Here is a 56116-nt window from a genome sequence, read left to right as displayed (position 1 = left end):
GCGGCATGAGCATCGTCCCCCCACGCGATGGCGAGCTTCGCTTCGTCGGCAAGTTTCGCGGCAAGGTGATCGAAAATCTCGATCCGCTGTTTCAGGGCCGGATCTGGGCCGACGTGCCCGATATCCCCGGCTCGCTGACCAACTGGGCGCTGCCCTGCACCCCCTATGCCGGACCCGATGTCGGCTTCTATGCGATCCCGCCGATCGGCGCGAACGTATGGATCGAATTCGAGCGCGGTGACCCCGATTATCCGATCTGGGCGGGATGTTTCTGGGGTCCCGAGGACATCCTCCACGTACCCGAGCCGCCGCCGCCCGAGATCAAGGTGTTCAAGACCGAATTCATCACGATGATCTTGAACGACTTGCCGGAGGTCGGCGGCTTCACGCTGCAATGCATGGTTCCTGCGGTCGATGTGCCGCTGACGATGACGTTCAATTCGACCGGCATCACGATCGATTGCCCCGAATCGATCATCGAAATGACCCCTGGCAGCATCACATTGACCGTGCCCGAATCGATCGTCGAGATGACGCCGGAAAGCATCACGCTGACCGTGCCCGAATCGATGATCGGCCTGACGCCCGAACTGATCTCCATCGCGGTGCCGGCCTCGTCGATCGACCTCACCGCCGAAGCGATCGAGATCGAATCGATCGAGGTCAGCATCACCGGCGAGACCAACATCACCCCGGTCCTGACGGTCGAGGGGGAGACCAATTGCCTGGGCGCCGTGACGATCGAGGGGGAGACCAACGTGGCAGGCGCGCTGACCGTCGAGGGCGCGGTCGATATCGCCGGCGGGCTGGCGGTCGAGGGGGGCGGCGTTATCGACGGCGCGCCGATCATATGAACCGGCAAGTCGCCTTTCCCTACCGGCTCGCGCCGACCGGCCAGACCGAGACGGCCGATCTCGACGATTATATCCGCGACCTGCTGCAACAAATCGTGTTCACCGATCCGGGCGAACGCGTGAACCGTCCCGACTTCGGCTGTTCGCTACGGCGGCTCGTCTTTACCGACGGCCGCAGCGAAACGACCGCGGCGGTCGAGGCGCTGATCCACAGCGCGCTCAGGCAATGGGTCGGTGAGGTGGTCCAGATCCAGCACGTCGACGTGGCGACGGTCGATTCGCTCGTCCAGGTGACGATCGGCTATCTCGACCAAAGTTCGCAGACGCTGCGCCAAGTCCAGTTGACCAACTGACGATGGCCGCCCCGTCCGATCCGGCGATCCATCAGGATGTGCATTTCCTCGCCCGCGACTATGCCGCGTTTCGCGCGCTGATGCTCGACGACCTCGCCGCCAATTCGCGCGATGCCGTCGCCCAGCACCCCGCCAATATCGACGTCGCGTTGGTCGAAGTGCTCGCCTATGTCGCCGATTATCTAAGCTATTATCAGGACGCGGTCGCGACCGAAGCCTATCTGGAAACGGCGCGGCGGCGGATCTCCGTCCGGCGGCATGCGCGGCTGCTCGGTTATCCGCTCAACGAAGGGTGCAACGCGCGCACGTGGGTGCACCTGGAAACCGCCGCAGACGGGGTGGTCGTGCCGGCGGGAACCGCGCTCGCGACTCAAATCCCCACGCTCGATGCCATTCGCATCAGCCGGGATGAAGCGGCGACGGCGACGATGTTCGAGACCATGCACGCCGTGACGCTGGTGAAGGGCCACAACCGCCTCCGTACCGCAGCCCCCGCCGCCGTGCTTCGCCCGGGGGAAGATCGGCTCGATCTTGCCGGGCGGCGGCCCGCGCTGGCCGCTGGCGACGTGCTGGTGCTCGAGCACGTCGCCAGCTGGGCGCATCCCGTTCGCCTGACCGAGGTCGTGGTCGGCGACGGCACGACGCGGGTCGTATGGCACGGCGACGACCGCTTGCCGGCGGACACGCCCGCCCGCTCAGGCTGGTCGTTGCTCGGCAATATCGTGCTCGCCGACCACGGCGCGTGGCTCGCCCCCGAACCGGTCGAGCTCGTCGCCGACGGGCGCGGCGACGTGGCGATCGACTGCAGCGATTTGTGCTTTGCCGCGCCGTACCGTCACGACGAGGCGACGCTCGATTCCGCGCTCGCGGCGCGCCGGCAGGAGCCCCGACGCGCGGAACCGGCCATGACTCTGGAACGCGCGCGACCGCGTTCGGCCGGGCCGCGTGCGCCGCGCTGGACCGCGCGCCGCGATATCCTGCGCGCTACGGCGTTCGACCGCGTGTTCGCGGTCGAGCCGATCGACGCCGCGCGGGCGTCGTTGCGCTTCGGCGACGGCGTATCCGGACGCCGCGCGCCAAACGGTCCCATGGCGATGCGCCACCGCCAGGGATGCGGTTGCGCCGGAAATATCGGCGCACGAACCTTGACCCATATCGTCAGCGACGACGACCGCATCCTCGCTGTCTGCAATCCGCTGGCGGCCACCGGCGGCACCGACCCGGAGACCATCGAACAGACGGCGGCGCTGGCGCCGTATGCGCACACCGAACGCTTGCGGTGCGTCACCGACAAGGATTTCGAAACTGCGGCACGTCGGCTGAGCGACGTCGAGGCCGTACGGGTGCACCGCCCCACCCCGCCGGCCGCCGCGGTCGTCGAGTTGCATGTCGTTCGTCGGTCGGGGGCCGTTGTGGACGCCGATTTCACCGCGCGGCTGACTCGCGCGTTCGCGCCCGTGCTGCTGATCGGCGAGACCGTTCGGGTCGTCCCTGCCCCCGTCCTGAAGCCGGACATCGGCATCATGTTACCGGTCGCGCGATCGGAACTGGCGGCGGCGGCTTCGGCGGTGCGCGACCGGTTGATCCATGCGGTCACGCCCGGTTTCGGCATCGCGCTCGAGATCGCCATGATCGAGCAGGCCGCGCGGGCCGTCCGCCAGGGAAAGGGCGCGCACGTGGTCGCCTTGGCGCTGGCCGGCGACGGCGATCTCGCGGCGATCCGGCCGCAGCCGCACGAGGTCGTGCGGGTCGACCCAGACCGACTGACGTTCGTGGCCGGTCGACAGCCATGAGCGAGATGGCGACACCCCAAGCGGATCAACGCACGCTCGCGCAGGCAATGACCTGGGCGGCGCAGCGCCACACGCAAATGGCGCGCATTCCCGCGACGCACCCCGGCGACTTCACCAACGTGCTGATCGCGGCATGGGCCAGGGTCTGCCGGGTCCTGGACTTTTATCGCGGCCGGATCGCCGTGGAAGGCTATCTCGACAGCGCGGTCGAGCCGTTTTCGGTCATCGCGCTGGCTGCGATGGTCGGGCAACAGCGCATCCCGGCAATTTCCGCGTCGGCCTATCTGGCCGTGCGCGTCACCGATATTGCCGGTCAGCCAGATCGGCTGAGCGTGTCCCCCGACCATCCGCTGGTGGTCCAGAACGTGCCCCCCGCCGGCCAATTGCCGGTGGTGTTCGAGTCATATGGCCCGATCGAGTTGAGGGCGGTGTGGAACGCGCTGCCGGTGCTACCCGATCGCCCGGCCGAGGTGCCAACGCTGCGTCCTTCGAGCCGCAGCATTCGGCTTGCCGGCACCGACAGCGGCGCGCGCGCCGGCATGGCATTGTACTTGCGCGTAGACGACGACGGCGATCCGCCGCGCAGCTGGCTCGTCACGATCGCTGAGGTCGTCTCCGACCGGCGGCAGGGGTGCACGATCGTGACGTGGACGGAGCCGCTCGGCGGGCCGAAGGAAGACTGGGCCTATCCGGTCGCCGAGATCGTGCTGCTGTCGCGCAACGCGGGATTGTTCGGCAACAATGCGGCGGCGTGGAGTGACGTGCCGGCGGCGACGCAGACGAAGATCGGGGTTCGCGCGGGGGGCGTGCTGCGCCAGGACAGTGCGGCGACCGGGCCATGGCGAAGCGTCGCCATCGCCGGCGATGTCGCGGCGATGGTCGCGACGCCGGACGACATCCTCTATGCCGTCGGCAGCGGCGCGTGGCGGTCGGACGATCATGGCGTATCATGGCGCGCGCTGGCGTTACCATCGGGACGCTTCGACCTGCTCGCCGTCACGGCCGCCGGTGACGTGCTGTACGCCGGCGACGTGTCGGGCAAGGTGCTGCAATCGAGCGACGGCGGAACGAGCTGGACCGTTTTGCCGCCGACGGTCGCCTGGACCCCGCCGACCGGGTTCGGCCGCGAAATGCTCGACGTGCTGCATCTGGCGAAGCGGCCGGCGACTAACGTCTGGCCGCTGACCGGCGCGATCCGGTCGCTCGTGATTACCGCTGGAGCCGGCAACGTGTTTGCCGGGACCGATCACGGCGTGTTGCGCCGGGCGGCCAACGATTTGCACTGGACCCCGTTCAACGACGGATTTGCCCAGATCAATCCCGAGAGCGGGGCCGCCGCCGTCAAGATCGCCGCGTTAGCCGAGTTCGCCGGCTGGCTGGTCGCCGCCACCGATCATGGCCTGTTCGCCAGCCCGGTCGATGGGGCGGACTGGTTCGTCGTCGACACGCCGACGCTGCCGGCCGGCGCGCAACTGCACGACCTCGCCGCGAACGTCGTCGCCGTCGATGGGAACCCCGTGGCGACGTTGTTCGTGGCGTCGTCGGCGGGAATCGCCGCGACGCCGGACCTCAACCGATGGGCCGATTTCAGCATCTACACCGAGCAGGGCAACCCGGGTGTGCACAAGCTGGCGGCGACATCGTCGGGGGTGATCGCGGCGACCGATGGCGGGGTGACGCGCTCCGGCCCCGACGCGGCGCGCTGGTCGCCCTGGGCGGTGCAGGAACTCGACCTCTTCACCACCGACCTGTCGCTGACGAAGGGACTGGACGAGGGTAAAGTCGGCCCCGGATTGATCGCCCGCTTTGCGCGTTTCCCGATAGCGTTGTCGCCAGATTCGCAAGTCGTGGTAATCGAACCGGGCAAGGTCTGGGACGTGACCCAGCCAGGCGATTTGGGTGAGGCCTACCGGCTTTTCGCCGAAGCCGGGCTCCGCGTTGCGCACCGCATCGCGATCGTGGGCGGCGATGTCGGCGCGACCGCGATGACATCGCAAGCGAACGTTATCGCGGTGGCGCCAAGCGCGGTGCTCAACACCGAATGGCCCGATTTCACGACCGGCGGATCGGCGCTGTTGCTCGACCGCAAGGCAATCGGGATCGACGCACCGGGCCAACTGGCGCTCGTCCTCTCGCCGGCGGCGGTGACGGCGCGGCCTGCATTGCGGTCGATCGCCGGCAATGAGACGGTGGCGGCGCGCGGCTTCGGCAAGCAAGCGACGGTGACTCGCGTCTTGCTCGAGCGACCGGACCTGCCCGCGTTCGATCCGCGTGCCGCCACGGCGTGGTTCGACAGCCGCCCGGTCGCGGCGCACACCCCACGGACCGTCGCTGTGCCGGGGATTGGCGGCGACCGGCTGACCCTCGACGCGGGCGCGGCAGAGATCGTCCCGGGCCGGCGATTGATCGTCAGCGGCTCGCGCCCGCGCGCAGCGGTGATGTCCGTGCTCACGTCCAAACTACCCGCCCCGGTCGCGCAATGTTTCGCCGATATCGCGCCGCAACTCGATCAGGCCGGGTTGCCCGCGGCGCTGAAAGACAGCCTGTCGGCGGCAGGCATCAAGCTGTCGCCCGACGCTGCGGTCGATATCGTCGTTCCGGCCAGCCTGTGGCTGCTTCATGACGGCGGTCGCGCTTGGCGCCTCGACACCGTGGACGGTGCGATCGCGATCACGTCGGTCGGTCTGGAGGATGTGCTGGCCGCTCCCGCGGACCCGTCCGGGACCTGGACCATCGCCACATCCGGCGGAGAGCGGCAGTATCCCACCGCCGCGGTCCATGTCGTCATCGTTCCCGCTACCCCCGATACGGCGGTGCACGCCGAGATCGTGACCGTCGCGGCGATCGCGACCGCCCCCGACGGTCGATGGCACATCGATATCCAGCCCGCCCTGCGCCAGCTCTACGACCGGTATTCATGCTCCGTCTCGGCCAACGTCGTCGCCGCAACGCAGGGAGAGGCCGTGCCGCTGGAAATCCTCGGCACCGGCCAGCCATCGCGCGCCAACCAGATGTTTCGCCTTCATCGCGGACCCTTGTCCTACGCCCGCGACGCCGACGGAACACCGCGGCCGTTGCTCACGCTCGAAGTCAATGGCGATACCGGTCGCGCCCTGCGCTTCGGCGCCCAGCCCGCCGGGATTCGCGGCGAGGCGTGGAGCCGGACAACGGGGCTGCCCCGTCACGACGCGAACGACCGCGTCTACGAACTGATGACCGACGCCAATGGCAGCACCTTCATCCGCTTCGGCGACGGCCACCATGGAGCCCGTTTGCCCTCGGGCGAGAACAATATCGTCGCGACCTATCGCGTCGGCGCCGGGCGCACCGGCAATGTCGCCGCGAACACGCTGACCGCGCTGCGCAAGCGAGTTCCCGGTATCCGGTCGGTTGCCAATCCACTGGCCGCCACGGGTGGCGCGGAGGCCGAGTCTATCGAGCATCTGCGCGCCAGAACGCGCGAGCGGGCGATGGCGGTCGATCGCGTCGTGACGATTGCCGACCATACCACACGCGCGCTGGCCTATCCCGGAATCCAGTCGGCCGCGGCGGCGATGATCGCGCGCCAAGGCGAAGACCCCCATCTATTGCTGACCGTCGTGTCGGCCGAGCCTGTCACGGCGCAGCACGACTGGGCCGGATTGCGCCATTGGATCGAAATTGCCTCGCCGCGTCGGGTGACGCTCAAAATAGTGTCTGCGCGCACGCTGCTGGTCGGGATCGACCTAGTGGTCACGTTAATGATCGACGCGGATGGCGATGCCGTGCTCGACGATGTGCGCGCACGGCTGGTCGCGGCATTCGACGCGGATGGCCGCCCGCTCGGTGTCCCGCTCGATCCGATCGACATCGCCGTGGTCGCCAAGAGCGTACCGGGCGTCGAGCGCGCGATGGCCAGCCGAATCCGGCCGCCGGACGGCGTAACCGCCGCGACGCCCGGCGCGCCTGACCGCATCGCGATCGATCCGGCGGGCATTCGCATCGAGCTGCGGCCATGACCGCGACACGCCGCATCTACGACCTGTTGCCCGAATTGTACCGCCGGCTCGACGCGCGCAATCACCATGCGTTGCGCGATTTGACCGAGGTCCTGGAGGTTGGCCGCGGCCAGATCGAACGCGATATCGACGGGCTTTACCGCGATTGGTTCGTCGAGACCGCCGACCATGCCGCGCTCGATCGCATCGGCGCGCTGGTCGGAGCGAGCGATCGTCAGGCCGATACCGCCGACCACCGCGCGCTGGTCGCCGACGCGGTAGCGTATCGTCGTCGCGAAGGCACCCGCGCGGCGGCGGAAACCCGACTTCGCGACCTGTCCGGATGGCCCGTCGCCATCGCCGCCGCCGATGAGGAAGGGTCGGTCTCGATCCAAGTCTGGCAAAACCAGGCATGCCGCTCCGCGCTGCTGACACCCGCGCCGTTCGACCGGGCGCGGACCGGTTCGCGCGCTTTCTGGCTTCATCCGCTCGGCATCGACGCGCCGTTGTACAAAATGCCCGACCGCTGCCCGGGCATGGATCGGATTTTCGCCGCCGAGCACGACGCACCCTTGCCGCTTGGCTTGGACGAGAACCCAGGGGCGGTCGCGGGGGCAATTGAGCTTCAGGTCGCGGACGCGGCGGGCGAATGGCACGGCATTGCGCCCGAGCGCATCGTCCTGACCGCGCTGGACGAGTGGCAGACACGCGGCAAACATCCCCCGGATGCGGCGGTCGCGGTCGATCCCCGGCGCGGCCGCCTGGTCATCCTCGACCCCGCGCTGGTCGGGGTACCGTTGCTCGCGAGCTTCGGCTGGGTACCGCCGGGGACGATTGGCGGCGGCAGCTATGACCGGCCCTTGCCCGCACGCTCGGCATCCTGGGTGGCCGAGGTCGATCGTTTCGCCGTGCCGACCCCCGGAGCTAAGTCGCCCGTCTTTTCGTCGCTCGGCGATGCGCTCGCCGCGTTCCGCGCGGTGCCGGGATGCGGGCTGATCCGCATCCTCGACAGCGCCACCTACGACATCGGGGACGCGGCGATTCACGATCAGGCCGACGTTTGTCTGGCCGATCCCGATGCTCCCCGGCGCCTGGCGATCGAAGCCGCGGCCGGTGAATCGCCGACGGTTCGCGGCGCGCTGGAGTTGCGCGGGACGGGATCGGGGCTCGATCTCGTGCTGGATGGTTTATGGATCGACGGCGCAATCAGGATCGAGGGAAGGGTCGCGATGCGCATGACGCATTGCACGCTCCATGCCTGTTCGGCGATGCGTCGCGCCCGGCAAGCGATGCCGGCGATTGCGATTGGCCACGCTGTGCCGGGCCAGCATGTGGCAATTGCCGACAGCCTTGTCGGCCCGCTCGATCTTGCGCGCGGCGTTCATGTCGATCTCCAAAACTGCGTCATCGACGGTTACGACCAGCTTCCCGCAATCGCCCGGCGGCCTATTCTCACGACGCGGCGGTCGACCGTGATCGGCGATGCCGATCTCGCGCAGCTGACGGCAGACGATACGTTGTTTGCCGGCACGCTGGCCGTCGAGCATCCGGGTCGCGGACATATCGCGACCTCGATCGCCACCGATGCGACAGGAGTACGGTGGCGCTCGAAGCTTCTCGGTGAGCCCGGCTACGCCCGTCTCGACCGACACGCCGACCATGCGATCACCACTGGCGCCAGCGATGGCGGCGAGATCGGCGCTTTTGGTGGCGATCGACATTTCCCGCGCGCGGCGCTGTTGCACAGCGCGATCACCGATGTCCTACCGGCCGGGCAGCGATATGCCCTCTCGTGGCACTAGGATTCCGCTAGCCCAAGCCCGGCGGCACGAGCGCCCGGGCATAGACGAACTCAGCCGGACCAAATATGGCGCGCTGGGGGACCGGGATGACCGCCGAGCCGAACATTGCCGATATTCGCGAATCCGTCCGGCGGCTCTGCGCCGATTTTCCCGGCACCTATTGGCAGTCCAAGGACCGCGACCGCGCCTATCCCAGCGAGTTCGTCGATGCGCTAACTCGCGCGGGCTTCCTGTCGGTACTGATCCCCGAGGAGTATGGCGGATCGGGGCTCGGGCTGGCGGCGGCGGCGGCGATCCTCGAGGAAATCCACCGGTCGGGCGGCAACGGCGCGGCGTGTCACGCGCAGATGTACGTGATGGGCACGTTGCTCAAGCACGGTTCCGCGGCGCAGAGGGCGAAGTATTTGCCAAACATCGCGTCGGGCGACTTGCGGCTCCAGGCGTTCGCCGTGACCGAACCGGGGAGCGGCACCGACACGACGCGCATCCGGACCTTCGCACGCCGCGATGGCGGCGACTACGTCGTCAGCGGCCAGAAGATCTGGATCAGCCGCGCCGAGCATAGCGACCTGATGGTACTGCTGGTCCGCACCGCACCGCGCGACGAGGCCGCGCCCGGCGACGGGATGAGCGTGCTGCTGGTCGACATGCGCGATGCGGTCGGCAACGGGCTGACGATCCGCCCGGTCCGCACGATGCTGAACCACGCGACCACCGAATTGTTCTTCGACGATCTGCGCGTGCCCGCCGAGAATCTGATCGGCGGGGAGGGCAAGGGCTTTCGCTACATTCTCGACGGGATGAACGCCGAGCGCATCCTGATCGCCAGCGAGTGCATCGGCGACGGGCGATTCTTCATCGACCGCGCGTCGGTGTATGCGAGCGACCGGTCGGTGTTCGGGCGGGCGATCGGCGAGAATCAGGGCGTGCAATTCCCGATCGCCCGCGCGCACGTCCAGCTGTCGGCGGCGGCGCTGATGGTCGACAAGGCCGCGGCAATGTTCGACGCTGGTGAACCGTGTGGCACAGAGGCGAACATGGCGAAGATGCTGGCGTCGGAGGCGAGCTGGTACGCCGCGGACATGTGCGTGCAGACGCACGGCGGGTTCGGCTTCGCCGAGGAGTACGACATCGAGCGCAAATTCCGCGAGACCCGGCTGTACCAGGTCGCGCCGATCAGCACGAACCTGATCCTCAGCCATGTCGCGACGCACGTGCTGAAACTCCCCAAGTCGTTCTGATGGCCGCGTTGGACGGCATCCTCGTCGTCAGCCTCGAACAGGCGGTAGCCGCGCCGCTCTGCACGTTGCGCCTCGCGGAGGCCGGCGCGCGCGTCATCAAGGTCGAGCGCACCGAGGGCGATTTCGCGCGGCGGTACGACCACGTCGTCCACGGCGAGAGCGCCTATTTCGTGTGGCTCAACCGCGGCAAGGAGAGTTTGGTGCTCGACATCAAGCAGCCCGATGACGCTGCGCTGCTCGCGCGGATTGTCGGCCGGGCGGACGTGTTCGTGCAGAACCTCGCCCCCGGCGGCGCGGCGCGGGCCGGGTTCGGCTCCGACGATCTGCGCGCGCGGCATCCCCGCCTGATCACCGTCGATATTTCGGGGTATGGCGAGGACGGCCCGGCCGCCGCGATGAAGGCATACGATTTCCTCGTCCAGTGCGAGACCGGGCTCGCCGCGATCACCGGTGGGCAGAGCGAAGCCGGGCGGGTCGGCGTGTCGGTCGCCGACATTGCGTGCGGGATGAACGCGCATGCCGCCGTACTCGAGGCGCTGATCGCGCGCGGCCGGACCGGGACGGGCAGCGGCATCGCGGTGTCACTGTTCGATTCGATCGCCGACTGGATGAGCGTGCCGCTGCTGCATTACGATTATGCCGGCAAGGCACCGGCGCGCGCCGGGCTGCATCACGCGACCATCGCGCCTTACGGTGCCTATGCCTGCGGCGACGCGCGGCAGGTGGTGCTGTCGATCCAGAACGAGCGCGAGTGGCGCGCCTTCTGCACCGATGTGCTCGCGCTGCCCGATATGGCCGAGGATGCGCGGTTCGCCGACAACAGCCGACGGAGCGCGAACCGCGCCGCGCTCGATGCCGCGATCGCGGCGGAGTTCGCCACGCTCGATGCCGCTGCCGTGGTCGCCCGACTGGCCGCCGCCGGGATCGCCTTCGCGTCGCTCAACGAGGTCGCGGACTTGTCGCGGCACGCGCATTTGCGCCGAGTCACGGCGGAGACCGCCAGCGGCCCGGTCGCGTTGCCCGCGGCGCCGATCCGCTGGGCCGATGGCGCGCGGCCTGCCGGTACGGTGCCGGCGATCGGCGAGCATAGCGACGCCATCCGCCGCGAATTCGCCGGCTAATCGTCTGCCGGAATCAGCGCATCGCGGATTCGTGCCGCCAGACTTTCCAGCGGCGATCCCGTCACGGGAATGGCCAACGTCGTCAGGCGGAGCGCGATGGCGGGCAGCGGCTGGTCGAACCGCAACGCGACTAGCGACCCCGCCGCCAGATCTTCCGCAACGGCATAATCGGGCAGGACGCCGATCGCATCGGCGTTGAGCACGCCGCGCTTCACCCCCTCGACGCTGCCCGCCGATTCGAAGGCCGCCTGACCGTCGGCGCGTGCCGCCCACGATCGCAACAGGTCGTTGAACGACCCTTCCGAATCGGACAGCAGCAATGTCCGCGCCGCCAGATCGTCGCCCGTCATGATGCGACCCGCTAACGGATGGCCCGGCGCGACGATCAGCCGCAGGCCAACCGGCGACAGCAGCCCCGGAGCGCCCTGATTGGCGCCTTCGATGGTGAGCGCCGCGTCCAGCTCCGACCGCTCGACGCGCCGCCGCAAATCCTCGCACAGCCCGATCGTGATCCGCACGTCGATGCCCGGCCATTGCCGGCGAAACGCGCCGAGCGGATCGGGCAGCAGGAACGAGCTGATCGATTCGACCGTGCCGAGCCGCACGCTCGCGCGACCGTGCCGCGCGCCCGCGCTCATCACCGCCTCGGATGCCGCGATCAGCGACCGGGCGTGCGGCAGCAAGGCCTCGGCCGCTGGGGTCAGCATCGCCTCACGACCGGCGCGGCGCAGCGTGACGGGCACGCCGAGCAGCCGTTCGAGCGACAGCAAGGTTTCGGACACCGTCGATTGCGCCACGCCGAGCGCGCGCGCCGCCGCGCCGACCCCGCCACCGTCGTGCACCGCGACCAAAGCGCGGCAGTGACGAACCTCCAAATCGCGCGCCATTCCCTGACCCATCGGTTTTTCCGATGCCTTTATCGCCGTTTTGGCACGCCCCGCCAAGCGGGCAATGAGGTGGCTGGGTGAGGGCCAAAACGCTTGAAACGCTTTCCGCAAAACACCGCCTTGCTGGTGATCGATGTGCAACGCGGGTTCGACGATCCCGCCTGGGGTCCGCGCAACAATCCCGGCGCGGAGGCCAATATCGCGACGCTGATCGCGGCGTGGCGCGCGGCCCACGCGCCAGTGATGCACGTCCATCACAATTCGCCGAAGCTGTCGGGCCGGCTGCGCTGGGGCACGCCCGGGGGCGAGCCCAAGCCGGAAGCGCTGCCGACGGGCACGGAGCCGGTCTATCGAAAGACCGTCAACAGCGCCTTTATCGGCACGCGGCTCAGCGCCGATCTGTACGAGCGCGGCATTACGACGTTGGTCATCGCCGGGCTGACGACCAACCACTGCGTTTCAACCACCGCGCGGATGGCGGGCAATCTGGGCTTCCGGACGTTCGTGGCGGCGGACGCGACCGCCGCGTTCGCCCGCGCGAACCTCGATGGAGCGATTCGCTCGGCCGAGGAGGTCCATCAGGCCGCGCTCAGCGATCTCCACGATGAATTCGCGCGGGTCATCGACACGCACTGGCTGATCGCCGCCTTGGGCGAGGACGAAATGCCGATCGAGGAGACCAAGCATGGCTAAATTCTGCAGCACGTTTCTGATGGCCGGTCTGATGCTGGCCGGCACCGCGCTGGCAGCCGCGCTCGATGTGGATCGATCGGTTCGGCCCGGCGACGATTTCTACGCGTACGCCAATGGCGACTGGCTGCGTACGACGCGACTGCCGGAGGGCGTGGCGAAGATCGACACGTCGGCGATGCTGCGCGCGGAAAATGCACGGCGCGTGCGCGGGCTGATCGACGATGCCGTTGCCGCCACCGCGCGCGGCGCCGTACGGCCCGACGTCCGCAAGATCGCCGATTATTACATCACCCGGCGCGACACCGTCGCGATCGAGGCCAAGGGGCTGGCCCCGCTGTCGGGCGACCTCGCCGCGATCGCCGCGATCGCCGACCGGCGCGCGCTGGCGGGCTGGCTCGGCCGCAATGTCCGCCTCGACGACGGCGGCAACCAGCAGACCGAGAGCCTGTTCGGCGTGTGGATCCATCAAGGCTTCCATGACCCGTCGCGTTACGCCGCGCATTTGGTGCAGGGCGGGCTCGGGCTGGCGGCTAACGATTATCTCGACTCCGGTACGGCGGCGACCGCGCACCGCGCGGATTATCGCGCGCGCATCGCCGCGGTACTGACGCTCGCCGGGTTCGACCAGCCCGATACGCGCGCGGCGCGCGTTCTCGACCTCGAAACTGCCATCGCCCGCACGCATGCGTCGCGCGCCGACACCGACGACGTGTTCAAGACCGACAATAGCTGGCGCCGCGCCGACTTCGCCGCGCGGGCGCCGGGGATCGACTGGGTCGGCTATTTCGCGGCGGCGGGGCTCGATGCAGCACAGAGCTTCGTCGTGTGGCAACCCGGCGCGGTGATCGGCGTCGCCCGATTGGTCGCGACCCAGCCGCTCGACGCGTGGAAGGACTATCTCGCCTTCCACCTGATCGATCATTACGCCGCGGTGCTGCCGCGCGCGGTTCGCGGCACTGACGCGCCCGACGCGATCGACGCCACCGGCGCGGTGTTCGGCGACGCGATCGGCCGGCTATACGTTGAACGCTATTTCCCGCTGCGCGCCAAGGCGGCCGCGACGATCATGGTCGACACTATCCGCACCGCGTTTCGCGCGCAGCTGGTCAAGGCGACGTGGATGGCGTCCGCGACCAGGACAAAGGCGATGGCGAAGCTGGCCGCGCTGAGGATCGGGCTGGGCTATCCCGATCGCTGGGTCGATTACACCGCGCTAAGCGTCGTGCGCGGCGACGCGTTCGGCAATCTGCGGCGTGCCGAAGCCTTTGCCTACGCCCACGAACTGGCCAAGCTGCGCCGCCCGGTCGACCCTAACGAATGGCCCGCCGGGCTGCACCCGCAACTGGTCGCGGCGATCCTCGACCTGAGCCCCAACACGATGGAGTTCGCCGTCGGGCTGTTCCAGCCGCCCTATTTCGACGCGGACGGCGACGCTGCGGCCAATTACGGCTCGGCCGGTGCGGGTCTCGCGCATGAAATCAGCCACAGCTTCGATGAAGTCGGCAATATCTACGACGCGCAGGGAAGGCTGGGTCTGTGGGTGACCAAGGACGATCTCGCGCGAGCCCGCGCCGCCGCCGCGCCGCTCGCCAGCCAGCTCGACGCGTGCGTCGCGGCCCCCGGCCTCACCGCGCGCGGCAATCAGGTGCTGGTCGAAAGCGTGGCCGACCTTCGCGGGCTCGCCGCCGCGTATGACGCCTATCATCTGTCGCTGCGCGGCAAGCCCGACCGGGTGGTGAACGGGCTGACCGGCGACCAGCGGTTCTTCGTCGCGTTCGCGCAGCGCTGGCGGCGGCTGCAAACCGACGACGCGCTGCGCGCGCAAATCGAGCACGACAATCACGCGCCGCCGCGATGCCGCAGCAACCTGGTACGCAACATGGACGCCTGGGCGCGCGCCTTTGGCGTAAAGCCGGGCGATGCACTGTACACGGCACCGGCGGCGCGGGTCCGCGCCTGGTAGCATCGAACTGCGATTTCGCGCGCGCGTATTGCCCGGGCTGGCGGCATCGTGCTTAGTCTGACAAGGCGCGTTTGTGGCCTGCAAGGACGATCGACGCGTGACCGACATCTTCGCCCGGTATCCCGAATTTCGCGGCAAGCCGCGCGAAATGGCGATGCTGTGCGCGTTGCTGCGCGACCGCGGGCACCATGCCGATGCGCTGGCGATCGGCGAGGCGGCGATCGCCGCGGCGCCGGGCGATTTCGCGCTGCGCACCAAGGTGCGCACTGCATTGTCGTCGCGGGTCGCGGGATTTCATGGTCCCATGCTGCTCGATCCCGTTCGCAACGGTGCCTATGCGCGCGCGATCGAAGCGATCGTGCGGCCGGGAATGCTGGTGCTCGAAATCGGCGCGGGGTCGGGGTTGCTCGCGCTGATCGCTGCGCGCGCCGGCGCCCAAGTCGTCACCTGCGAGCAGAACCCGCTGATCGCCGCAGCGGCGCAGAACATTGTCGAGCGCAACGGATATGCGGACCGAGTCACGATCGTCGCGAAACGCTCCGACGCGATGACGATCCCCGGCGACCTGCCGCGCCCCGCCGATCTGGTCGTCCACGAGATTTTCGGCACCCAATTGTTCGACGAAGGCGTGACCGGCGCGCTCGCCGATGCGCGGCAGCGGCTGCTCAAGCCCGGCGCGCCATCGCTGCCGCGCGGCGCGGCGGTGCGCTGCGCACTGGCGGCGAACGCGGCATCGACCCCGCCCGAGACGCTCGCCGACGTCCATGGGTTCGACCTCTCCCCGTTCGAATTGCTGGTGCGCCCGGTGCGCAGCATGTGGTCGAATGTGCGGCGCGGGCTCGAGCCTTGCTCCGCGCCGGGATCGGCGCTCGCGATGGACTATGACTCGCCGCCGCCATTCGGCGCGGCATCGGAAACGATCATGCTCGAATCGGACGGTGGCCGGATCGACGGCATCGTCCAGTGGATCGCGATCCGCTTTCCCGACGGTGCGGCGCTGGAGAACGATCCGTTCGCCGACGGCCCCGATTCGCACTGGGCGGCGACGTATCAGGCATTTCCCGAACCGATGGAAACGCAGCCGGGCGACAGGATCGCGGTCACGCTGCGCCACCGGGACCTGATCCTGACGCTCGATGCGGTCCGGGCCGCGAATGCCTGACGTCATGCCGGCCGGTAGTTTCGTGACACAGGCCTTCGGGCTGCGCTGGCGATCCGACTGGCCCAATCCGTGGTTCGCCGACGCGCCCGACGACGGGCGCGCGATCGATGTCGAGATCAGGCGCCGCGCGGTGCTGGAACCGCGCTCCGGCGGGCGCCAAGTCAATCGCGGCGAACTGTTCGCCGACGGCACGCGGTTCGCTTTGGATGGCGCGGTCATCGACATGTATGACGGACAGCGGATCGATTGGGTCGCGGACGGCGTGGACGCGGTGCCGCTGGCGCTGTGCGGCACCGTCGCCGCGCAGGTACTCGCGTGGCGCGGGCTGGTCCCGCTGCACGGATCGGCGGTGGCGTTCGACGGCCACGCGATCCTGGTCGCGGGCGAATCGGGCGCGGGCAAATCGACGCTGGCGCAAGCGTTGGTCGAGTGCGGCGGACATTTGGTGTCGGACGATTTGTCCGTCCTGCTGCCGAACAGGACGGGCGGCGCGCCGATGCTGATCCCCGGTCGCCCCGCGATCCGGCTGACCGAGCGGATCGGCGACGACAAGGACCAGCCGAAGCGGCTCGCGTTGCCGCCGCGGGTCGATCCCGACCGGCCGGTGCCGCTGGCGATGCTGCTGCTGCTCCGCGACCAGCCGATCGGGTCCGACCCTTCGGCGCTCACGGCGACGCTGGCCGGACAGATATTCCGGCCGAAGTGGATGCGCTTCATGCCCGGGCGCAGTCTGCGCATCGCGACGGTGTTTCAGACCGCGCAACGGATCGGGTTCGCGACCATGCCGCCGGCGTCGAGCGCGCGCGATGTCATGCCGGCGACGCGCGCGGCTGAAGCCATGGCGCTGCTGCGTCGCCACCAGCGGCGATGATCGCTTCCGGCCTTTTCACGTTCCGGCGCGCGCCGTAAGCAGGCGAAACCGCCAACCGGGGTCGATAATTGCGCCATTTCACCGAAAATCCCGAGCGTCCCTTCTCGATCGGCGCCGCGCAGACCGAGCTGTTCGCCGACCCGGCGCCATGGGCCGCGGCCTTCGCCGGCCAGCGCGCGATCGTCTGTCGCGATATCTTCGACGCAGCCTTGTTCCCCCGGCTTCTCACGGCAGCGAGCACGACGCAGTTTCGCGACGATTATGTCGTCGAACTGGGGACTCGCGCGGTCGAGGAGCCGCAACGCGTCGGCGGCACGATCAACGTCCTGCTGCAACGCCCCAACCTGTTCCGCTGGCTCGAGGCGGTCACCGGTCGCACCGGGCTCGCTGGCGCCGAGGGGCGGTTGGTGCAGACCCGCAGCGGCGGCGGCGACGCGCTCGAATGGCATAACGACCTGCAACAAGTCCGACGCGCGCTCGGCGTCACGATCAGCTTCACCGACACCATTTATACGGGTGGCCTGTTCGAAATGCGCCGAGTGGACGATCCGGCGAGCGCGCGCTGTTTCGATCATGCGCGCGCGGGCACGGCGTTGATCTTCGACCTCGGCAACGACATCGAGCATCGTGTCCATCCGGTGGCGTCGGGCGGGCCGCGGCGCGTGTTCACCGGATGGTTCATGCGCGAAGTCATGCTCCCGACGGCTGGCGCCGGTACTGCCGCGTGAGCCACCTGACGGCGATCCGGGGCGAAACGCCGCGCGCGATGAACGCGGTGCAGGAATGCGCGGTGCTTCGCGCGGCGGTGCGTGACCGCACGGCATCGCCGGGTGTCCGCCAGCGGCTGGCGGTGTTGCTCAACCAGCTCGACGTGTTCGCCGAAACGATCGAGCTGCTCGGGACCGCGGACGCACTTTGCCACGACGAGCAGATGCTGCTGGCGGCTGCGTATTTCGCGCGAAAAGACGAGGGTGACACCCAACGCGCGCTTCAGGCGACGACTGCCGCGGTGGCGCTGGCGAGCGACGAACGCGAACGCGCCGCCGCATTGGCAGATCAAGCCAAAGCGTTGTTTCGATTGGCCCAGAGCGAGCCTGCACGTACCGCCCTGCGCGACGCGCTTCGCGCCGATCCGGGCCATCACGATGCCTGCAAGCGGCTCACCGTCGATCTGCTGTTGCACGGCGACGCCGCGGCGGCGCTCGCGGTGACCGATATGCTGGCGGCACAAGGCGTGGGCCACGCGCGCTTGTTCGAAGCGCGGGCGACGGCGTTGGCGATGCTCAGCGAGCAAGACGCCGCACGCGATACGCTGCGCCTCGACGATTTTCTGTACCAGGACGTGATCGATCCGCCCGAGGGATGGGGCAGCCTGGCCGCGTTCAACGCCGCGCTGGCGGCCGAACTGCTCGCGCACCCCGCGATCCGATACGAACGGCACGGCACCGCGTCGGTCGAAAGCTGGCGGATCGATACGCTCGCTGCCGGCGACGGCCCGCTGGCGCGATTGCTGGTCGAGCGGATCGTCGCCACGGCGCAGCGCCACGCCGATGCGCTAGCCGGGACCGAGCATCCGTGGATCGCCGCGGCACCGCGGCAGGCGGTGATGCGCAGCTGGTGCGTCATTACCGAAGGGTCGGGCTATGAGCGCTGGCACATGCACCCGTTCGGCTGGATGAGCGGCGTCTATTATGTCGCCGTGCCAGAGCCGGTGAGTGCGGGCACCGATCGCGACGGATGCCTGATGCTCGGCCTGTCCGATCGCATATTGAGCGCGGAAACCGCCGCGGCGATCGGCCATCATCTGGTGCGGCCGCAACCGGGTCTGCTAGCGCTGTTTCCATCGCACAGCTATCATCGCACCTTCCCGCACCGTGCGGCGGGCAAGCGCATTTGCGTCGCATTCGACATCGGACCCGATTGAATGCGCGCACCGACCCAGAAGATGATCGTCTATGACAAGAAATGCATGCTGTGCTCGGTCAGCATGGCGTTCGTCATTCGCCACGACCGGCAGCACATCTTTCGCCTCGTCCCCGCGCAAAGCGCGCTCGGCCGTGCCGCCTATCTCGACCATGGGCTCGATCCCGACGCGCTGGCGACGATGATCGTGGTCGCCGACGGCCGCGCACGCACCGAATCCGATGCGGCGTTGTACGTGTTGGCCGCGTTGGGCTGGCCGTGGCGCGCGGCGGCGGTTGTTGCGCGCGTGGTGCCGCGTTTCGTTCGCGATCGCGTGTATCGCTGGGTTGCGCGCAATCGCTACCGCTGGTTCGGCATGCGTCATGCCTGCGCCTTGCCGAGCGAGGCTGGCGAGCGGTGAAACCCCTGCTCCTCCATCCCGCCGTGCTTGCCGCGCTGGCCTATCTGGCCGTGACGTTGCTGTTCCAGTTCCGGCCTTTCAGCACGCGCGCGCTCGGCCTCGACGTGCTCGGCATCGTGCCGCGCTGGAAGTTCTTCATTCCGCAACCCACCCGGTTCGAGGTCGCGATCGAACTCCGCTGCGGCAGCCATGAAGGCGATCTCGGCGACTGGACGCCGGTCCGCATTTACCCGTCCCGCCACGCCCTGACCTGGTTGTGGTTTCCCGAACAGCATCGCGCGGCGATCGTGTGGCTGTCGGCGCATCGCGTCGCGGTTCGGGCAGCGCGCGGCAACGACGCGTCCGCGCTCGACACACTCGCCTATCGGACGTTGGTGCGGCATCTGCAACAGACTGCGCCAGCGCAGCGTTCCTCCGCCTTCCAGTTCGCGTTGGTCCATCCGGACGACAGCCCTGCTGGCGCCACCGAACGCACCATGTTCACATCGCACGTGCATGCCCGATGACGGCGCAATTGCTCGCCGACGCCACAACCGCACTGCCCGCGATGCGTCTGTTGATCGCGGCGTGGATGCTGCTCGCCGCCGCGCAGTGGCTGACAAGTGCCGGGCTCTTCGCGCCCGACGGACTGCTGCCGTGGCCGGCGCTGGCGGCGCAGCGCGGGCGACCGTGGATCGGGCGGGTCAGGCGACGTATGTCGGTCGGCGTGCTGCGCACGATCCTGGTGATCCAGTTGATCGCGGCGATCACACTTGCGGTCGGCGAGTCGCCGGATGCCACGATTGTCTGCCTGACCGTATTGATCGCAAGCCATGCCGGTCTGATCATGCTGAGCGGCGAATTCTGGGCCGACGGCGCCGCCAAGATGGGCATGATCGCGATGGCCGGAGCGCTGATCGTCGCGATCGGCGTGCGCGGGCACGATCCCGCCATGGCGTTAGCCGGTGTGATCGTCGCAGGCGGGCAATTGACGCTGAGCTATGCCGTCGCCGGTTTTTCCAAGCTGGCGATCCGTACGTGGCGCGACGGCAGCGAATTGCAGGGCGCGATGGCAGCCGAGGCCTGGGGGCATCCGCTGGTCGCGCAATTGACTCGGCACCGCCCGGTTGCGCTGGCCGCCAGCTGGGGCGTGATGCTGTTGGAGGCCGCGTTTCCGCTCGCCTTGCTCGCGCCCACGCCGTGGCTGGTCGCGGCGCTGGGGCTGATGTTGCTGTTCCACTTTGCGACAGCGGTAATGATGGGGCTGAACCTGTTTCCCTGGGCGTTCGCCGCAGCCTATCCCGCCGTCATCGTGCTGGGCCGGACGATGCATGCCGCACTCTGACGGCAATCGCCGGCTGACCGGGTTCGATCTGTCGATCGACAGCGACCGCGACCTGCCCGGCGCGCTGCCCGACCGGACACCGGGCGAGGCGGCACCCGACCTCCGCATCGTGACTCTGCCTTCGCTGGCGCCGGCGGAGCCGGCGGCGCCTCAGTATAGCTGGGATAATCGCACGCTGACGTTTTCGGCGCCGGGGGTCGGCCGCTATGCTTGTCGCCGCGACGCGATCGATATCGCCGCCGTCCCGGATGCCGATCCGGACATGGTCACCGCCCTGCTGGTCGCGACCGCATTGCCGGCGGTGATGTGGCTGCGCGGCGAGACGATGCTGCATGCGGCCGGCGTCGAGACGCCATCGGGAGGATCCGCGCTGGCGATCGCCGGTCCATCGGGGATCGGAAAATCGACGCTCACCGCTCAGCTTCTCGACGCCGGCGGTACGTTGTTGGCAGACGATTCGATCGGCCTGCAGCGGCGCGACGACCGGATCGTGGGAAGCGGCCTGCCGGGCGGCCTTCATCTCGACCATGAAGACGAGGGTGCGCGCGCCTTCTTCCCGGTATCTGCGGAGCAATCGGCGCGCAGCGCGACGATCGGCGCGGTGCTGGTGCTTGGCAGGACCGACGGCGCACCGGCGCTAGTCCGGCTGGACCCGGTCCCGGCGCTGGAGCGGCTGCTGGCCAATCAGCACCGGCCAGCGGTTCCGGCAACGATCGGGCGCCGCGCGGCGATGCTCGCGACAATGGCCTTTATCGCCGGGAATTGCGCGGTATACGAATGGCATCGGTCTCAGGCCGCGTTGGGCATCGCGGAGCGCGATATGCTCACGCGCGAGGGATTATGGTGAAGGGGTTGGAATGAGCGATACGGTTTGGGTGCGCAGCGACGATTGGGTCGGGACCGAGGTCGATGGCAGCTATGTCATGGTCAATGTCGAGACCGGCAAATACATCTCGCTCAACGAAACCGCCGCCGCGATCTGGCAGGCGCTCGACACCCCGCAGACCGATGCGCAAATCGGCGCCTATTTGAGCGAGCGCTTCGAGATTTCCGCGGACGATTGCACCGCGGCGGTCGCCGACACGCTGGCAACGATGCGCGAGATGTCGCTGATTTCGGCCTGAGCGGAAATAGTCACGATCCTGCCACGACAACTCGGCTGACCGCGGGAGTTCCGGCTAGTACCGCGTTGGAATGTCGCGAAAATCGTGCTGGACGCGGCAATGTCCCTGTCTTATCGCCGCCGTCCCGGTCCGCCATTCTGGTGGAGTGCCGGTTCACAACCTGAATGGATATTGGGGGAAATATGAAGAAGTATGTTGCGCTCGCCGCGTTGATGGCGTGCGTCCCTGGCACTGCGTTTGCCCAGGACAAGCCCGAGCCCAAGCTGGATGGCGTTCGCGTCGAGGCGCGGATCGGCTACGAAACGCCGACCGTCAGCGGCGGCGGCTCGATCTACAAGATCGGCAGCGCGGTGTCGTATGGCGGCGAGCTCGGGTTCGACCTGAAGGCCGGCAAGCACGTCACCGTCGGTCCCTATGCGGTCTACGAATTTTCCAGCGTGTCGCTGTGCGATTCGACCGGCTGCATCAAGGAAAACGGCAATCTCGGCGCCGGTGGCCGGCTCGGCTTCATCGCCGGCGACGCGGTGATCTACGCAAAGGTCGGTTACGGCCGGATCAGCTTCAGCGGCACCGGTTCGGTCGCCGGGTTCGAAGCGCATAAGGACGGCGTTCAGGGCGCGATCGGCGTCGATTTCAACGTCAACAAGAACGTCTATCTGATGATCGAGGGCAATTACGCCGATTACGGCAAGTTGTTCGGCACCAACCTTCAGCGCCGCCAGCTGGCGGGGGGCCTCGGCGTCCGCTTCTAAAAACTGAACGATTATCGCGAAAAGGGCGTCCGGTTTTGCCGGGCGCCCTTTTTGCTTTGGCTGATCGCCTTAGCCGATTTTTTACCGCATCATGGCATGACGCATGCCGACCTGACCGCAGGGGAGGCACGATGCGTTCCGAAACCAGACTGGCGCTGGCCGCCGCACTCGCGCTGCTGGCCGCATCGCCCGCCGCCGCCGATGACGGCCGCCGCCATGTGATGACGCCGACCCAAAAAATCGATTTGGTCCGCGACTTGCCCAACGACGAGACGTTCGAGCGCGACGGCGAGTATTTCGATCTCGGCTATATCTATCCGATCCACACGGTGAACGGCGCGAGCGTGGCGTCGGACGGCGGCGATGCCGGGTTCGTGCTGTATCACGACGACCGCTACGCGCGGCTCGATGCGAACGACCTGCGGACGGTCACCATGGCGCTGGGCGAGGATCCGACCGCAGGCTATAACCCGCCGGTGGCCGCGTCGTCGGGCCAGCCTTTTTCCCGTGATGCCTCGCGGCCCGGCTTTGCCGAGCCGTCGGCAAGCGGCACTTCTGCCGGCCTCGGCGTTGGCGCGGCGTTCGGCTGGTTCTTCTTCCTGATCATCGGCGCGATCGCGGCCGTGGCCGGCATATTGCGCCGCCTGTCGCGCGGCGCGATCGCGCTCAGCCAGACCGGCAGCGGATCGTACCGCGCGGCGATCGGCAACGAACCGTTCGAGGCGCGAGTCGCCGCGCGGCTGGCCGAGTTGCAGAACGGCGGCGCTGCGGTTGAGCCGGCGGTCTATGATCCAGGCGCAACTCCGGTTGCGCGCGACTTCGGTCGTAAGGGCGCTTAGCCGCTCATCGCGCGCGACACCGCCAGCGTGTCGATATATTGCTGGAACGCGACCGCCTTACCGTCCTTGAGCGTCCACACATGCGCTGCCTGCGGGTTCATCGCGCCGCCGCTCGTCTTATAGGCGCCGCCATACCGGCCCAGCGCAACGACGCGGTCGCCGCCGTCGATCAGGTCGGTCATCCGGACGTTGAACCCGTCCCATTCGCCGATGCAGCGGCCGAACACGCCCTCGGCGATCGCTTGCGGCCCGACATAGGGATTGCGGTCGGCATAGGGGAAATTCTCCGCTTCGTGCCAGACGATGTCGGGACTCATCGCGCCGAGCACGCCGGCGACGTCGCCGGCCCCGAACGCGTCGTAGATCCCCTTGATGACGGCGACGTTTTCCGCGGACATTTTTCTCTCCCCCGATACGGGACGATGAGGCCAGATCGCGATGTTATGGTCAAGCCTGCGGCCTTTGCTATGGCGAGCCCATGAAAGCCGAAAACAACCGGGTGCTGATCGTCGCGCTGGCGGCCAATATCGGAATCGCCGTGGCCAAGTTCGTCGCGGCGGCGATTACGGGCTCGTCGGCGATGCTGACCGAGGGCGTCCACAGCCTGGTCGATTCGAGCAACCAGTTGCTGCTGATGTACGGCCAGAAACGCGCCGCCAAGCCGGCTGACGCGCTGCATCCCGCGGGCTATGGCCGCGAGTTGTATTTCTGGAGCTTCGTCGTCGCGTTGCTCGTCTTCGCGCTCGGCGCCGGGGTGTCGGTGTACGAGGGCGTGATCCACTTCCTCGCGCCCGAACCGGCGGTGTCGCCGCTGATCGCTTATGGCGTCCTCGCCATCGCCTTCGCGCTGGAGGCAGGATCGACCATCGCCGCGTTCCGCGAGTTCGATCGCGCGCGGGGCGATCGGTCATGGTGGCAAGCGCTGACCGGTACCAAGGACGCGACATTGGTGATCGTGCTGCTCGAAAACGGCGCGGCGATGGCGGGCATCGTGATCGCCGCGGCCGGCCTCGCGATCAGCCAGGCGACCGGCGATCCGCGGTTCGACGGCGTCGCGTCGGTGCTGATCGGATTGCTGCTGGCGGTGGTGGCGATCTTCCTGGCGCGCGAGGCCAAGGGGTTGCTGATCGGCGAAGCGGCCGACCCCGCGCTGATCGCCGGCATCCGCCGCGCCGTCTCGCGCCCGGGTATCACCGGGATCGGCGAGATCATGACGATCCACAACGCGCCCGACCAGATCGTCGCGGCGGTCAATGTCGATTTCGACAATCGGCTCGGCGCGGGCGATGTCGAACGAATCGTCGACGAGATCGAACGCGCGCTGCGCGCCGAATTCCCGGCGATCTACCGCGTCTATGTCCGCCCGCACGAGAATGCCGGCGCGAAGTTCGGCGCGACGCGGGGGCTGGTCGGCGAGGCAGGGTAAGCGCCCGCGACCGGGATCATGTTGATTCCGGACGGATACTTTCCCTCGTCCGCAAGACTATTGGCTGGCGCCACGCGCGCTTGTTGCGCTTCCGAACTTATTAACCCCGTTCTTCTAAACCTTCCGACAAGCGGGTCGGGGGGCGCGCACGGCAATTTAGAGCGCGGGGGCAATGGTGTCATTTCCGATCCTGGCCATCGGCGCGCATCCCGACGATATCGAGTTGGGATGCGGCGCGAGCCTGGCGAAATATGCGCAAGCCGGGGCGCGCATCCGTGCGGTCGTCATGTCGAAGGGCCGGCGCGGCGCGCTGAGCGAAGCAGACCGCGCGACCGAGACCGCGCACGCGTTCGCGAAGATCGGCATCACCGACGTCGTCGTCTACGACTTTCCCGATACCAATCTGACCCATTCGCTCAACGAGATGGTCGCAGTCATCGACGAGCATCTGCGGTCGTTCGTGCCGCAGCGCGTCTACACGATGTTCGAACACGACCGGCACCAGGATCACCGCGCAGTCTATGAAGCGTCGGTGGTGGCGTGCCGCCAGGTGCCGCAATTGCTGAGCTACGAAACCCCGAGCTCATACCCCAATTTCAAGCCGACCGTGTTCGAGGACATCGCCGATTTCCTCGAGCTCAAGGTCGCAGCGCTGCAATGCCACCGTAGCCAGGCCGACCGGCTCTATATGCAGCAGGACAAGGTTCGCGCCGCCGCGCATTTCCGCGGCGTACAAGTCGATCTGGGGCCGTGCGAAGGCTTCCTTCCCTACAAGATGATGCTCTGAGGGTCGCCCGATGATGTCGCTTATCTTCCTCTTGGCCGCCCTGTTCGTGCTCGCCTGGCCGTTGTGGCTGCGGCGCGCGCCGCCGAGCTACAATTACGAATCGATCGACGCGATCGTCCCGGCGTTCAACGAAGAAATCTGCATTACCAAGACGATCGAGGATCTCCTTTGGAATGCCTATATCAACCGCGTCATCGCGGTGAACGACGGGTCTACCGACGGCACCGCGGCAGTACTCGATGCGCTCGCGAAGAAGCACAAATATCTGACGGTCGTCCACCAGGCCAATACCGGCAAGGGCGGCGCGCTCATGAACGGCCTCAACTACGTCGAATCGCCCTATGTCCTGCTGACCGACGCCGACACCGAGATTCCCTCGCGCAGTCACGGGCTCGGTCACCTGTTGCGCGAGATCGAGCAGGGGGCCGATGCGGCCGGCGGCATTCCGGCATCGAGCCTGGGCGGGGCGGGATTGCTTCCGCACATCCGCGCCACCGTCAAATTGCCGATGATCATCCTGAAGCGCAAACTCCAGCAAATCCTCGGCGGCGCGCCGTTCCTGATTTCGGGGGCGTGCGGGCTGTTCCGCGTCGAAGTGCTGCGCGCCGTCCCGTTGACCGACCGCACCAATGTCGAGGATCTCGACCTGACCTGGACGCTGGTATCGAAGGGTTACAAGGTCCGCCAGTCGATCCGCTGCATCGTCTATTCGCAGGAATGCAATTCGCTGAAGTCCGAATGGCTGCGCTGGCGGCGCTGGATTATCGGCTATGCCGTGTGCATGCGGCTGCACCCGCGGCTGCTGCTCACACGCTACGGTGTGTTCACGATCATGCCGATGATCCTGCTGGTGTTCTTCGGGATCGGATTCTTCTCCTGTCTGATCGGCGCGACCGTTTTCGAAGGCCACGCCCGGCAATTGCCGATCATGTTGTTCCCCGCCTCCTGGCTGATCGTCACGTGCCTGATCGGCACGATCAGCGCGATCCATCATCGCAGCTTCAGGCTGATCCCGATGGCACCGCTCGCCGTGTTCTACCTGTTCCTGTCATATGGAATCTGGCTGACTTATGGCTTGTTCGGTCTGGCCACCGGCCGCGAACCGACCCGCGACAAGCCGGAAAGGTACGCCAATGTGGTGGGCTGACGTCCGCGACCTCGGTGCGCGCCTGGCCGGACTGACGGCGAGGATCGACCCGGCGACCACGATCGAACCCGGCGCGATGCTCGACGAGAGCGCCGGGCCCATCGCGATCGCTGCGGGCACGAAGATCTGCGGCGGCGCGGTGCTCAAAGGGCCGCTCGCGATCGGCGCAGATTGCCTGATCGGCAATAACGCAATGGTGCGCGGCCCGACCCTGATCGGCGACAATGTCCGCATCGGCTACGCGGCCGAGGTCAAGCAAGCGCTGATCGCCGACGGCGTCAGCATCGGCCCGATGTGCTTCGTCGCCGATTCGCGCGTCGATGCCGGCGCGTATCTCGGCGCGCTGGTGCGCACGTCCAACCACCGCCTTGATGGCCAACCGATCAGCGTCCGCGACGGCGACATCGTGACCGACACCGGGTGCGAAAAGCTCGGCTGCTGGATCGGCGCGGGCGCGTCGCTTGGCATCCAGGTGATCGTCCTGCCGGGCCGCGTCGTCGCGCCGGGCTCGCTGTTCGAACCGCGCGTGACGGTCGACCGCAATTATCCCGCCGGGCGCTACCGGCTCAAACAAACCCTCGAAGCTGCGTGAAGGGAAATCCCATGACCCCGACCATCATCCGCCTGAGCGGCCTTGCCTTGGTGGCGAGCCTCGCTTTCCCCGCCGCCGCGTTCGCGCAGGACGTACCGGATCCCGCGAACGAATCGCGCCAGTCGGTCACCGTCTCGGCCGAATCGCAGGATTACACCAAGGGCTATGGCTCGTTGCGGTCGGTCAAGATCGAGTATCGCGTCGATTTTGCGGACACGACGGTGACCTTCACGCCGACGATCGGTCAGCGCCGGGTGAGCGGCGGCAGCGTCACAGCGCTCGGCGCCGACGCCACGATCTATCACGACTGGTCCGATACGATTTCGACGCGCACCCGCGCCTTCATCGCCGAGAACCAGCCGGTGTTCGCCAATCTCGACTTCGCGCAGGACGTGAGCGTCAAGCTCGCCGACAAGACCGTCGCGACGGTCGGCGCGCGCTGGGCGCGCTATTTCGGCAACCAGGACGTGTGGTTCGTCTCGGGTGGCTTGCGCCAGTATTTCAAGGGCGGATCGGTCGCCTATCGCCTGACCTGGGTGAAGCCCGAGAACCGCGACGCGTTCCTCGCGCAGCTCGTCAGCCTGACGGTCAACGACGGTCGTGGCCGGGGCAAGACTCAGCTTTGGGCGAACTATGGCGGCGCCTCGTTCGACCGCGCGCTCGACAGCAGCTTTACGGGCAAGGATTATGGCGGGCTGGTGCAGCGCATCCAGCCGATCGACAAGAGCCTCAGCCTGTCGCTGTCGGCCGGGCTGGAATCCTATGCGCGCCCCGCGGGCCGCGTCGAGGGCACCAAGCTCGGGCTCGGGCTGCAATTCTCGCTCGACTGACGGAATTTAGGCGGCTTCCGCTTCCTCGTCGGCCATCGCGATTCGCGGCTTGAGGTCGAACGCCACGCAGATCCGCCGGTCGCGCACGCCGTGCGGGAAGGTGCGGTGATAGGTGTGCGACGGGAACATCAGGCAGAGCCCATTCTGCGGCCGAACCACATTGGTCCCGTACGCCGCCGCGGCCTCTTCCCCGGCCAGATCCTCGGGCAGGCCGAGCGCGATGCAGCCGGCTTCGGTGTCGCCGTTCGCGATCGAATCGGGCACGCGGACATAATAGGCGCCGCTCAGCCAGCCGAACTGGTGAACATGCCAATTCTCGAACCCGTCGCTTTCGGTGATGACGCACCACGCGCGCAGCGTGGCGTCGGTCGGGCGTGCCGCGGCCCAGGGATGATCGACCCCGCCGACCCGCTCGACATGCGCGTTGATCGCGTCGGCGATCGTGTCGAGCAGCACGCGCACCAACGGCGCCGCGCGGCTGAGCGGCGAATCGATTCGCCAGGTCAGTTCGGAGGCGGTGCCGTAGCGATCGAAGCGAAGCCCCGGATGCGTCATCAATTCTTCGGCCAGCGCCGCATTGAAGCTCTCGATGCTGTCCCACCCGGCCGGCGGCGGCAACTTGGCTGCGCGAAAGAAGTCGTCGGCGCCCATCATCGTACGCACCTGGTCGCGTTCGTCGCGATGGGCATGGGCCAGCGCCTTGGCCGCGAACAGCCGCGAATGCGCGGCGCCCTTTGCCGCGAGATCGTCGTACATCGCCAACACCGCGCCGGTATCGCCCGCCGCCAGCGCAAGCGTCGCCAGCCGCTTGCACGCATCCTTGTTATGCGGGTCGAGCGCCAGCGCCTGGGTTAGCGTGGCGCGGGCGGCATCCACGTCGCCCATCCGCGTTTCCGCCTTGGCGCGCAGCGCGAGCGCCGCGGCGCGTTCTTCATCCTGTTCCGACAGCGCGAAGGCGCGGTCGGTCGCCGCCCACGCGCCGGCATCGCCCTCGGCCGATTCGTGCGCCAGCCACGCCTGCGCCAGCGTCATTTCCTCGCGCGGGCCGAGATCCGCCTGACCCGACAACAATGCGGTCACCGCTTTCGCATCGTCGTTGAGCACCAGCAGCGAGGCGAGCCGCCAGCGCATCGTCGGTGACGGATTGCGAGCATAAGCGGCCTGGACAAGCGCGAGCTCGTCCTGCGCGGTCAAATGCTTGACGGTTTCAAGCTCGATGTTGATGCGGCGCGACATGGCGGGCGGCTTACCACGCTTGGCACGCGTCGGTCACCATGGTTCGATCGAAGGTGTCCGGCCCGTCGCACGTTATTGTTACGGGTCGCGATTTATGCATTTGATCCGCCGCGCTTATGTTTATATGATAGACAAGATATTACCGAATCTAACAGGGAGATTGGGACTGTGAACGAGCCGAAGAACAACAACGAGGCGCGGCGCCCGTGGATCGTGCCTGAAATCCGTGAGTTGGACGTGCGCGAGACTTCGGCATTGCCGAATCGCGGCGCCGATGTCGGCGGCAATCCGTACGCCGACTGCCAGCGTTCGTAATATGGTCCTGTCGCCCTGACCGGCGTTTGCCGGGCAGGGCGCGCATGGCGTCAGATCGCGATGATGTCGGCCGGTGCGGCCGGCATTTCTATGTCGTGCAACCGCGTGAAATCGTTGCGGTCGAACACCACCACCCCGCCGTTCAGCGTACCGCGCAAGTGACGTGGGCCGAACGTCGACATACCAACCGCCATTCTTTCCGGCCTTAGCGCGATCCCGCGCGTCATCTTGTCGTCGGTGATATGGATCAGCGTTCCGTCCGACCGCAGGATGTCGCCGTCGCGCGACAGCGAATGCCACAATCGGCCTTCTTCGTCCTCGACAATGTCGTGACAGCTATGACCGGGCAGGAATTCGCGCTCGACCACCGTCCACTGCGCGTCGAGCCAGGCGATCTCGCTGTTCTTGACCGGCCGTGCCTTGCCGTTGTGCAGGAGCAACCCGATTCGGTCGCCGACCTTGGCGATGGTGTTGATATGCAGATAGGCGCCGGTTTCGTCGGTCAGCGGCGCGACCGGGAACGGCGTTCGAACGTCGACGAGATCGCCATCCAAGGTGTAGCGCCGAATCGCCTGGTTCGCGGTGTCGACCAGGCACAGCAAGCCGTCGACGACCGCGACCTGATGGCCATTGTTATGCAGCCCGGTCGCCAGCACATGCGGCGCGCCCAGCTTGCCGTCCGCGATGTCGAGCCGGATGATCCGCCCGGTGCTCGACCCGGGCTGGCGATGTCCGCAATTTTCGAACGCGTACAATCGGTCATCGTGCCGGCAAATGCCGAAATACCACCCGCGCAGCACCAGCTTTACACGGTCCGCGCCAACCGCGAAGACGCCGCGATGCGTCGTGACCAGCCATTCCCAGCCGGCCAGATCGGGATCGACGACGCGTACCTCGCCGCGATCATAGGCGAGCCGGGCGAGCGCCGCGCGTATCTCGCTATTCGACGCCTTGCGCACGGGATCGTTCATTCACTCTCCCTAGGAAATTCGACCGCGTCGTCAATCGACTGGCTCCCGGCGTGACCGCGGCGATCAGCGGCCTTTATGGCCTATTCGGGCTCGACGGCCGCCCGATCGACGACGCCGACGCCGCCGCGTTGGGGTTGACCGTCGATGGTCCGCCCGGCGCGATGCTGGCCGAGGGCGTGGATCGGCAGGCACCGGCCGCGGTCCATCGCAGCGATGCCGGTGGCCGGACGACGCTATTGCTTGGCGATCTGGACGAGCCAGAAGCGATGGCGGACCGCCTCGCGCTGTCGCGCGCCACGCCGCCGGCCGATCTGGCGCGCGCGGCACTGCTGAAGTTCGGCGCCGAAACGCCCGTGCTGCTGACCGGCGAATGGACCTTGCTGCATTGGGAGCCCGAGGGACGGTTGACGCTGATGGCATCGGCGGCGCGGCGCGACCGGTTGTTTTTCGTGGCGTCCGGGGCGCGATGCGCGGTCGCCCCAGATCTCGCCGGCCTATCGCGAATCGCCTGGGTCGGTGACGAGATCGACGCGGCGGGGCTGTTGTTCGGCATGGGCCGCACCGATCTGCGCGGCCGGCGCGGTGGCCGCACGATGCTGAAGCGGGTGCGCCAATTGGTGCCCGCCGAGTGCGTGACGATCGAGTTGGACGACATCCGGCATGAAACGGCGACCGTGCTGACCCCGCAACCACGCAACAGGGGGACGTTCGAGGATGCGATCGCCGAAGCCGACGCGCTGCTGCGCCTGATCATGCGCCAGCGCGCCGCGCGCACGACGATGCCGGCGGTGCTGCTCAGTGGCGGCCTCGATTCGTCGCTCCTCGCTTGCCTGGCCGCCGAAGAGCACGCGGCGGACCAGCCGCTGGGGCTGATCACGTCGGTCGCCCCGGCGGGCAGCGGTATCGCCGATGAACGCCAGTTCGCGGATATCGTCGCGGCGGCGCTGGGCCTAGCCGTGGATCCCGTCGCGCCGCCGCTCGATGCCGATACCTATCGCCCGCCCGATCACATCATCGCCGGTGCGGGCGGGCCATTCCTGTCCAACCGCCATTGCCTGACCGAAGCGTTTCAGGTGGCCGCGCGCGCGGCGGGCGCGACGATGCTCGTCAACGGCACCTATGGCGAGATGAGCGTGACGGGGTGGTTTCCCGGCACGACCATAAAGCAGCGCCTCCGGGCGATGGCGCGGCGCATGATACGTGGCCGGCCGCCGGTCGTACCGAACGAAACCAATGCCTTTCATGTCAGGATCGCGCCCGGCCGGCTGGCGCAGTTGCCCGATGAGATAAGCCGGGCGATCGCGTCACCGTCACCGGTCGTGGTCGAGCAAGCGAGCGATCTGTGGGGGTATGTGCCGGGTATCGAAAAGGCACTCGGCCAATCCAACGAATTCTATGGCGGTGCGCTGCGCATGGACTTCCCGTTTCGCGACATCCGCCTGCTGCGGCTGTTCGCCGGGATGCCCCAGTCCTTCTTCATGCGGCAGGGAATGGACCGAGCCCCGGCGCGCCGTATCCTCGACGGGCATCTGCCCGATTCGATCCGGCTGCGACGCTCGGGCATGCCGGCGTCGCCCGATCACATCGTTCGGCTGCAGCGCCAGGCGCCCCAGGCGCGCGAGCGGATCGCCGCGTTCCGGCGTGCCGATGTCGGCGAATGGCTCGATCTCGACTGGCTCGATCGGGTGCTCGAACGCGTGGCGGCGCATGGGCCTGCCGATGTCGGAGACGCCAACGAGGTTCAGCTGACCGCGATCAATGCCGAAATTCTGACCTGGTGGCGAACGCGTCGCTAGCCTTGCGAGAAAGCGCTAGGCTGGGACGGCCGCGAGCTTGACCTCGCCCTCGTCCTCGCCGTCCCAATAATGAATCCGCGTCGCGCGGACGTGGAGCATCGCGAGTCCCGGCGTATCGACGCCCTGTTCGAACCAGCGGTCGAGACCCTTCGACCAATGCTCGGCGAAGCGTGCCTTGTCGCGGATCACGTCGGCCTCGCCTTCGACCGCGACGAAGAACGGCCGCATCCCGAGCAGGCCGGCCTTGCCCTGAAAGGTCAGCGCGACGCGCGGGTCGCGGGCGATATCGGCGACCATTAGCGACGAATCCCACGTGAAATAATAGCTGTCGCCGTCGTAATCGACCTCGCGATTGTTGCTCATCGGGCGCGCCGCGATGGTGTTGTCGGGGCCGTGCGTGGTCAGCATCGTGAAGTCGATGTCGCGCATGCCTTCGGCGATCTCGGACAGGGTCTTGGTCATCGCGGCTCTCCCGGTTCTGGTTCGGGAGCGTCAACGCGCGCACCGCCCGAATCGCTCCCGCGTCAAATCCAGCCGGGCGCGTGGACCAGTTCGAGCCTGATGCCGTCGGGATCGGCGAAGAATACCGCGTAATAATCGCCCGAATATTGCGGGTAGTGCGCCGGCGGATCGAGCACGGCGATATCATGCTCGATCAGCAGCCCGTGGAGCCGGTCGACCTCGTCGCGGCTCGCCGCGCGCCACGCGAGGTGCTGCAATCCGGGCGCATAGCCGTCGTGCGTCCCCGCGCTGGTCGCCTGGCGGATACCGAGCGACCCCCCGAACGGCTCGCGCCCGCGAATGTCCCATTCGCACCCGTCGGACTCGTCCTTGACGCAGGTATAGCCGAGGAATTCGAGCACCGGCCCGTACACGCGCTTCGACGCGGCGACGTCGCGCACGCTCAGGTCGATATGATGGAATGCACCGCGCGCTTGATCGTCATCCATGATTCGACTCCTCACCAATTAGAACATACCATGAACACAACTACCGAGTCGTTGCCATGCTCTACATCATGATCAAACCGCCCTTCGTCGCGCAGCGCCAGGTCTGCGGCCAGCGCGCCCATTATGGCCTCGATGATAGCTACCCGTCCGACCGCCTGCACAGCACCATGCTGCGGCTCGGCGATGAAGCCGACTGGCCCGCCGCCAGGCTCGACCAACTCAGGCGGTTGCTCGGCACCATCGCGGTCGAGCCCTTTCGGGTGATGTTCGATCTGATCGCCGGCAATCTGTTGCGCAACACGAAGGGCATCCCGCAGGCAACCGAATTTCACCGCCTGTTGCGGCAAAAGGCTGAGATGTGCGGCGTGCGGATCGAGCACAATTTCTGGTTGCATCTGACGCTGGCCTATCGCGGCACGCCGATCGCAGCGGCGCGCAAGATCGACCCGATCGGATGGACCGTCGAGGAGTTCCTGCTGATCCGGAGCGACCGGGGTCACGAGCTCCTGGACCGCTGGCCGTTGCGGCAGCGCCAATATGCGCTCGCGCTATAAGGGCGGCAGCGCCCAGTCGATCGGCTTTTGGCCATGCGCGACGAGGAACGCGTTTGCCTTGGAGAACGGCTTGCTGCCGAAGAAACCGGTATGCGCCGACAGCGGCGAGGGATGCGGCGAACGCAGGACCAAATGCCGGTTCGAATCGACGAATGCCGCTTTCTTCTGCGCGTGACTGCCCCACAGCATGAACACAACGGGTTTCTCGCGCGCGTTGACCAGCCGGATCACCGCGTCGGTGAAGCGTTCCCACCCGCGGCCCTGGTGCGACGCGGCCAAACCCATTTCGACCGTCAGTACCGCGTTCAGGAGCAGGACGCCCTGCTCAGCCCAATGTTCGAGGAAGCCGTGCCGCGCCGGCGGGATGCCGAGATCGGCCTCCATTTCCTTGTAGATATTGACCAGGCTCGGCGGGGTGCGCGTGCCGGGGCGGACCGAGAAGCACAGCCCATGCGCTTGCCCCGCGCCATGATAAGGGTCCTGCCCCAGGATGACGACGCGAACCCGGTCGAGCGGCGTCAAATCGAGCGCGCGAAACCAGTCGGCGCCTGGTGGGAAAATGCGTTTGCCGGCGGCTTTCTCGGCAACGAGGAACGCGCGCAGCGCCGCCATGTAATCTTGGGCGAACTCGCTTTGCAGCGGTTCCAGCCAGGTCGGGTGCAGCTTGACGGCCATCGCGCGAGGTTGATCGCGATTGGGCCGCCCGTGTCAATGCGCGCCGCGATGGACGCGCGTCCCGGTCAGGCGACCGGGACGAGCGAGGTGGCGACGTTGATCAGGACCGCCGAACAGATCAGCGCGCTGAAGATCGAGAAAACGGCCTGGCCGGAGACGAAACGGATCGACATGGTGAAATCCCTTCATATTGTGGCGGCCTCGGATGATCCCGATGACCGATGCTGCAATGATTGCAGGGAGCATGCCAGTTTTATAAACTGTTGAAATTCAAGAATATCGTAAATTACCCGGCTAGCGAGTGGCGAAATCCGCCAGAATAGAAGGATATTTTACGCCGCCAGTTGGGATTTTTCGCCACCTGCCTTGATCTGGTTCCGCCCGGCGTGCTTGGCGGCGTAGAGCAATCGATCCGCGCGGCCCATCACCGATCCCATCACTTCGCCCGCCTCATGCACGCTGACGCCACCCGAAAACGTCACCGCGCCGAGCGGTGCGTCGGTTTCGCGCAAGCGATAGCGCTTGGCGGCGACCGCGCCGCGTGCGCCGTCGAGCGTCGCCACCGCCGCATCGACCGTGACGCCGGTGAACAGAATGGCGAATTCCTCGCCGCCATAGCGCGCGACGAGATGCTCGCCGCACGCCTCGCGCAGCGCCTCGGCGATCGCCTTGAGCACGCGGTCGCCGACGGCGTGACCGAACCGGTCGTTGACCGACTTGAAGCGGTCGATGTCGCACAGCGCGATACAGATCGGCACGTTCTCCTCGGACGCCGCGGCGAACGCATCCTCGAGCGCACGCCGGTTGGCGAGCCCGGTCAGCGGGTCGCGCCGCGCATCGTCGCGCGCCGCTTCGAGTTCGACGCGTAGCGCCTCGGCCTCGACCGTCGCGGTGGCGAGCCGTTCTTCGGCGGCCTGGACGCGATCGAGCATCGTGGTCGCCATCCGCGTGATGTCCTCGCCCGTCGCGCCGCTCGCCGACCGGATTGCGTCGGCGCCGGCCAGTAGATCGCGCCCGAACACTTGCGTTTCAGCGCGCATCGTCGCGACGGTGTCGGCAAAATCCTCGACTTGCATCTGGGTGCGCGCGACCAGCGCCTGCATCATTGCATTGGGTGATTCGGTTGGCTTGTCGTCATCGTCGGCGTCATCCCGCGCGACGGTCGCGCCGGCAGCTCCGGCCTGAAACCCCATATCCTCGATGTCGCGCGAGGTCAGCCGCACGCCGCCATCGGTCACGCGTGCCACGGCGGCGGCGAGCGGCCCCTTGGGCTGGCTCAGCAAGCGGTGCGCGAACGTGTAATTGACCGGATCGACGCTCAGCCGATGGTCGGCCAAAAAGGCGCCGATCGCCCCATAAAGGCGATCGGACGGCCCGAACGGCTGACTGGTCTGCGCAGCGCTAGCCACTGGTTTTCCGTTTCCCCATTATCCCCGGGGAGCGGCGTAGCGAAAAACGGTAAAAATGGCGTTTCCGCTATTTCAGCGCGCGGACCGCCTCCAGCGTCAGGCGGACATGGTCGGCGGCGCTCAGGTCCGAATGGACGAAGCGGATCGTCCCGTCGCGCGCGATGACGTAGCTGGTGCGGTTGGTCACAGCGCGCAGCTTCTTGGTCTCGACGTCGGGCACCATCCGCCCGAGATCGACGTCATACGCCTTGACCACGCGCGGCCCCGCGCTGGCGACCGCGAACTTGCCGGCACATTTTTCCTGGCTGAACTTGGTCAAGCGCTCGACCGTGTCGGTCGACATGCCGATCACTTGCGCGCCCGCCGCTTGGAATTGCGGCACGGCTTCGGAGAAATCGTGCGCTTCCTGGTTGCACCCCCCGGTATACGCCGCTGGGAAGAAATAGAGCACCACCGGCCCCTTCTTGAGTTGTTCCGACAGCGTCAGCTTGAAGACCTTGCCGGCGATCGCCCCGCGCGTGGTGAAATCGGGCGCCTTCGCACCAGGCGACAATATGGCGAGCGCGGGCACGGCGGCGAATGCGAGCGGAAGCGCAAGAAGGCGAAGGCGCATGGGACTCTCCTATGGTTGAGCGCTTTCTAGACCCGCGCCGCGCGTACCGCTAGGGCCGTCACCATGCGCATCACCGACGCCGATATCGCACTTGCGGAGCGCCTCGCGGACACCGCCGGCGCGGCGATCCGGCCGTATTTCCGCGCCGCTTTCGACGTGGAGACGAAGGCCGACCAATCCCCCGTCACCATCGCCGACCGCGCCGCCGAGCAAGCGATGCGCGCGCTCCTCGCCGCGGAAGTGCCGCGCGATGGGATCGCAGGCGAGGAATTCGGCACATCCGAAGGCTCGACCGGCCGGCAATGGGTGCTCGACCCGATCGACGGCACCCGCGCATTCATCGCCGGACGACCGTTGTTCGGGACGCTGATCGCGCTCGTCATCGACGGCTGGCCGGCGATCGGGGTGATCGACCAGCCGATCCTCAAGGAACGCTGGGTCGGCGCGATCGGGCGGCCATCGACGTTCAATGGCCAGCCCGTCGCGACGCGTGCCTGTCGCGACCTCAAGGACGCGCTGCTCGCCACGACCTCGCCCGCTCTGTTCGGCGACGGCGAGCTTCACGCCTTCGAGCATCTCGACGCCGCGGTGCGGTCGGTCGTGCTCGGCGGCGATTGCTACAATTACGGCACGCTCGCCTCGGGATGGATCGACGTGGTCGTCGAAACCGGGCTCAAGCTCCACGACTTCGCCGCATTGGTACCGGTAGTCGAAGGCGCGGGCGGGCGGATGTGCGACTGGGCGGGCGACCCGCTGACCGCCGCGAGTGCCGGCGACGTCGTCGCTGCCGGTGACCCGGCGCGAATCGACGACATTCTCGAGGCGCTGGCCTGCCACGGGCACTGACTTGATGCGCTCGCGCGCATGGCCGTGCCGTGCGGATTCAGCGAAGCTGAATTCCAAACAGCGCTTATTCCATCAATCCTAGCCCAAGCAGCAACATCGCGAACAAGGTCAGCGTGATGATCCCGAACAGCATCAGCGCCAGCGTCCGCCACAGCGACGAGAACCAGTTGAGGCCATAGGTGCCGCGCAATTGCGCGAACAGATGCACCGGCGGGGCGAAGGCGATCAGGCACCCCGTGATCACGCCGGGCGCATCGATCATCATCAGCAATGTCACCGCCGTCACCAGCAGCAGCATGAACGACAGCGAATAGGTCACGAAAATCGCGTGGTCGTACAGCTTGAACTTGCGCCGCCACAGAAAGATCAGCGCCACGAACGGCACCGATATCGGGATCAGCGCCCAGCTATATTTGTACGCCGAGGATTGCAGCTTGTAGAGCGCGAGCTCGGGGTTGGCATTGGCCTTGGCGATGCCGTGGTCGAGCCGGTCCCAGCCGGTCTTCGCATCGCTCAGCGTCACGCGGGTGTGGCCGTCCTTGCTGGTCGCGATCGTATTGCGCGCAACCTTGAGGCCGCTGAGTGTCGCCTTCAGCCCGACGATGTCGCTGGCGGCATCCTCGGCGCCGGGTCCGCCCTTGGCGGCGAGCCCTTCGGCCTTGGTCAACTCGGCCTGAGTCTTGGCGATGTTGCCGTCCACCGCCGCGATCCGTTCCTCGCGCGAGCGCGGGGTCGCGTCGAAATTCATGTCGCTTGCGCCGCCCAGGCTGCTGATCGTCGCGAACATCAGGAAGACGAAGAACAGGAACAGCGCGAGCGGCGACACGAACCGCGCCCGCTCGCCGTCGATATAGCGCCGCGTCAACTGGCCGGGATGCGCGACCAGCATCGGCAAGGTCCGCCACACCTTGCCCTCGAAATGGAACACACCGTGGAGCAAATCGTGCCCGATCGAGCTCAGCGTTTTGTGGACATGCCCGTTCTGGCCGCAGGCGTGGCAGAACTCACCGATCAGCGCGGTACCGCAATTGAGGCAGACGCCCTGCGCGGCCCCGCCGCCGGACTCGCCGGCGCGCGGCTCGACCGCCCGGCCCAGCAATGCGCCGGTCGCGATATCGCCGGCCACCTCGATTCCCCCACTCATCTCCGATGGATAGCATTTGCAGGCTGAAAGGCGATACCGTTTTGGCAGCGCGACGTACGCGTGATACCGCTGCAGTCATGGCCACGATTGTCGATACCGAGCTCGATCCGACCGCGTTGATTGCCGCGATGGGTCGGCGCGCGCGCGTGGCGGCGCGCGCGCTGGCGCAATTGGCCACCGCCGACAAGGCGCGCGGGCTGTTCGCGATCGCACAGGCGATCCAAAATGCCGCAGCAGATATCCTCGCCGCCAACGATACTGACATGGTCAATGCCACGGCCGCCGGCCTGTCGCGCGCGATGCTCGACCGGTTGAAGCTGACCCCCGAGCGCGTCGCCGCGATGGCCGACGGGGTCGCGACGATCGCGACGCTCAAAGATCCCGTCGGCGATATCATCGACACCACCGAACCTGCCAACGGCATCAAGCTGTCGCGCGTGCGCGTGCCGATCGGGGTGATCGGGATCATCTACGAAAGCCGCCCCAACGTCACCGCCGACGCCGCCGCGCTCTGCCTCGGCGCGGGCAATGCCGCGATCCTGCGCGGCGGCTCGGAAGCAGTCGAGAGCAACCGCGCGATCCACGCCGCGATCGTTTCCGGGCTGGCGGAAGCCGGGCTGCCGGCCGATGCGGTCCAGCTCGTGTCCACGACCGATCGCGCCGCGGTCGGCGCGATGCTGGCCGGCGAGGGCGTGATCGACATGGTCGTGCCGCGCGGCGGCAAAGGGCTGGTCGCGCGTGTCCAGGCCGAAGCGCGCGTGCCGGTGCTCGCGCATCTCGACGGGATCAATCACGTCTTCGTCCACGCCTCGGCCGATCCGGCAATGGCGGCGGACATCGTGGTCAATGCCAAGATGCGCCGCACCGGGATTTGCGGGGCGATGGAGACATTGCTGATCGACCGCGAATATCCGTACGCCACCGACCTGATCGGCGCGCTGGCCGCCTCCGGCTGCGAGGTGCGCGGCGACGAGGCCGCGCGCGCGCTCGATCCCGCGATCGGCACGGCCGTGGCGACCGATTGGGACACCGAATATCTCGAATCGATTGCCAGCGTCGCGCTGGTCGATGGCCTCGACGGCGCGTTCTCGCATATCGCGCGGCATGGATCGCACCACACCGACGCGATCGTGGCCGAGGACGCGAGTGTCGCCGAACGCTTCCTCGCGCAGGTCGATAGTGCGATCGTGCTGTGGAACGCCTCGACCCAGTTTGCCGACGGTGGCGAGTTCGGCCTTGGCGCAGAAATCGGTATCGCTACCGGCCGCCTCCACGCGCGCGGCCCGGTCGCGCTTGAGGGGCTGACCACCTACAAATGGGTCGGCCGCGGTACCGGGCAGGTCCGCCCTTGAGCCACCTTTTCAGGGCTTCGGTCTGATGCGCGTCGGTCTTCTCGGCGGGTCGTTCAACCCCGCGCACTCGGGGCATCGCGCGATCAGCCTCGCGGCGATCGAGGCGTTGGGGCTCGACGAGGTGTGGTGGCTGGTCTCGCCCGGCAATCCGCTGAAGGACAAGGCGACCGATATGGCGCCGTTCAGCGTCCGCTTCGCCTCGGCGCGCAAGATGGCGGGGCATGCACCGATCCGCGTGTCGGCGATCGAGGTGCGGCTCGGCACGCGCTACACCGTCGATAGCCTCGCCAAGCTGCAACGGCTGTACCGCGGACACGATTTCATCTGGCTGATGGGCGAGGACAATCTGCTCACGTTCGACCAGTGGAAAGGGTGGCGCCATATCGCGTTGTCGATCCCGATTGCGGTGATCGCGCGTCCGGGCTATGATCATGCTGCCCGGGCGTTTCCCGCTTTGGGTTGGTTGCGGCGCTTCTTCCGGCCCGCACACCAGGCGAAGAACTGGACGAAGTGGAGATTGCCAGCCCTCGTGCTGCTGCGTTTTCGCCCTGATCCGACCTCCGCAACGCGGCTGCGTGCAGCCGATCCCGGCTGGCAGCGCCATTATTCGCGCCGTCCCGCCGACCCACCGACTCACTAGGAACCGACTTGGCCACATCTCCCAATGCGTATCGTTCGTCCGATGCCGAAAGCGTCGAGGCGCTGCACCAGCTCGTTATGGCGAGCCTCGACGACGATCAGGCGGTCGACACGATATCGATCCCGCTCGCCGGCAAGTCGTCGATCGCCGACCATATGGTCATCGCCAGCGGGCGGTCGACGCGTCAGGTCGCGTCGATGGCGCAAAAGCTCGCCGAGCGGATCAAGGCCGAAACCGGCCGCCCCGCGCGGATCGAGGGGCTACCGACGGCGGATTGGGTGCTGATCGATGCCGGCGACGTGATCGTTCATCTGTTCCGGCCCGAAGTGCGCAGCTTCTATAATCTCGAACGGATGTGGTCGTTCGGCGACGCGCCGACGCCGTTGGCGCACTGACGCTGCCGCACAACCATCGTCGTCACCCCGGACTTGATCCGGGGTCCCACTTTCTTACCCAACGAGCAGAAGAAGCGGGATGCCGGATCAGTTCCGGCATGACGGATAAGGCGGAGAGCTGATCGATGCTCCTCCACCTCGTGGCGAGGGGACGGATCGGACGTAGTCCCGAAGCCGAACTGGTCGATCGCTACCTCAAGCGCGTCGCATGGCCGACCCGGATCACCGAACTCCCCGACATGGGCGGCAAGATGCCCGCGCTCGACCCGCAAACCAAAATCGTCCTGCTCGACGAGACCGGCGACACGCCCGGCTCGGTCGCGTTCGCCGATCGGCTGGGCAAATGGCGCGACGAGGGGGTACGAGAAGTCCGCTTCCTGATTGGCGCGGCGGACGGTTTTGCCGATGCCGACCGTGCTACCGCCGACTGGCTGGTATCGTTCGGCCGGCTGACTTGGCCGCACATGCTGGCCCGCGCGATGCTCGCCGAGCAATTATGGCGCGCATCCAGCATCCTTGCCAACCATCCCTATCATCGCGAAGGATAGGGCATGCGGTATGCGTTGATCCCGGTCGTTCTCGCCCCGTTCGCGGTTGCGCTGATGGCGTCGCAGGGCAACGCCCAATCCGATTCCGCGCCCGAGATTGCCGACCAGCAGCGCCGGCTGGTCGCGGCGCGCGCGCAATCCGCCGCTGCCGCAGAGCGGGCGGCCAAGCTCGACGCCGCCGCCAATGCCGAACGTGATCAAGCGGCAAAAGCACTGGCAGAGGAACAAGCGCTCGCCGCCAAGGTGCAGCAGGCGCAGGCCGACATCACGGCGGCGACAGCGCGGATCGCGCTGGTCGATCGCTTGCTGAGCGACCAGCAGCAGCAGCTCGCCGTACAGCAGGGCCCGATCGCGCGCCTCGTCGCCGCGCTCTGCTCGCTCGCGCAACGCCCCAGCGCGGTCGCGGTGGTGCAGCCGGGGTCGGTCGCCGACCTCGTCCATGTCCGCGCGGTGCTCGGCAGCACGCTGCCGCTGGTCCAGGCGCGCACCGCCGGGTTGCGCGGCGAGCTCGACCGCACACGACGGCTGCGCGCCGATGCCTTGCTTGCGGCGCAAAGCCTGACCGACAGCCGGCGGCGGCTCGAGAGCAACCGCATCGCGCTCGCCCGGCTCGAGGCCGAGCATCGTCTCAAATCGCAGAATTTCAGCCGCAGCGCGCTCGCCGAAAGCGACCGCGCGATCGGGCTGGGCGAACGCGCGCGCGACCTGGTCGATCAGATGCAGACGACCGGCGACGCCGCCAGCACGGGACGTGCGCTGGCGCAGCTCCCCGGACCGCTCCCCCGCCCCGTCCAACCCGGCGAAATCCCGCCCGGTGCGCTGCCGTGGGATACCGGCTCGGCACCGTGGCGATTGCCCGCCACGGGCAAGCTGGTCACCGGGTTCGGCGAGATATCCGACGGCGGCGTGACCGCGCGCGGGCTGACCTTTGCGGTGCCGGGCGAAGCCGACGTGATGGCGCCCGCCGCGGGAAAAATCGTCTTCGCCGGACCGTTTCGCGGCTACGGCAACGTCGTCATCATCGACCATGGCGGCGGCTGGACTACGCTTGTCTCTGGCCTCGGCACGCTATCGGTCAAACTCAACCAGCCCATCGGACAGGGCGCGCTGATCGGCGCCGCGCAACCGGGCGAGGACCGCCGCATAACCGTCGAACTGCGCCGCAAGGGCCGCCCGGTGGACCCTGTGGCGCTGACCGGCTAAACAGCCCCGACACTTTGTATCGATCGGACCGCTTACTCCCATGGCTCGTGCATTTTCCTGGCTTCAGGCGACCGCCATCGCCGGCGCGATCGCGCTCGTCCCCGTCGCGACATCGGCCACCGCCGCGTCGGACAGCGACACCTATCGCGAGCTCGACAAGTTCATGGAGGTCTTCAACCGCGTGAAGGCATCCTACGTTGACAAGGTCGACGACAAGGCGCTGGTGCGCGGTGCGATCGACGGCATGCTCGCCAGCCTCGACCCGCATAGCTCGTACGTCGACGCGGTCGATTTCCAGAATATGCAGATCCTGACGACGGGAAATTATGGCGGGCTCGGCCTGACCGTCACGATGCAGGACGGCGCGGTCAAGGTGATCGCCCCGCAGGAGGACACGCCGGCGTTTCGCGCGGGGATCAAGTCGGGCGACTATATCACGCATATCGACGGCCAGCTGATCTATGGCGAAACGCTCGACGAAGCGATTACGTCGATGCGCGGCAAGCCCGGCACCAAGATCGCGCTGACGCTGGTCCGCCCCGGCCGCGACAAGCCGATCGAAGTCGCGCTGGTGCGCGAGATCATCGTCCAGAAACCCGTCAAATGGGAGGTCAAGGACGGCATCGGCTACATCAACATCAACACCTTCAGCGAGAATACCGGCGCCGATACGCGCGCCGCGATCGCCGGGATCACCAAGGCGCTGGGGCACAAGCCGCTCGGCTACGTCGTCGATCTGCGCGACAATGGCGGCGGGTTGCTGAGCCAGGCGATCGAGGTCAGCGACGCGTTCCTGTCGGACGGTGAGATCGTCAGCCAGCGCGGGCGCGAAAAGGCCGATATCGAACGCTATTTCGCCAAGCCGGGCGACGACGCTGCGGGCTTGCCGATCATCGTTCTGGTCAATGCCGGCACCGCATCCGCGTCCGAAATCGTCGCCGGCGCGCTACAGGATCATCACCGCGCGCTGATCATGGGCGAACGATCGTTCGGCAAGGGATCGGTCCAGACGTTGCTCCAGCTCGGCCCCGACAGCGCGCTCCGGCTCACTACCGCGCGCTATTTCACGCCCTCGGGCCGGTCGGTGCAGGAAGGCGGCATCCGCCCCGATATCGCGGTGCCGCAGATTTCGGACGAGGATTACAAGTCGCGCCCGGTGTTCCGCGAGGCCGATTTGCGCAAGCATCTGGTCAACGAAGTGAAGGCCGACAACGTGATCCTCGAAGAGGACACCAAACCCGACCCGCGCTTCGCCGCCACCCCTGCGGAGCTCAAGAAGCGCGGCGTGACCGATTTCCAGCTCTATTACGCGCTCCAGACGCTCGGCCGGCTGTCGCGCGTGCCGACGATGGCGAAGCGTTGAGGCAAGCGTGACCGACACCAACAAGGCCCGTGCACTCGCGCTGCTGATCCCGGCTGCATTGCTCGCCGGAGCGTGGGGATCGCAGCTGATCGGCCACCTCTACCCGTGCGAGATGTGCCATTGGCAGCGCTGGCCGCACTACGCCGCACTCGTCCTCGCGCTGCTGACCTTCGTGCCGCGCGCCCCGGTCCGGTTACTCGTCGCACTCGCCGCCATCGCTATCGCGGTGAGCGGCGCAATCGGCGTCGCGCATGCCGGGGTCGAATATCATTGGTGGAACGGTTTCACCCCCTGCACCACGACGATGAGCGGCAGCGGCAGTCTGATCGATCAATTGCTCAGGGCGCCGATCGTGCGCTGCGACGTGGCGCAATGGAAATTGTTCGGCATCTCGCTCGCCGGGTTCAACGCGATCATTTCGCTGACCGGTGCGACGGCGGTGTTCCGGTTTCTCGCGAAGCGAACCCGCGCGGGATGAGCAGCTGGCGCCCCGGCGACCGCAGCCCGGCCAGCGACGCGATGATCCGCGTCGATCAGGCCGGCGAATATGGCGCGATCCGCATCTATGCCGGCCAGCACGCGGTGATGGGCGACCGCAGCCCGGCGGCGCGCGAAATTGCCGGGATGGCGCGGCAGGAGGAACGCCACCGCGCCTTTTTCGACGCGATGATGGCAAAACGCGGCGTCCGCCCGACCGTCTTGCAGCCGTTCTGGAGCGTCGCGGGGTTCGCGCTGGGCGCGGTGACCGCGGCGATCGGGCCCGAAGCCGCGATGGCGTGCACCGCCGCGGTCGAAACCGAGATCGACAAGCATTATTCACAGCAGCTTCAGGTACTGGGCGATAGCGACCCCGAATTGTCGACGGCGATCGCCGATTTTCAGGCCGACGAGGTCGAACATCGCGCGACCGCGCTGAAGCACGGGGCGGAGGCCGCGCCGGCCTATCCGCTGATGTCGGCGGCGATCCGGCTCGGCTGCCGGCTGGCCATCGCCACGGCGAAGCGCCTATAAGGCGTGACGGGGAAGAGGAGACGAGGACGTGAGGATCCTGATCGGCATAGTGGCGGCGGGCATCGCGCTCCCCGCTGCTGCGCAACAAGTGCAGGGCCCCGGCGTGCCGCCGCCGGCCAAGCCGACCGGCACTGGCCCCGTGTCGAAGAACGCGCCGGTCAACGGCGTGCTCGTGCTATACGGCAACGAGCGCTGCCCGACCGACGCCAACGGCGCCGAGATCGTCATTTGCACGCGTCGCGACGCGGCCGAGCAGTTCCGCGTTCCCAAGGAATTGCGCGACTTCAAGATCACGCCGCAAAACCAGAGCTGGGCGTTGCGCGCGCAGGGCGTGCTCGACACCGGCGGGACCGGGATCGGCTCGTGCTCCGCGGTCGGGCCGGGCGGCGGCGTCGGCTGCGCACGGCAACAGTTCAAGGAAAGCAAGGCGGTCGACAAGGAACGCGACACCGACGAGAAGGAAGGCCAGCGGACCAACTAGCCGCCTGATCGGCTTATTCCCGCCATTGCGAGCGCAGCGGAGCAATCCACGCTCACGCGCTACGCTGGATTGCGTCGCTACGCTCGCAAAAGCGATTCTTTTACGCGCACAATCGCTCTAGAGTCGCCTCTCCAGCCGGGGGGACGCATGGCCAGCCTTTTCATCAAGAACAAACCGATCAAGTCGATCACGCCGGATTGGTATGAAAAGCTGCTGGCGGCGGTCGCCGTGGCGTTGTTCGTCATCGTTATCGTCGCGCTGGCCAAGGGGCAGGCGCAGTGGAGCCAGGTGCCGCGCGGCGTATGGCTGCACCTTGCCACGATCGTGGTCGCGCTGGCGCTGACCCCGTACATACTGCTGGGCCTGCGTGGCACGAAGATTCACCGGCTGCTCGGCAAGGTCTGGGTGAGCGCGATGGTCGCGACCGCGGCGATTTCGCTGTTCGTGCGCTACAGCAATCCCGGCCATTTCAGCGTCATCCATATCCTGTCGGTGTTCGTGCTGATCATGGCGCCGCGCGTCTGGCTGACCGCGCGCAAGCACAATGTCGCCGCGCATCGCGGCACGGTGCGCGGGCTGGTGACCGGCGCATTGATCGTCGCGGGCTATTTCACGCTGCTCGAAACGCGGCTGCTCGGGCATTGGCTGTTCGGCTGAGATGCGCACGCGGTTCCTGCTGTTCGTCCTGGTCTGGCTGTCATGCGTCTGGTTCGGATCTTGGGCGCTCAACCCCAACAATTCGACGCGGATGTTCGCCGCGATCGCGCTGGTCGAACATCACGATGCTAGGATCGACGAGTTCCAGTCGCTGACGATCGACAAGGCCGAATTCGGCGGACACGTCTATCTCGACAAAGCCCCGGGGATGACGCTGCTCGCGCTCCCCGCCGCCGCGATCGCCGAGCATGTCTCGACGCGGCCGCCGACGCCGAAATCGGTGTGGAACGCACCGTTCGAGCATTGGATGACGGTGCGGCTGCGGCTCGCGGTGGCGTCGGTCAGCGCGCTGCTGACCGCGCTGGCGGCGGTCGCGCTCTACGATCTCGCGCTGCGCACCAGCGGCAGCGCGAGCGGCGCGCTGTTCGCCAGCCTCGCCTTTGCGCTGGGCACCCCGGTCTGGGGATGGTCGACTACCCTGTTCGGCCACGCGCCGGTGGCCGATCTGTTCGTCATTGCGGTGTGGGCGTTGTGGCGCGGCGGTGAGGAGCGCGCGATCGAGTTCGCAGCGATTGCCGGCACCGCGCTGGGCCTGGCGGTGCTGATCGAGTTCCAGGCAGTGCTCGCCGGGTCGATCATCGCTCTGTGGGGCGCATTCCGCTTGCGTGCGCCACGCTCCCTCGCCGCCGCCGCTCTGGCCGGCGCCGCGGTGTTGCTGATCCCGCTGATCGCTTACAACATGGTCGCGTTCGGCACGCCGTTCCGGCTCGGCTATCAGGGGGTGAATGGATTCCCGGGGATGAACGAGGGGTTGTTCGGGCTGACCAGCCCGAAATTCGCGGTGCTGTCGGAGATCGTCGTAGGCTTGCGCCGCGGCATGCTGTGGGTGGCACCAATCCTGATCCTGAGCCCGTTCGGGCTGTGGCAATTGAGCAAGCGGCATCGCGCGCTGGCGATCACGCTGGCGAGCGCCGCGGTGGTCGTGCTGCTGGTAAATGCGGCGTACGTCTATTGGGACGGCGGCCATTCGACCGGCCCGCGCCATTCGGTGCCTTCGATCGGCTTGCTCGCGATCGGGCTGGCGACCTTCTGGGCGAACCGCATCTATTGGTGGGAGCGCGCCTTTGCCGCCGCAGTCCTGGGCGTGTCGATCGCGATCAACCTCGCCATCGCCGCAGCCAACATCACGACGCCCGATGAGTATAAATTTCCGCTGTGGGATCCGATCCTCAAGACCGACTGGGCGACCGGCGTGCTGCGCACCTTGCCGAGCGATTTCCTCGGCTGGACACCGTTCGCCGGAGTGGCGCTGTATGTGGTGATCGCGATCCCGCTCGCTGTCCTGCTCTTGGCGAGCGTCCGCCGCTCGGCTAGACCCGCAGGCGCTGCGTGACTGGCGAAACCGTGGGACACCACAGGGGAGCGTAGCCTGAGAAAGCCGCTCGCCTGGGCATCCATCACAAGGAGACCCGTCATGGCTAGCCTTCCGCCCTTTCATATCGGCTTCGTGCTGTTCCCCGACGTCACGCAACTCGACTTTACCGGCCCGGCGCAAGTGCTGACGCGCATGGGCAATACGACGATCGAGCTGGTCGCCAAATCGCTCGACCCGGTGATGACCGACGCCGGCTTCACGCTCCAGCCGACCGCGACCTTCGCCACCGCGCGGATGCCCGATATCCTGTGCGTCCCCGGCGGGTTCGGCGTGGTTCCGGCGATGGAGGATGAGGAGACCGTCGCTTGGGTCCGCGCGGCGGGCGAGCAAGCGCAGTGGGTGACTGCGGTGTGCACCGGTGCACTCCTGCTCGGCGCGGCGGGGTTGCTGAAAGGATATCGCGCGACGACGCATTGGGCATCGCACCATAACCTCGAGCCGTTCGGGGCAATTCCTGTCCACGAACGCTACGTGTTCGATCGCAACCGCGTGACTGGCGGCGGGGTGACCGCGGGAATCGACTTCGCGCTGGCGCTGATCGCGGCGATCCGCGGGCCGGACCATGCCAAGTTCGTCCAGTTGAGCGTCGAATACGATCCCCAGCCGCCGTTCGATGCGGGTTCTCCGGACAAGGTCGAGCCTGCAATCCTCGAGCGCTACAAGGCGATGGTCGCGCGGCTGGCGGGCGACCGCGACGCGCGGACGCGCGCCGTGGCGGAAGGACTCAACCCTTCCTGACGGATTTGATGCGGTGCCAGATGTAGAACGCCACCGCCGCGACCAGCAGGACGACGATCACCGCCTCGGCCGAATGGAAGGCTGCGCGCAAGCGCGGGTCGGTGTCCCACGCCTTGCCGAGCTTCATCCCCGCCCAGGCGAGCGCGAAGCACCACGGCCATGAGCCGAGCGTCGTGAACAGATGGAACTTCACCCGGTTCATCCGCGCGATCCCGGCGGGAAACGCGATGAAGCTGCGGACGATCGGCAGCAAACGCCCGACCAGCGCCGCCGCGCTGCCCCACCGCGTGAAGAACCGCTCGGCGGCATCGACGTGCGGCGCGTCGATCAGCAAATACCGGCCATAGCGCAGGATCAGCGGCCGCCCGCCGCGCTTGCCGATTTCGTACGCGATGCCGGCGCCGATATTCTCGCCCACCGCCCCCGCGGTCGCCGCCGCGATCAGGCTGAACTTGCCCTGCGCGACCAGGAAGCCGGCGAACGGCATGATCAGTTCGGACGGGATCGCGATCCCCATACTGGTCATCGCCATCAACAACACGATGCCGGGATAACCGAGTGCCGAAATAACGGCGCTCACCACGCCGACGAGCCAGCCGAGAATGTGTTCGATCATGACCTCGGGCGATGCGGGAGCGCGTGCGAACGGTCAAGCGATGATCCTTAACCGTTAAGTTTCAACGATTCTTTAGGGTTGATCGGACAAGGTCGCTGTCGGAATTGCGGGGACCGGCGATGATCAGGCGTGGCATGGTAATGGGGTTGCTGGCGATGGCGCTCGCGGGTTGCGGCAACGGTTACTCACACGTGGTCGACAAGCCGCAGAGCGAGGTGGTCGCCGCGCTCGAGGATCTCGACATCACCGCGCAGCCCGGCAATCCCGGCACTGACCCGAAAGCGTCGGGCGGCACGCTGCCCGACATCCGCCTCGAAAAAGCCGCCGATCATATGACATGGTGGGTGATGAGCGGCGACAAGGTCGCGATCTCCATGACGGCGAATTTCGAGCCGCTCGACGGCGGCAAGCGAACGCGCGTGACGACCAGCGTCGCGCGCGGCGATGCGCCCGACGACAGCGTTTCCCCGGCGTTCCGATCGGTCGGCATCACCTCCGGGTTGTTCTCGCTGGCGGTCGAAGGCGAACTCAACAAGCTGACCGACGGCCCGCGCGCGAGCGCCGAGGATTGCCGTGAGATGATCGAGAAATGGCGCGAGGCGGGCGAAGCGGAGGCGGAGATGCGTCCGCAGGAGAGGCCACAAAACCTGAGCCAGGCGATCGGCGAGGGCGCGCGCAACACGATCAAGCTTCAGGCGATGGCGGATGCGCTGCGCCGCCGCGGCTGCCCGACGGGCGGTGGTGGCGCCTTCGCGCCGGTGTCGAGTGAGATGAAGCCGGCGGACGACAGCGACGCGCCACGTCCACGCGAGACCGATTCCGCCGACACGTCGGGCGACGGTATCCCGGATAATTAATCAGGCTGCCGCCGCCGCGGCCCTGAGGTCGGCGACGAACTTGGCATATTCCTCGCGCCGGGCGGCCTCGTCGGGCAGGCGAAGCAAATAGCTCGGGTGAACGGTGATCCACGCCGCACCGCCATCGGGAAGTTCGAGCACACGCCCGCGTTCGTGCGAAATCGTCATGGTCTTGCCGAACAGGCTGCGCGCGGCGGTCGCGCCGAGCGCTACGGTCATCTTCGGCTTCACCAGCGCGAGTTCCTGGTCGATCCACCAGCGGCATGCGGTGATCTCCCCCGCGTCTGGCTTCGCATGGATGCGGCGCTTGCCGCGCAGTTCGTATTTGAAATGCTTGACCGCGTTGGTGACGTAAACGCGCGCCCGGTCCACACCCGCTTCGGCCAGCGCGCGGTCGAACATTTGCCCTGCCGGGCCGACGAACGGATGGCCCGACAAATCCTCCTGATCGCCGGGCTGTTCGCCGACGAACATGATCTCGGCATCGACCGGCCCTTCGCCGAACACGGTCTGCGTCGCGTGCTTGTAGAGGTGGCACCGCGTGCACCCCATCGCCTCCTCGCGCAGCGCCGCCCACGCCGCCTCGATATTGCCGCCCGGCTTGGCCTTCGCGGTCGCCACCATCTCGCTCTCCCGCGCCTGCGCGCTTGCGATCAACCCCGGCACCAACGCGGTTTCGGGCATGTTTTTCCAATATTTTCGCGGCATTTCCTTGAGCATCGCGCGGACCTTAACCCGCGCCGGGTTGAAGATCGACGCGTAATAGGTCTTCCACACCGCTTCGACCGGATCGCCATGGGGGGCGTCCGCCTTCGTCGCACCCGGGCCTTCGGTCAGCCTTTTGCCGTCCCAATGGATCGTGATATCCGGCGTCAGGATCGACCAACGCATCGTGGCGAAGCGGTTGACGAAGAACGCGGCGTTGGCGCGAGCTATGTGGAATTCGGGCTCGAACCACGCGACGTAGCGCGTGCCGCCATCGTCCTGCATTTCGCGGAACCGCACGAACGCGCGCATCTTGTGGATGTCGCGGCGCACCGCCTTGGCGAAGCCTTCGAGCTTGCGCACCAGCGGATCGGCCTGGTCGTCCATCAACTTGGGTTGATCGCGCAACCGCGCCAGCAAGGCGTGGAGCAACGCGAACCGCTCGCGGTCGCTGTGGAGGATCGCGTTGCGCGCGAGGTCGATGAATGGCCGCGGCACCGAGAACGCGCCTGCAATCGGCGGCTGGGCGGGCGCCGTGCCGACGAACAATTCGCCTGGCCCGTCGCCGACTTGCCACACCACCAGCTCGGGCGGGACATGGTCGAGCACCAGCCCGCGCACCGCGTCGCGCCAGCCGTCGAAATCGTCCTCGGCGCCGAGCGTGATCACGCGCATCGCGGATCAACCGTTCAGCGACCGCGCCGGTCTCATCCGAACAATTCCATCTGCTCGACCTTGGGCGCGACTAAGGTTCGAACGTCGAGCTTGTCGGCAAGCGCGACCGGGCGCCAGTCGCTGGCGATCAGAAACGGCCGGATCTTGGTCAGGCTGACGGTCAGCCGCCCGACATCGGCCAGCGCCAGCCGCCGCCAGCGGCGTGCCGCGATAATCTTGTCGACCGCGCGCGTGCCCAGCCCCGGCACGCGCAGCAGCATCTCGCGCGGGCTCCGGTTGACGTCGACCGGAAAGCGCCCGCGAAACTTGAGCGCCCAGGCTAGCTTCGGATCTATGTCGAGCGGCATCATACCCGTATCGTCGGCGGCGTCGGCGACCTCCTGCGGCGAATAGTCGTAAAACCGCATCAGCCAGTCGGACTGGTACAGCCGGTGCTCGCGCATCAGCGGCGGGCGTTTCAAGGGCAGTACGGCGCTGGCGTCGGGGATTGGCGAGAACGCCGAATAATAGACGCGCCGCAAGTTGAACCGCCCGTACAACCCCGCTGCCTTCGCCACGATATCGCGGTCCGTCGCGGCGTCGGCGCCGACGATCATCTGGGTCGATTGTCCCGCGGGGGCGAAACGCGGCGCCGATTTGTAGCGCTTCTTCGCGTCGGCAGTGTCGATGATGTCGGCCTTGGTCGCCGCCATCGCGCCCTCGATCCGCGCCTCCGACTTTTCGGGCGCCAGCCGTTTCAATCCGCTCGCGGTCGGCAGTTCGACGTTGATCGACACGCGGTCGGCATACATCCCGACCTGGTGCACCAGTTCGGGATCGGCGTCGGGGATGGTCTTGAGATGGATGTACCCGCGAAAATCGTGATCTTCGCGCAGGCTCCGCGCGACCTCGACGATCTGCTCCATCGTATAGTTCGGGGAGCCGATGATCCCCGACGACAGGAACAGCCCCTCGATATAATTACGCCGGTAGAATGCGAGCGTCAGCTGGACGACCTCTTCCGCCGTGAACCGCGCGCGGCGCACGTTGCTGCTCCTGCGGTTGATGCAATAATGGCAGTCGAAAATGCAGCTGTTGGTCAGCAGGATCTTGAGCAGCGAAATGCACCGTCCGTCGGGCGCGTACGCGTGGCAGATCCCCATCCCGGCATCGGTCGATCCAATGCCTTTGCCGTTTCGCGAGTCGCGCTTGACCGATCCGGACGAGGCGCACGAGGCATCGTATTTTGCGGCGTCGGCGAGGATCGCGAGTTTTGCGCGGGTATCGAGTTGAGCCATTTGTTCATTATATGTTCCTGGGAGCCGGAAGTCACTGCCGCAGGTTAGTCGGCGGGCGCCAACGCTTTCGCCAACGGCCGCGCCAGCGCGAGGACGATCACACCCCCGACGATTCCGATCGCAGCGTCGATCGACCAGAATTTCGCCGGGCTCATCTGATCGTAGAAACTGCCGACCCAACCCGCGATCACGCTGCCGGCGAAGAACGACAGGAACACCCCGCCCATCATCGTCGCGTTGAGCTTGGCGGGTGCGGCCTGGCTGATCAGCGCGAGCAGCACTGGCCAGTAATAGAGGAACGCCACCCCCATCCCGAAGAACCCGCCGAGCGCCCACAGGACGCCGGTCTTGCCGTCGGCGCCGGGCAGCAGCGCCCCGGCGACGAAGAACAACGCCGACAGGCCGGTCAGCAGCGAGCCGATCCCGATCTTGGTCACGTCGTGCGGTTCACGCCCTTGCTTGGCTTGCCGCGCCCACAGCGCGACGAGCGGCGGCACCGCGACGATGCTCGCGAACGCATCGACCGAATTGAACCACGACGCCGGCACTTGGCCGAACGGGCTGGCCAGCGAAACGTGCTGGTCGATCCACAGCACGCCGATACTCCAGATCATCGGATAGGCGACATTGGGGAACAGCGTGAACGCCGCGACGACGACGAGCAACGCAGTGCGCTTGCGCTCGGCCGGGGTGAGGGGTGCATAGACGACCTTGTCCGCGCCGCGCGGACGCTCGTCGGGCAAGTGCCGCTGCCCAGCGAGGTAGATGACTAGAGCGAGCAGCATCAGCCCTGCCGCTGCACCGAACCCCGCATGCCAGCCATAGGCCGCGGCCAGCCCGCCGCAGGTCAGCGGCCCGAGCACCGCGCCGACATTGATCCCCGCCGAAAAGATTGTGTAGCCCTGCGTCCGTAAGCTCTCCGCGGCCTCCGGATACAGCCGCCCGACCTGGGCGGAAATGTTGCCCTTGAGGCACCCCGACCCGGCGATCAGCAGCGCGAGCGCGAGCAGGAAGCTGGCGTCGAACGTCATCGCCAGATGCCCGCCCGCCATCAGCAGCGCGCCGAGCACCACCGTCCTTTTGGTCCCAAGCCAGCGATCGGCGATCAGCCCGCCCAGGATCGGGGTGAAATAGACGAACCCGCCGTACCAGCCATAGATCAGCGACGCGAACGCGGTATCGCTGATCGGCCCGCGCCATTCGAACACGTGCCGCAATCCCGCGAGCCCGATCACATGCTCGGCATGACCCGGCAGGAAGAGTTGCTGGACCATGTAGAGCGTCAGCAATGCGGTCATGCCATAATAGCTGAACCGCTCCCACGTTTCGGTGAAAGCGAGGTAATAGAGCCCGCGCGGGTGGCCGAACCGAACTACGTATGTGGTGTTCGGCGTGGCCATCTAGTCACTGATCCTCTTGAACCGCACGCGCACCCATTTGGTGGGATTGCTAGCAATGTAGGCGCGCAATGCCCGCTCAAGCGAATCCCGATCCTTGAACCGGCATCTTTGTCCCGTCGGTTTTTCCGAAATCTTCGGTGTGGGCGGGTCTATCGATGGCGACATGTCGTTTGCTTCGACGACATTGCTTGCCTCATTATCCTCAACCTCGCCGCCAGCCGCGCGGACGATCTCCGCCGTCGAGTCGCAATCGATGAACGGCATCACCCAAAGAATATCGGCGTGGAGTTCCGCCAAGCCATAGTCGACTTGGGTTTGACCTTCGTCGGGCGCATCCTGCAAAATCCACACCTGGCGTCCAGGCACGGCAAAACGCACCGCAATTTGGCGCCACGGTTCTTCTTTCTTTTTGGACCTGAGCGGCGTCCAGCTGGTCGACCCATCGGGCAGCCACGCGATCCGGTAGAGGTGCGCAGGTTTGCCGTCGCCGAGAACATCGATCTTGTAGAGGCCCGGTTTGATCGGCCCAGCATCTGTAGGATCGCCTTTGTACAGCGGCGGCCCGACCCAGCCGCAGCCCGACAGCACCATCGCAACCGCCGCGACAATCACGATTCGAAATCGCATGGCACGTCCTTCTCCAGTGGGACTCGCCGCGCTAGGCTAGGTCAGGAAATCATAGCGGGATAGTGGGAATGACGATCGAGGAACCGGACGTTCGCCCCGACGCGCTGATGCAGCCGCCGCACAAGGGAGAGTTCCTCGGCCACCCTTGGGGTCTCCCCGTCATCGCCGGGACCGAGGCGTTCGAGCGGTTCAGCTATTACGGCATGTCCGCTTTGCTGGTGCTATACCTGACCAGCGCCCTGTTGCTGCCGGGGCATGTCGAGCATGTCGCGGGTTTCGCCGCGTTCGAGCGCGTGCTGACGGCGATCTATGGTGCGGCACCGAACGTCCAGGCGCTCTCCTCCTACATCGTCGGCAGCTACACCGCTTTGGTCTATGTCACGCCGATCCTAGGCGGGCTGCTCGCCGATCGCTGGCTTGGCAAGACGCGGACGGTGACGCTCGGCGCGCTGTTGATGAGCGCCGGCCATTTCCTGATGGCGTTCGACGTTTCGTTCCTGGCCGCGTTGCTGTTGCTCGTCATCGGTGTCGGCTGCCTCAAGGGCAATCTCGCGAGCCAAGTCGGCGCGCTGTACGGCCCCGGCGACAATCGCGCGGCGGACGGGTTCCAGATCTATTATCTCGGGATCAGCGGTGGGGCGTTCTTCGGGGCCATGATCTGCGGCACATTGGGCGAAAAGGTCGCCTGGCACTGGGGGTTCGGCGCGGCCGGCGTCGGGATGATCATCGGGCTGGTGATCTATCTGTTCGGCCGGCGTCACTTGCCGCCCGAAGCGCCGCGCATGCGGATGGTGAAAGCGACGGCACCCAAAATGGCCGCGCGCGACGTCAAGGTGCTGCTGGTGTTGCTCGCGCTGATCCCGGTGCTCGCGCTCGGCGGCATGAGCAATCAGCAGATGTTCAACGCCTATCTCGTCTGGGCAAATCGCAGCTACGATTTCGTGCTGTTCGGGATTCGCTGGCCTACGACCTATCTGGTGTCGTTCGATTCGATCACCGGGTTCATCACGATGGCGGGCGCGGTGTTGTTCTGGCGCTGGTACGGAACGCGGTGGCGCGAGCCCGACGAATTGAGCAAGATCATCATCGGTTGCCTGCTGTCGTCGTCCGCCTTCATCCTGCTGGCGGTCATGAGCCAGCACGCCGCCGCGACCGGCGCCAAGCTGCCGCTGTGGATCGCGCCGGTCGTCAACACGCTCAACAATATCGGGTTCGCCAACGTCTTTCCGGTCAGCCTCGCGCTCTATTCGCGTTCGGCGCCGCGCTCGATCGCGGCGACGATGATCGGAATCTATTATCTGTTCCTGTTCGGCGCGGGCGTGTTGTCGGGCAAGGTCGGCGCGTGGCTCGACGTCATGCCGGTGGGGCAGTTCTGGTGGATCCACGTCGGGACGATCCTCGCCGCGGCGGTCCTGTTCCTCGTGGCCAAACTGCTGTTCGGAAAATTGTTGGAGCCGGTGGCCGAGTGATCATTCGGCGGCGAGCAGCGTCTCCGCCCCGCCCAGATCGACCGATACCAATCGGCTGACCCCGCGTTCGATCATCGTCACGCCGAACAGGCGGTGCATCCGGCTCATCGTCACGGCGTTGTGCGTGACGATCAGATAGCGCGTGCGCGTTTCGGCGCACATCCGGTCGAGCAAGTCGCAGAACCGCTCGATATTGGCGTCGTCGAGCGGCGCGTCGACCTCGTCGAGCACGCAAATCGGCGCCGGGTTGGTCAGGAACAGCCCGAAGATCAGCGCCACCGCGGTCAGCGCCTGCTC

The 56116-nt window shown here is 66.9% G+C and carries 60 protein-coding genes and 1 riboswitch (1 of these 61 cut by a window edge); of the genes, 44 read left to right on the top strand and 16 right to left on the bottom strand.

Annotated elements, in window-relative coordinates; translation table 11 throughout:
- The 8 genes from JWM94_RS09240 to JWM94_RS09205 all read left to right on the top strand — a co-directional run.
- A protein-coding gene (locus JWM94_RS09240) for a hypothetical protein (protein WP_299425422.1) crosses the window boundary here: on the top strand, positions 1-9 show its final stretch. The gene continues 1137 nt to the left of window position 1, outside the view; the window shows 9 of its 1146 coding nt (coding positions 1138-1146); the start codon falls outside the window, past its left edge; its stop codon occupies positions 7-9.
- Positions 6-854, top strand: a complete 849-nt coding sequence (locus JWM94_RS09235) for a phage baseplate assembly protein V (RefSeq protein ID WP_299425419.1) — start codon at positions 6-8, stop codon at positions 852-854. The genes JWM94_RS09240 and JWM94_RS09235 overlap by 4 nt, the downstream gene beginning before the upstream one ends.
- A complete protein-coding gene (locus JWM94_RS09230; RefSeq protein WP_299425416.1) occupies positions 851-1207 on the top strand; it encodes a GPW/gp25 family protein in 357 nt (118 codons plus the stop codon). Before JWM94_RS09235 ends, JWM94_RS09230 begins: the two co-directional genes overlap by 4 nt.
- Before the next feature lie 2 nt (positions 1208-1209).
- On the top strand, positions 1210-3000 hold the full coding sequence (locus JWM94_RS09225; RefSeq protein WP_299425412.1) for a baseplate J/gp47 family protein: 1791 nt from the start codon (positions 1210-1212) through the stop codon (positions 2998-3000).
- A 5-nt stretch (positions 3001-3005) separates the two neighbouring features.
- Positions 3006-6998: a baseplate J/gp47 family protein gene (locus tag JWM94_RS09220; protein WP_299425407.1), complete on the top strand. Its 3993-nt coding sequence runs from the start codon at positions 3006-3008 to the stop codon at positions 6996-6998.
- A complete protein-coding gene (locus tag JWM94_RS09215) occupies positions 6995-8779 on the top strand; it encodes a hypothetical protein (protein WP_299425404.1) in 1785 nt (594 codons plus the stop codon). The genes JWM94_RS09220 and JWM94_RS09215 overlap by 4 nt, the downstream gene beginning before the upstream one ends.
- Before the next feature lie 86 nt (positions 8780-8865).
- Positions 8866-10020 (top strand): acyl-CoA dehydrogenase family protein, encoded by a 1155-nt coding sequence (locus JWM94_RS09210; protein ID WP_299425401.1) that lies wholly within the window; start codon positions 8866-8868, stop codon positions 10018-10020.
- The gene (locus JWM94_RS09205; RefSeq protein ID WP_299425398.1) at positions 10020-11141 is read left to right on the top strand and encodes a CaiB/BaiF CoA-transferase family protein; all 1122 of its coding nucleotides are present in this window, start codon (positions 10020-10022) and stop codon (positions 11139-11141) included. Before JWM94_RS09210 ends, JWM94_RS09205 begins: the two co-directional genes overlap by 1 nt.
- Here JWM94_RS09205 and JWM94_RS09200 read toward each other — a convergent pair.
- Positions 11138-12028 carry a LysR family transcriptional regulator gene (locus tag JWM94_RS09200; protein ID WP_299425395.1) on the bottom strand — a complete coding sequence of 297 codons (891 nt, stop codon included), beginning with the start codon at positions 12026-12028 and terminating at the stop codon, positions 11138-11140. The genes JWM94_RS09205 and JWM94_RS09200 overlap by 4 nt on opposite strands.
- Before the next feature lie 93 nt (positions 12029-12121).
- On the opposite strand from JWM94_RS09200, the gene JWM94_RS09195 reads away from it, so the two are divergent.
- The 13 genes from JWM94_RS09195 (at position 12122) to JWM94_RS09135 (ending at position 23079) form a co-directional block, all read left to right on the top strand.
- Complete coding sequence (locus JWM94_RS09195; RefSeq protein ID WP_299425390.1) at positions 12122-12721, top strand: cysteine hydrolase family protein; 600 nt, start codon at positions 12122-12124, stop codon at positions 12719-12721.
- Positions 12714-14684: a M13 family metallopeptidase gene (locus tag JWM94_RS09190; RefSeq protein ID WP_299425387.1), complete on the top strand. Its 1971-nt coding sequence runs from the start codon at positions 12714-12716 to the stop codon at positions 14682-14684. The genes JWM94_RS09195 and JWM94_RS09190 overlap by 8 nt, the downstream gene beginning before the upstream one ends.
- Before the next feature lie 97 nt (positions 14685-14781).
- Positions 14782-15846, top strand: a complete 1065-nt coding sequence (locus JWM94_RS09185; protein WP_299425384.1) for a 50S ribosomal protein L11 methyltransferase — start codon at positions 14782-14784, stop codon at positions 15844-15846.
- Positions 15839-16717, top strand: a complete 879-nt coding sequence (locus JWM94_RS09180; protein WP_299425381.1) for a hypothetical protein — start codon at positions 15839-15841, stop codon at positions 16715-16717. Before JWM94_RS09185 ends, JWM94_RS09180 begins: the two co-directional genes overlap by 8 nt.
- A 68-nt stretch (positions 16718-16785) precedes the next feature.
- Positions 16786-17445, top strand: coding sequence for a 2OG-Fe(II) oxygenase (locus JWM94_RS09175; protein WP_299425378.1), 660 nt, complete (start codon positions 16786-16788; stop codon positions 17443-17445).
- Positions 17442-18641, top strand: coding sequence for a putative 2OG-Fe(II) oxygenase (locus tag JWM94_RS09170; protein WP_299425373.1), 1200 nt, complete (start codon positions 17442-17444; stop codon positions 18639-18641). Before JWM94_RS09175 ends, JWM94_RS09170 begins: the two co-directional genes overlap by 4 nt.
- A complete protein-coding gene (locus tag JWM94_RS09165; protein ID WP_299425370.1) occupies positions 18642-19040 on the top strand; it encodes a thiol-disulfide oxidoreductase DCC family protein in 399 nt (132 codons plus the stop codon). It begins immediately after the preceding gene.
- Positions 19037-19546 (top strand): hypothetical protein, encoded by a 510-nt coding sequence (locus tag JWM94_RS09160; protein ID WP_299425367.1) that lies wholly within the window; start codon positions 19037-19039, stop codon positions 19544-19546. Before JWM94_RS09165 ends, JWM94_RS09160 begins: the two co-directional genes overlap by 4 nt.
- Positions 19543-20364 (top strand): HTTM domain-containing protein, encoded by an 822-nt coding sequence (locus JWM94_RS09155; RefSeq protein ID WP_299425364.1) that lies wholly within the window; start codon positions 19543-19545, stop codon positions 20362-20364. The genes JWM94_RS09160 and JWM94_RS09155 overlap by 4 nt, the downstream gene beginning before the upstream one ends.
- Complete coding sequence (locus JWM94_RS09150) at positions 20351-21211, top strand: hypothetical protein (protein ID WP_299425359.1); 861 nt, start codon at positions 20351-20353, stop codon at positions 21209-21211. Before JWM94_RS09155 ends, JWM94_RS09150 begins: the two co-directional genes overlap by 14 nt.
- A 10-nt stretch (positions 21212-21221) precedes the next feature.
- Positions 21222-21488: a PqqD family protein gene (locus tag JWM94_RS09145; RefSeq protein WP_299425356.1), complete on the top strand. Its 267-nt coding sequence runs from the start codon at positions 21222-21224 to the stop codon at positions 21486-21488.
- Positions 21489-21670: 182 nt separating this feature from the next.
- Positions 21671-22240 (top strand): outer membrane beta-barrel protein, encoded by a 570-nt coding sequence (locus JWM94_RS09140; protein ID WP_299425353.1) that lies wholly within the window; start codon positions 21671-21673, stop codon positions 22238-22240.
- A gap of 131 nt (positions 22241-22371) precedes the next feature.
- On the top strand, positions 22372-23079 hold the full coding sequence (locus tag JWM94_RS09135) for a hypothetical protein (RefSeq protein WP_299425349.1): 708 nt from the start codon (positions 22372-22374) through the stop codon (positions 23077-23079).
- Here JWM94_RS09135 and JWM94_RS09130 read toward each other — a convergent pair.
- Positions 23076-23477 carry a nuclear transport factor 2 family protein gene (locus tag JWM94_RS09130; RefSeq protein ID WP_299425346.1) on the bottom strand — a complete coding sequence of 134 codons (402 nt, stop codon included), beginning with the start codon at positions 23475-23477 and terminating at the stop codon, positions 23076-23078. The two genes, JWM94_RS09135 and JWM94_RS09130, sit on opposite strands and share 4 nt — an antisense overlap.
- An 80-nt stretch (positions 23478-23557) precedes the next feature.
- Between JWM94_RS09130 and JWM94_RS09125 the strand changes: the two genes are divergently transcribed.
- The 5 genes from JWM94_RS09125 to JWM94_RS09105 all read left to right on the top strand — a co-directional run bounded on the left by JWM94_RS09125 (position 23558) and on the right by JWM94_RS09105 (position 27861).
- A complete protein-coding gene (locus JWM94_RS09125) occupies positions 23558-24505 on the top strand; it encodes a cation diffusion facilitator family transporter (RefSeq protein WP_299425342.1) in 948 nt (315 codons plus the stop codon).
- A 175-nt stretch (positions 24506-24680) separates the two neighbouring features.
- Positions 24681-25292 (top strand): PIG-L deacetylase family protein, encoded by a 612-nt coding sequence (locus JWM94_RS09120; protein ID WP_299425339.1) that lies wholly within the window; start codon positions 24681-24683, stop codon positions 25290-25292.
- Between the two features lie 10 nt (positions 25293-25302).
- The gene (locus tag JWM94_RS09115) at positions 25303-26439 is read left to right on the top strand and encodes a glycosyltransferase family 2 protein (RefSeq protein WP_299425336.1); all 1137 of its coding nucleotides are present in this window, start codon (positions 25303-25305) and stop codon (positions 26437-26439) included.
- On the top strand, positions 26426-27031 hold the full coding sequence (locus JWM94_RS09110) for a hypothetical protein (protein WP_299425332.1): 606 nt from the start codon (positions 26426-26428) through the stop codon (positions 27029-27031). The genes JWM94_RS09115 and JWM94_RS09110 overlap by 14 nt, the downstream gene beginning before the upstream one ends.
- An 11-nt stretch (positions 27032-27042) precedes the next feature.
- Positions 27043-27861: a YaiO family outer membrane beta-barrel protein gene (locus JWM94_RS09105; RefSeq protein ID WP_299425328.1), complete on the top strand. Its 819-nt coding sequence runs from the start codon at positions 27043-27045 to the stop codon at positions 27859-27861.
- Between the two features lie 6 nt (positions 27862-27867).
- On the opposite strand, the gene JWM94_RS09100 is transcribed toward JWM94_RS09105, so the two are convergent.
- Positions 27868-29097: a putative 2OG-Fe(II) oxygenase gene (locus tag JWM94_RS09100; protein WP_299425325.1), complete on the bottom strand. Its 1230-nt coding sequence runs from the start codon at positions 29095-29097 to the stop codon at positions 27868-27870.
- Positions 29098-29265: 168 nt separating this feature from the next.
- Between JWM94_RS09100 and JWM94_RS09095 the strand changes: the two genes are divergently transcribed.
- Positions 29266-29412 carry a hypothetical protein gene (locus JWM94_RS09095; RefSeq protein WP_299425321.1) on the top strand — a complete coding sequence of 49 codons (147 nt, stop codon included), beginning with the start codon at positions 29266-29268 and terminating at the stop codon, positions 29410-29412.
- A gap of 50 nt (positions 29413-29462) precedes the next feature.
- Here the strand turns inward: JWM94_RS09095 and JWM94_RS09090 are convergent, their stop codons facing one another.
- Entirely contained in the window at positions 29463-30383 is a 921-nt protein-coding gene (locus JWM94_RS09090) for a hypothetical protein (protein ID WP_299425312.1), read from the bottom strand.
- Positions 30384-30433: 50 nt separating this feature from the next.
- Between JWM94_RS09090 and JWM94_RS09085 the strand changes: the two genes are divergently transcribed.
- Positions 30434-32179 carry an asparagine synthetase B family protein gene (locus JWM94_RS09085; RefSeq protein ID WP_299425307.1) on the top strand — a complete coding sequence of 582 codons (1746 nt, stop codon included), beginning with the start codon at positions 30434-30436 and terminating at the stop codon, positions 32177-32179.
- A 15-nt stretch (positions 32180-32194) separates the two neighbouring features.
- Here JWM94_RS09085 and JWM94_RS09080 read toward each other — a convergent pair whose 3' ends face one another.
- Both JWM94_RS09080 and JWM94_RS09075 read right to left on the bottom strand, forming a co-directional pair.
- The gene (locus tag JWM94_RS09080; protein WP_299425302.1) at positions 32195-32641 is read right to left on the bottom strand and encodes a pyridoxamine 5'-phosphate oxidase family protein; all 447 of its coding nucleotides are present in this window, start codon (positions 32639-32641) and stop codon (positions 32195-32197) included.
- 62 nt (positions 32642-32703) lie between these two features.
- Positions 32704-33129 (bottom strand): VOC family protein, encoded by a 426-nt coding sequence (locus JWM94_RS09075; RefSeq protein WP_299425297.1) that lies wholly within the window; start codon positions 33127-33129, stop codon positions 32704-32706.
- A gap of 68 nt (positions 33130-33197) precedes the next feature.
- Between JWM94_RS09075 and JWM94_RS09070 the strand changes: the two genes are divergently transcribed.
- Positions 33198-33683: a 2'-5' RNA ligase family protein gene (locus tag JWM94_RS09070; protein ID WP_299425293.1), complete on the top strand. Its 486-nt coding sequence runs from the start codon at positions 33198-33200 to the stop codon at positions 33681-33683.
- Here JWM94_RS09070 and ung read toward each other — a convergent pair.
- The 3 genes from ung to JWM94_RS09055 all read right to left on the bottom strand — a co-directional run bounded on the left by ung (position 33678) and on the right by JWM94_RS09055 (position 36380).
- Complete coding sequence (gene ung, locus JWM94_RS09065) at positions 33678-34358, bottom strand: uracil-DNA glycosylase (protein WP_299425288.1); 681 nt, start codon at positions 34356-34358, stop codon at positions 33678-33680. The two genes, JWM94_RS09070 and ung, sit on opposite strands and share 6 nt — an antisense overlap.
- Positions 34359-34690: 332 nt before the next feature.
- Positions 34691-35767, bottom strand: a complete 1077-nt coding sequence (locus tag JWM94_RS09060) for a GGDEF domain-containing protein (protein WP_299425284.1) — start codon at positions 35765-35767, stop codon at positions 34691-34693.
- Positions 35768-35834: 67 nt separating this feature from the next.
- Positions 35835-36380 (bottom strand): peroxiredoxin, encoded by a 546-nt coding sequence (locus tag JWM94_RS09055; RefSeq protein ID WP_299425279.1) that lies wholly within the window; start codon positions 36378-36380, stop codon positions 35835-35837.
- Positions 36381-36443: 63 nt separating this feature from the next.
- Between JWM94_RS09055 and hisN the strand changes: the two genes are divergently transcribed.
- Complete coding sequence (gene hisN, locus JWM94_RS09050) at positions 36444-37226, top strand: histidinol-phosphatase (RefSeq protein WP_299425275.1); 783 nt, start codon at positions 36444-36446, stop codon at positions 37224-37226.
- Positions 37227-37290: 64 nt separating this feature from the next.
- Here hisN and JWM94_RS09045 read toward each other — a convergent pair whose 3' ends face one another.
- The gene (locus JWM94_RS09045; protein ID WP_367185876.1) at positions 37291-38352 is read right to left on the bottom strand and encodes a DUF3667 domain-containing protein; all 1062 of its coding nucleotides are present in this window, start codon (positions 38350-38352) and stop codon (positions 37291-37293) included.
- A 95-nt stretch (positions 38353-38447) separates the two neighbouring features.
- On the opposite strand from JWM94_RS09045, the gene JWM94_RS09040 reads away from it, so the two are divergent.
- From JWM94_RS09040 to JWM94_RS08985, 12 genes are all read left to right on the top strand, one after another.
- Complete coding sequence (locus JWM94_RS09040; RefSeq protein WP_299425265.1) at positions 38448-39722, top strand: glutamate-5-semialdehyde dehydrogenase; 1275 nt, start codon at positions 38448-38450, stop codon at positions 39720-39722.
- 25 nt (positions 39723-39747) lie between these two features.
- The gene (locus JWM94_RS09035) at positions 39748-40362 is read left to right on the top strand and encodes a nicotinate-nucleotide adenylyltransferase (RefSeq protein ID WP_299425261.1); all 615 of its coding nucleotides are present in this window, start codon (positions 39748-39750) and stop codon (positions 40360-40362) included.
- Between the two features lie 77 nt (positions 40363-40439).
- Entirely contained in the window at positions 40440-40757 is a 318-nt protein-coding gene (gene rsfS, locus JWM94_RS09030; protein ID WP_299425571.1) for a ribosome silencing factor, read from the top strand.
- Positions 40758-40882: 125 nt separating this feature from the next.
- Positions 40883-41305, top strand: coding sequence for a 23S rRNA (pseudouridine(1915)-N(3))-methyltransferase RlmH (locus JWM94_RS09025; protein WP_299425257.1), 423 nt, complete (start codon positions 40883-40885; stop codon positions 41303-41305).
- 3 nt (positions 41306-41308) lie between these two features.
- Positions 41309-42508 carry a peptidoglycan DD-metalloendopeptidase family protein gene (locus JWM94_RS09020; RefSeq protein WP_299425255.1) on the top strand — a complete coding sequence of 400 codons (1200 nt, stop codon included), beginning with the start codon at positions 41309-41311 and terminating at the stop codon, positions 42506-42508.
- Between the two features lie 40 nt (positions 42509-42548).
- Positions 42549-43871 (top strand): S41 family peptidase, encoded by a 1323-nt coding sequence (locus tag JWM94_RS09015; RefSeq protein ID WP_299425253.1) that lies wholly within the window; start codon positions 42549-42551, stop codon positions 43869-43871.
- A 7-nt stretch (positions 43872-43878) separates the two neighbouring features.
- Positions 43879-44349, top strand: coding sequence for a disulfide bond formation protein B (locus tag JWM94_RS09010; protein WP_299425250.1), 471 nt, complete (start codon positions 43879-43881; stop codon positions 44347-44349).
- On the top strand, positions 44346-44882 hold the full coding sequence (locus JWM94_RS09005; protein ID WP_299425248.1) for a demethoxyubiquinone hydroxylase family protein: 537 nt from the start codon (positions 44346-44348) through the stop codon (positions 44880-44882). The genes JWM94_RS09010 and JWM94_RS09005 overlap by 4 nt, the downstream gene beginning before the upstream one ends.
- Positions 44883-44910: 28 nt before the next feature.
- The gene (locus JWM94_RS09000; RefSeq protein WP_299425245.1) at positions 44911-45363 is read left to right on the top strand and encodes a hypothetical protein; all 453 of its coding nucleotides are present in this window, start codon (positions 44911-44913) and stop codon (positions 45361-45363) included.
- A 147-nt stretch (positions 45364-45510) separates the two neighbouring features.
- On the top strand, positions 45511-46020 hold the full coding sequence (locus JWM94_RS08995) for a DUF2306 domain-containing protein (RefSeq protein WP_299425243.1): 510 nt from the start codon (positions 45511-45513) through the stop codon (positions 46018-46020).
- Between the two features lies 1 nt (position 46021).
- Positions 46022-47413, top strand: coding sequence for a hypothetical protein (locus JWM94_RS08990; protein ID WP_299425240.1), 1392 nt, complete (start codon positions 46022-46024; stop codon positions 47411-47413).
- Positions 47400-47479, top strand: a riboswitch (ZMP/ZTP riboswitch). (Overlaps the previous gene by 14 nt.)
- A gap of 15 nt (positions 47480-47494) precedes the next feature.
- Positions 47495-48193 carry a DJ-1/PfpI family protein gene (locus tag JWM94_RS08985; protein WP_299425237.1) on the top strand — a complete coding sequence of 233 codons (699 nt, stop codon included), beginning with the start codon at positions 47495-47497 and terminating at the stop codon, positions 48191-48193.
- On the opposite strand, the gene JWM94_RS08980 is transcribed toward JWM94_RS08985, so the two are convergent.
- On the bottom strand, positions 48180-48809 hold the full coding sequence (locus JWM94_RS08980) for a DedA family protein (protein WP_299425234.1): 630 nt from the start codon (positions 48807-48809) through the stop codon (positions 48180-48182). The genes JWM94_RS08985 and JWM94_RS08980 overlap by 14 nt on opposite strands.
- 119 nt (positions 48810-48928) lie before the next feature.
- Between JWM94_RS08980 and JWM94_RS08975 the strand changes: the two genes are divergently transcribed.
- Positions 48929-49666, top strand: a complete 738-nt coding sequence (locus JWM94_RS08975) for a hypothetical protein (RefSeq protein WP_299425232.1) — start codon at positions 48929-48931, stop codon at positions 49664-49666.
- Here JWM94_RS08975 and JWM94_RS08970 read toward each other — a convergent pair whose 3' ends face one another.
- From JWM94_RS08970 to JWM94_RS08955, 4 genes are read right to left on the bottom strand one after another with little or no spacing between them, the layout of a single operon-like run.
- Complete coding sequence (locus JWM94_RS08970) at positions 49667-51046, bottom strand: UdgX family uracil-DNA binding protein (protein WP_299425229.1); 1380 nt, start codon at positions 51044-51046, stop codon at positions 49667-49669.
- A gap of 32 nt (positions 51047-51078) precedes the next feature.
- Complete coding sequence (locus JWM94_RS08965) at positions 51079-52323, bottom strand: putative DNA modification/repair radical SAM protein (RefSeq protein WP_299425226.1); 1245 nt, start codon at positions 52321-52323, stop codon at positions 51079-51081.
- Between the two features lie 44 nt (positions 52324-52367).
- A complete protein-coding gene (locus JWM94_RS08960; RefSeq protein WP_299425223.1) occupies positions 52368-53723 on the bottom strand; it encodes a peptide MFS transporter in 1356 nt (451 codons plus the stop codon).
- On the bottom strand, positions 53724-54314 hold the full coding sequence (locus JWM94_RS08955; RefSeq protein WP_299425221.1) for a hypothetical protein: 591 nt from the start codon (positions 54312-54314) through the stop codon (positions 53724-53726).
- A gap of 104 nt (positions 54315-54418) precedes the next feature.
- Between JWM94_RS08955 and JWM94_RS08950 the strand changes: the two genes are divergently transcribed.
- Entirely contained in the window at positions 54419-55819 is a 1401-nt protein-coding gene (locus JWM94_RS08950; protein ID WP_299425218.1) for a peptide MFS transporter, read from the top strand.
- On the opposite strand, the gene JWM94_RS08945 is transcribed toward JWM94_RS08950, so the two are convergent.
- On the bottom strand, positions 55820-56116 hold a 297-nt coding region (locus JWM94_RS08945), incomplete at its 5' end, for a hypothetical protein (RefSeq protein WP_299425215.1). It lies immediately after the preceding gene.

This window comes from Sphingomonas bacterium, assembly GCF_028289855.1.
Classification (GTDB): Bacteria; Pseudomonadota; Alphaproteobacteria; order Sphingomonadales; family Sphingomonadaceae; genus Sphingomonas.
This window is presented reverse-complemented; position numbering and strand designations above follow the sequence as displayed.

Bases quoted from the DNA above. Each gene is read 5' to 3' on its own strand.
- JWM94_RS09235 (WP_299425419.1), top strand. From the start codon at position 6: ATGAGCATCGTCCCCCCACGCGATGGCGAGCTTCGCTTCGTCGGCAAG.
- JWM94_RS09230 (WP_299425416.1), top strand. From the start codon at position 851: ATGAACCGGCAAGTCGCCTTTCCCTACCGGCTCGCGCCGACCGGCCAG.
- JWM94_RS09225 (WP_299425412.1), top strand. From the start codon at position 1,210: ATGGCCGCCCCGTCCGATCCGGCGATCCATCAGGATGTGCATTTCCTC.
- JWM94_RS09220 (WP_299425407.1), top strand. From the start codon at position 3,006: ATGGCGACACCCCAAGCGGATCAACGCACGCTCGCGCAGGCAATGACC.
- JWM94_RS09215 (WP_299425404.1), top strand. From the start codon at position 6,995: ATGACCGCGACACGCCGCATCTACGACCTGTTGCCCGAATTGTACCGC.
- JWM94_RS09210 (WP_299425401.1), top strand. From the start codon at position 8,866: ATGACCGCCGAGCCGAACATTGCCGATATTCGCGAATCCGTCCGGCGG.
- JWM94_RS09205 (WP_299425398.1), top strand. From the start codon at position 10,020: ATGGCCGCGTTGGACGGCATCCTCGTCGTCAGCCTCGAACAGGCGGTA.
- JWM94_RS09200 (WP_299425395.1), bottom strand. From the start codon at position 12,028: ATGGCGCGCGATTTGGAGGTTCGTCACTGCCGCGCTTTGGTCGCGGTG.
- JWM94_RS09190 (WP_299425387.1), top strand. From the start codon at position 12,714: ATGGCTAAATTCTGCAGCACGTTTCTGATGGCCGGTCTGATGCTGGCC.
- JWM94_RS09180 (WP_299425381.1), top strand. From the start codon at position 15,839: ATGCCTGACGTCATGCCGGCCGGTAGTTTCGTGACACAGGCCTTCGGG.
- JWM94_RS09165 (WP_299425370.1), top strand. From the start codon at position 18,642: ATGCGCGCACCGACCCAGAAGATGATCGTCTATGACAAGAAATGCATG.
- JWM94_RS09155 (WP_299425364.1), top strand. From the start codon at position 19,543: ATGACGGCGCAATTGCTCGCCGACGCCACAACCGCACTGCCCGCGATG.
- JWM94_RS09150 (WP_299425359.1), top strand. From the start codon at position 20,351: ATGCCGCACTCTGACGGCAATCGCCGGCTGACCGGGTTCGATCTGTCG.
- JWM94_RS09145 (WP_299425356.1), top strand. From the start codon at position 21,222: ATGAGCGATACGGTTTGGGTGCGCAGCGACGATTGGGTCGGGACCGAG.
- JWM94_RS09140 (WP_299425353.1), top strand. From the start codon at position 21,671: ATGAAGAAGTATGTTGCGCTCGCCGCGTTGATGGCGTGCGTCCCTGGC.
- JWM94_RS09135 (WP_299425349.1), top strand. From the start codon at position 22,372: ATGCGTTCCGAAACCAGACTGGCGCTGGCCGCCGCACTCGCGCTGCTG.
- JWM94_RS09130 (WP_299425346.1), bottom strand. From the start codon at position 23,477: ATGTCCGCGGAAAACGTCGCCGTCATCAAGGGGATCTACGACGCGTTC.
- JWM94_RS09125 (WP_299425342.1), top strand. From the start codon at position 23,558: ATGAAAGCCGAAAACAACCGGGTGCTGATCGTCGCGCTGGCGGCCAAT.
- JWM94_RS09115 (WP_299425336.1), top strand. From the start codon at position 25,303: ATGATGTCGCTTATCTTCCTCTTGGCCGCCCTGTTCGTGCTCGCCTGG.
- JWM94_RS09110 (WP_299425332.1), top strand. From the start codon at position 26,426: ATGTGGTGGGCTGACGTCCGCGACCTCGGTGCGCGCCTGGCCGGACTG.
- JWM94_RS09105 (WP_299425328.1), top strand. From the start codon at position 27,043: ATGACCCCGACCATCATCCGCCTGAGCGGCCTTGCCTTGGTGGCGAGC.
- JWM94_RS09100 (WP_299425325.1), bottom strand. From the start codon at position 29,097: ATGTCGCGCCGCATCAACATCGAGCTTGAAACCGTCAAGCATTTGACC.
- JWM94_RS09090 (WP_299425312.1), bottom strand. From the start codon at position 30,383: ATGAACGATCCCGTGCGCAAGGCGTCGAATAGCGAGATACGCGCGGCG.
- JWM94_RS09080 (WP_299425302.1), bottom strand. From the start codon at position 32,641: ATGACCAAGACCCTGTCCGAGATCGCCGAAGGCATGCGCGACATCGAC.
- JWM94_RS09075 (WP_299425297.1), bottom strand. From the start codon at position 33,129: ATGGATGACGATCAAGCGCGCGGTGCATTCCATCATATCGACCTGAGC.
- JWM94_RS09070 (WP_299425293.1), top strand. From the start codon at position 33,198: ATGATCAAACCGCCCTTCGTCGCGCAGCGCCAGGTCTGCGGCCAGCGC.
- ung (WP_299425288.1), bottom strand. From the start codon at position 34,358: ATGGCCGTCAAGCTGCACCCGACCTGGCTGGAACCGCTGCAAAGCGAG.
- JWM94_RS09055 (WP_299425279.1), bottom strand. From the start codon at position 36,380: ATGCGCCTTCGCCTTCTTGCGCTTCCGCTCGCATTCGCCGCCGTGCCC.
- hisN (WP_299425275.1), top strand. From the start codon at position 36,444: ATGCGCATCACCGACGCCGATATCGCACTTGCGGAGCGCCTCGCGGAC.
- JWM94_RS09040 (WP_299425265.1), top strand. From the start codon at position 38,448: ATGGCCACGATTGTCGATACCGAGCTCGATCCGACCGCGTTGATTGCC.
- JWM94_RS09035 (WP_299425261.1), top strand. From the start codon at position 39,748: ATGCGCGTCGGTCTTCTCGGCGGGTCGTTCAACCCCGCGCACTCGGGG.
- rsfS (WP_299425571.1), top strand. From the start codon at position 40,440: ATGGCGAGCCTCGACGACGATCAGGCGGTCGACACGATATCGATCCCG.
- JWM94_RS09025 (WP_299425257.1), top strand. From the start codon at position 40,883: ATGCTCCTCCACCTCGTGGCGAGGGGACGGATCGGACGTAGTCCCGAA.
- JWM94_RS09020 (WP_299425255.1), top strand. From the start codon at position 41,309: ATGCGGTATGCGTTGATCCCGGTCGTTCTCGCCCCGTTCGCGGTTGCG.
- JWM94_RS09015 (WP_299425253.1), top strand. From the start codon at position 42,549: ATGGCTCGTGCATTTTCCTGGCTTCAGGCGACCGCCATCGCCGGCGCG.
- JWM94_RS09005 (WP_299425248.1), top strand. From the start codon at position 44,346: ATGAGCAGCTGGCGCCCCGGCGACCGCAGCCCGGCCAGCGACGCGATG.
- JWM94_RS08995 (WP_299425243.1), top strand. From the start codon at position 45,511: ATGGCCAGCCTTTTCATCAAGAACAAACCGATCAAGTCGATCACGCCG.
- JWM94_RS08990 (WP_299425240.1), top strand. From the start codon at position 46,022: ATGCGCACGCGGTTCCTGCTGTTCGTCCTGGTCTGGCTGTCATGCGTC.
- JWM94_RS08985 (WP_299425237.1), top strand. From the start codon at position 47,495: ATGGCTAGCCTTCCGCCCTTTCATATCGGCTTCGTGCTGTTCCCCGAC.
- JWM94_RS08980 (WP_299425234.1), bottom strand. From the start codon at position 48,809: ATGATCGAACACATTCTCGGCTGGCTCGTCGGCGTGGTGAGCGCCGTT.
- JWM94_RS08975 (WP_299425232.1), top strand. From the start codon at position 48,929: ATGATCAGGCGTGGCATGGTAATGGGGTTGCTGGCGATGGCGCTCGCG.
- JWM94_RS08970 (WP_299425229.1), bottom strand. From the start codon at position 51,046: ATGCGCGTGATCACGCTCGGCGCCGAGGACGATTTCGACGGCTGGCGC.
- JWM94_RS08965 (WP_299425226.1), bottom strand. From the start codon at position 52,323: ATGGCTCAACTCGATACCCGCGCAAAACTCGCGATCCTCGCCGACGCC.
- JWM94_RS08960 (WP_299425223.1), bottom strand. From the start codon at position 53,723: ATGGCCACGCCGAACACCACATACGTAGTTCGGTTCGGCCACCCGCGC.
- JWM94_RS08955 (WP_299425221.1), bottom strand. From the start codon at position 54,314: ATGGTGCTGTCGGGCTGCGGCTGGGTCGGGCCGCCGCTGTACAAAGGC.
- JWM94_RS08950 (WP_299425218.1), top strand. From the start codon at position 54,419: ATGACGATCGAGGAACCGGACGTTCGCCCCGACGCGCTGATGCAGCCG.